Genomic DNA, 57,201 nt, shown 5'->3' with positions numbered 1-57,201 from the left:
AGAAGCGTCCACCCCACGCTGCGCCCGAGCGCGGCGGCCTCGCTGGCGGGGCCCTTCACGGACTCGTTGAGGGCGAGAGTACCCGCACCATCCACGATGCGGGCCCTGAGATCCAGCCGCCCGTCCTGGACGGTGGCGAGCGCGCCGATGGGCGCCGAGCAGCCCGCGTCCATCACGGCCAGCAGCGCACGCTCGGCCGTGACCGCCGCGCGAGTCGGGCCGTCGTCGAGCGAGCGCACGATGTCAGCCCACTGAGCATCGGCGCTCGGCAGCATCTCGATCGCGAGCGCACCCTGCCCGGGCGCGGGCATCATGTCCGCGGGTGCGATGAGCTCGGTCGCCTCGCCCAGTCGTCCCAGTCGCGACAGCCCGGCGGCGGCCAGCACCACGCCGTCCAGATCGTTCCCGACCCGGCCGAGCCTGGTGTCGACGTTTCCGCGCAGCGGCTTCACCTGCAGGTCCGGCCGCAGCGCCAGCAGCTGCGCCTCTCGCCTGGGCGACCCGGTCCCGATCGCGGCCCCCTCGGGGAGGTCCCGCAAGCCCGGGCCGGTCGTGCACAGCGCGTCGCGCACGTCCTCGCGGGCGGGCACGGCCGCGAGCTCCATCTCGGGGTGCAGCTGAGTCGGCATGTCCTTGAGCGAGTGGACCGCCACATCGCACTCCCCCGACAGCACGCCCTCGCGCAGCGCCGCGACGAAGACGCCCACCTCGGACAGCCCCACGAGCGAGCCGCGCGAGATGTCGCCGTGGGTGGTGATCTCGACCAGCTCGACCTCGAGATCGACCCCGCGCTCGCGCGCACGGGCGACCAGCGCATCGGCCACCATTCCCGATTGGGTGCGAGCGAGCAGGGACGCGCGCGTGCCGAGGCGAATCTTCATGTGCCCCACTTTTCCATAGTCAGGATTCCTCCCGGTGCGGTGCCGAGGACCGCCACTGCACCGACCCTCGATACCCACGACCGAGAACCACGATCACCAGGGCCGCGACCGCGAGCACCAGGGCGACCCACGCAGGCGCCTGGTATCCCAGCCCCCCGGCGATGACGAGCGCGCCGAGCCCGGTGCCGACCGCCGTCGCGGCGTTCAGCGCCGCGTGCGACAGCGCCGAGCCGAGCGACGGCGAGCCGTGCAGCACGTCCATCAGGTGCACCTGGGACCCCTGTGAGAACACTTGGACCGAACTGCCCAGCAGCACGAGCAGCGCCACGGTCGCGACAGGGATGTCACCGAACAGCCCGAGCCCGAGCAGCGCGACGGCGGCTCCTGCCAGCCCGAGCCGCGCGGCGCCCACGTGAGAGCGATCGGTGAGCTGTCCGCCCACCCACGCGCCGAGCGTCATGGCGCCGCCCCAACCGACGAGAATCCACGTCACCTGCCCGGGATCGAACCCGTTGGTCTCCTCGAGCAGCGGCACGATGTACGAGAACACCGCGCCCAGCCCCGCGAACCCGACGGTCACGGCGATGATCGCCGTCCACAGCGGCTTGCCGCGCAGCGCCCGCAGCTCCGACCGCGGCGAGGCGTCCGGGTTGCCGGGGAGGTCGGGCGTGAACAGCCACACCCCCAGCAGGCCGATGCCGGCGATGACCGCCACCACGACGTACGCGATGCGCCAGGACGCCACATTCGACAGCCACTGCATGAGCGGCACGCCCACGACCAGCGACGTGGTGAGCCCCAGCATGATGATCGACACGGCCTTGCCCCGCCGTTCACGACCCATCACGCTCATCGCCACGAACGAGGCGACGCCCAGCAGCGCCCCGTGCGGCAGGCCCGCCACGAACCGCACCACCATCAGCACCTCGACGTTGGGGGCGATCACGGTCGCCACCGTGGTGAGGAAGAACAGCGCCGCCATGGTGATGAGCAGCGGCCGGCGGCGCACCCGGCCCAGTCCCACCATGATGAGCGGCGCCCCCACGACCACGCCCACGGAGTACGCGACCATCGTGAGACCCAGCACGTCGACGGTGGTGCCGAGGTCAGCGATCTGGTCCTGCACGACGCTCGCGGCGCCGTTCTGCGTGAGGCCGATCCCGAAGCCGATCGCGGCGAAGGCCGCGAGCACGTGCCAGGCACGGGGGTCGCGGGCGGTGCGCGGCAGCCGCCAGCGGGGCTGCCCCTCATCGAGGACGGATGGCAGATCGGTCATGGCTGCCCGTGTCGGGCGGCGGAAGCGCGCATCATCGCTGTCGCGCCCGTGCCGCGAGGATCGCGACGAGCGCTCCGCCCGCGGCGACCAGCGCGAGGAGCGGGAGCACCCACGCCGGCATCTCGCCCGGCTCGGTCTCGTCCGGGACGGCCGATGCGGTCGGCGACGGGGTCTGGTGGGGCGCTTCGGGTGCGAGGTCAGCCGGGCTCTCCGCCTCGTCGCCCGCGCTCGCCGTGGGGCTCGGGGCCGGCGCATCGACGTCGACCGGCGGTGCGTACGTGAAGGCGAGCACGCCCTGGATGTCGTGGCCATCCTCAGCGACGATGCGCCACACCAGTTCCGTCTGCCCCGCGGGAATCTCCTCATCGAGGATGCCCGTGACGGCGTTGGTCGACGGGAACCGTGGCTCGAGCTCGTGCTCGGCGCCCTCGGAGTCCACGACCGTCAGCTCCGCGCCAATCTCGAGCAGGTCTCCCGTGAACTCCAGTCGCAGCTCCGACAGGCTGTCGACCGTCGCCCCCTCCTCGGGGGTCGAGGCCCGCAGGTCGGTGTGAGCGAGGGCTGGAGCCGACCAGGCGACGGCGAGGGCCGCGGCGGCGATGAGAACGAGCACGGGATGCGTGAGCGCGCGGGTGGTGACGGACATGTGTGCCATTGTCCCACCCGCGCCGCGGCCGCCCGCCAGGCGCCGTCACCGCTCGGTCACCCAAGGTTCACGGGACGTTCGAGCACAGGTCTCGACCCCGCGGGCGGCGACTCGACACAATGGGGGCGTGAAGGTCGCCCTGGTCGCCGAGTCGTTCCTGCCGCAGGCGAACGGCGTCACGAACTCGCTCCTGCGAGTGATCGAGCACCTCACCGCTCGCGGCGACGAGGCGCTGGTGATCGCTCCGGAGTCCAAGGGCGACCACGGGCCCGTGCGATACGGCATCGCGAGGGTGCGCCGGCTGCCCTCCATGGGGTGGCCGGGGTATGACGATGTGCGCGTCTCGCTGTCGGGGTCCGCGAGGATCGGCCGGCTGCTCGACGATTTCGAGCCGGATGTGGTGCACCTGGCGTCGCCGTTCATGCTCGGGTGGTCCGCCATCCGCGCCGCGAACGAGCTGGGCCTGCCGACGGTCGCGATCTACCAGACCGAGGTGCCCAGCTATGCGGAGAGCTACAACGCGGCGTGGGGCGAGTCGATCCTGTGGAACCGCGTGCGCAACATCCACGACCGTGCGGACCTCACGCTTGCGCCGTCCACCCACGCCATGCGCCAGCTCGAGCAGCTGGGGGTGCCGCGACTGCGGCTGTGGCCACGCGGGGTGGACACGGCCCGATTCCGTCCCGACCGTCGCGACCCCAGGCTGCGCGAGCGGTGGGCGCCCGGCGGAGAGGTGATCGTGGGATATGCGGGTCGCCTCGCCGCGGAGAAGCGGGTCGAGGATCTCGCGAGGCTGGCCGCGGTAGACGGGATCCGCGTGGTGATCATCGGCGATGGCCCCTCGCGCTCCCGGCTCGAGTCCCTCATGCCCGATGCGACCTTCACCGGGTTCCTCGCGGGCGACGAGCTCGCACGTGCGCTCGCCAGCCTCGACGTCTTCGTGCACTGCGGGGAGCTCGAGACGTTCTGCCAGACCATTCAGGAGGCGCACGCCTCGGGAGTGCCGGTCGTCGCCCCACGCCGCGGCGGCCCCATCGACCTGGTCGACCCGGACCACACCGGCTACCTGTACCCGCCCGGCAGGCTGGACCTGATGGTCGCGGGGGTCCGCACCCTCGTCAGCGAACCCGAACGCCGCGAGCGGTTCGCCGCGAACGCCCGGGTATCCGTCGAGGACCGCACCTGGCCGCGCGTGTGCGACAGGCTCATCGACTACTACGACGAGGCCATCCGCAACCACGAGGCGACGCCCGTGCGCCCGTGGGACGTGCTCGAGCACGAGGTCGTGGACGACACGGATGACGATGACACGGCCGGGGACGATGCGGCGGCAGGCGACGGCGCACGCGGCACCGAGACGGGGAGACCGTGAGGATCGCCCACGTCGCGAACTTCTACGGGCCCACCTCGGGCGGGCTACGCACCGCGATGCATGAGCTCGGCCGCGGCTACCTCGAACGCGGCCACGACTACCTGATGGTGGTCCCGGGGCCCCACGACGCGGACGAGGAGACCGAGTTCGGTCGACGGGTGAGCGTCGCCAGCCCCGTACTGCCGCTGAGCGGCGGGTATCGGGTGATCTCGCGGGTCTCGCAGGTGCGGGAGATCCTGACCGGCTTCGATCCCGACGTGCTCGAGGTGTCCGACCGCACCACCCTCCGCGGTCTCGGCACCTGGGCGGCGCGACGCGACGTCCCGAGCGCGTTCTTCGCCCATGAGCGCGCGGACGGAGCCTTGGGGTCGCACCTTCCGGCGTGGACACGGCGGCTGCTGCCGGTGACGAGGATCGCCGATGCCCACAACCGCGGGACCGCGAAGCGGTTCGCCACCATCGTCTGCACCACGGCGTATGCGGCCGAGGAGTTCGAGCGCATCGGCCGCGAGGTCGCGCACGTCCCGTTGGGGGTGGACCTCGAGAGGTTCCACCCGAGCCGCCGCGACGTGGCCCTGCGCGCCGAGTACGCCGACCCCACGGAGGCGCTGCTGCTGATGGCCTCGCGGCTGTCGGCGGAGAAGCGCCCGGATCTCGCGATCGGAGCGGTGCGCATCCTGGTCGAGCGCGGCCGCCGGGTCCGGCTCGTGAGCGCGGGCACCGGCGCGCTCGAGGCGGCCGTCCGTGCCGACGCCGCCGGGCTGCCCGTGGACTTCCTGGGCTTCGTCAAGGGCCGGTCGCGCTTCGCGAGGCTGCTGGCGACGGCCGATGCGGTGGTGGCGCCGGGGCCCATCGAGACCTTCGGTCTCGCGGCGCTCGAGGCGCTTGCGTCCGGCACGCCGGCCGTGGTCAACGCCGCGTCGGCACTGCCCGAGGTGGTCGGCGACGCGAGGCACGTCGCAGACGGCACGCCGGCCGTGGTCAACGCCGCGTCGGCACTGCCCGAGGTGGTCGGCGACGCGGGGCACGTCGCAGACGGCACGCCGGTCGCCTTCGCGGACGCGATCGAGCGGGTGCTGGACCGCGATGAGGAGTCACGGCGGGCGGCGGCGCGTGCACGCGCCGAGACCATGCCGTGGTCCGCCACCGTCGATTCGATGCTCGCCCTTCACACGCGGGCGCTCGAGCAGACAGCTGACCGGCCCGCGGCCAATCTTCACCGCCGACCTGGCCGAGAGCAGACGCGCCCCCGGCGCTGACCGAAGGTGTGCCCCGTGCACGCACCGGCAGTCATCGCGATCGGGGATTCCATCACTCTCGGTGTCGGTGACGGTATCAAGGACGAGAGCGGCGACGTGGGGTGGGCGGCGCACACCGCCCGCACCTTGGGCGCGACCGCGTTGTTTCTCAACCTCGCCGCGAACGGCACCCGCGTCGGCAGCGGACTGGGCCCGGTGGCTCGAGCGCAACGGGCCGCGGTGGGCGATGCGTCGCAGCCGGGACCTGGCACCCCAGGTGGCGCAGGCGGTCGCCCAGGAGACACGCAAAGGCCGCCGGTCCCGCATGCGTGGCGCGGTGAGCGCGTGACGCAGCGGGCCGGCGGCCTCGCGGTCGAGAACTGCTAGACGAGCCAGCGGTTCTTCTGAACGATCGACAGCCGGCGCCACCAGTTGCCGAGGCCGATCGCCTGGTACTTGCTCTCGAGCAAGACCACGGCGATGATCACCAGGATCTGCAGGATGTGGTCGTCCATGAACGGGTTGGTCATGTTGCCACCCGCATTCGGCCACGCGTGCGACACGTACATCATGGCCAGCAGGAGCGAACCGGCGACGGCGGCGACGCGCGTCCCGATGCCGAGGATGAGCGCGAGGCCCACACCGGCGAGTCCGAGCATGAAGCCCCAGTCGGTCCAGCGCTGGTCCGCGAGGCCGATGAAGAAGTCCGCGAACGGACCAGACGACGATCCCAGGTATCCCTGGGTCACGGCGCCGCCTTCGAGCCATGCGCGCTCGCACATCACCTGAATCGAGCCGTCGTCCTGGCGACAGGTCGAGAAGCCGAGCCCGATGAGCTTGTCAAGGAACGCCCAGAAGAAGATCCATCCGATCGCGATGCGGGACAGGCTGAGGAACACCCAACCGGTGCGCGACCCGAGCGGCTTGGCCGTGGTCTCCTCGTTGTGATCGATTGCTGACATGACGCTGCTCCTCGGGGTAGGGGTCGAACTTACGGTTCGACCGTAGCGAATCCCCACGAAAACGCCATGGGAACAAGGTCCCGGGCGTAGCATCGGCGCCATGAAACCAGCGCCCGCCTTCGTCGAATTTCCCGCTGCCGGACAGGATTGGTCCGACTTCGTCGAGCGATACGCGGCCGATCGCCTCGACTCGGCGCGCTCGCACCTCGACGCGATCGCAGCGGGTCGCTCCGAGGACGCGATGGCGGCGTGGATCGACGCCGACATCGCCATCACCCACACGCACCAGCTCATGGAGAGCCTGTCCGAGGTCCACCCGGACCGCGCGGTGAGGGCGCTCTGCACCGAGCTCCAGCAGCACACCCAGCGGTTCCGCACCGCGCGCGACGGCGACCCCGCGCTGTACGGGGCGATGGCGGCGGCGATCGCCGATGCCCCTCTCGACGGCGACGACTCCCGTGCACGGGACCTGATCCTCGAGGACTTCCGGCTCGCGGGCGCCCACCTGGACGGCGAGTCACGCGCGCGCCTGGCCGAGGTCGACGACGAACTGTCCACGGCCGCGACCGAGTTCTCGGAGAACATTCGGGAGGCCGTGGGCCGCGTCCGCGTGTCTCCCGATTCGCTCGCGGGACTTCCCGACGACTACGTCGCCGCGCACCCCGTGGGCGACGACGGCCTGGTCGAGATCACCACGGACTACCCCGACATGGGACCCTTCCTCGACATGTCGCGCGACGCCGCGGCGCGCGAGGCGCTGATGCGCGCCGACTACCAGCGCGCCTATCCCGCGAACGACGAGGTCCTGGGGCGACTCCTACGGCTGCGGGACGAGAAGGCGCGGCTGCTCGGCTTCGACGGCTGGCCCGACTACGCGACCGCCCGCATGATGATCGCGGACGGTGACGCGATCGAGTCCTTCCTCACGAGCATCGAGGGCGCGGCGCGGGCCGCGGGCGAGGCCGACGCGGCGATGCTGCTCGAGCGCAAGCGCCGGGATGATCCCTCGGCGCCGTCGCTGCTGATCTCCGACTCCCGGTACTACATCGAGACCCTCAAGACCGAGCGGTTCGGCGTCGACGCCCACGAGGTGCGGCGGTACCTCGAGTACTCACGGGTGCGCGACGGCATCCTCGACCTGACCGCGGAGCTGTTCGGGGTGACGTTCTCGCCCGTCCCCGACGCCACCAGTTGGCACCCGGACGTCGAGGTCTACGACGTGGTCGACGGTGACCACACGATCGGCAGGATCCTGCTCGACATGCACCCGCGGTCCGGCAAGTACGGGCACATGGCGTGCTTCCCGTTGGTGACCGGCATCGGCGGCCGTCACCTGCCCGAGGCCGCGCTGGTGTGCAACTTCCCGCGCGGCCGCATGACGTTCGACGACCTCGAGACCTACCTGCACGAGTTCGGCCACCTGCTGCACGTGGTGTTCTCCGGAACGGTGCGCCACCCACGCCTCGCGGGCCTGTCAGAACAGGGAGAGTGGGACTTCGTGGAGGCGCCGTCACAGCTGCTCGAGGAGTGGGCGTGGACCCACCAGGTGCTGTCGCGGTTCGCCAAGGACGACGACGGCGTGCCCATCCCGGCCGAACTCGTGGACGCCCTGCGCGCCAGCCGCGACCTCGGCGCCGGACTCATGACGTGCCGGCAACTGGTCTATGCGCAGCTGTCCTACCGGCTCCACCGTGACGTCCCCGCGGACCTGGCGAGCGCATCGGCCGCGATCGAGCGCGAGTTGGACGTCCGCACCCCGCTCGAGGGAACTCACCAATACGCGTCGTTCGGGCACCTGACCACGTATTCGGCCTGCTACTACACGTATCAGTGGAGCCTGTCGATCGCGAAGGATCTGTTCACGGGCTTCGACGCCGGGGACCTTCTCGATCCTGGGCGCGCACAGCGCTATCGCCAGACGGTCCTCGCTCCCGGCGGGTCACGGCCTGCGGCTGAGCTCGTCGAGGACTTCCTGGGACGGCCGTTCAGCACGCGGGCCTACGAAGATTGGCTGGCGAGCCTGGCCAGCTCTCGATGACCGCGCTACAGCGGCACGGCTTCTAGAGCGGCGCGGTGAGCTGAGAGTCGACGTGCGCCTTCACGAGGTCGCCCATGGGCGTGGGGCGTGCGCCCATCAGCCACTGCACCTGGAGCCCGTCCATCACGGCCACGAGCTGAGCGGCGGCGGCCGCCGGCTCGATGCCCGGCCGCAGCGCCCCCTCGTCCCGCGCGACCTCGTAGGCCGACGTGAGGCGATCGAGCAGCGTGGCATAGCGGCGGGCGAAGTACTCGTGGGCGGGATGGTCGGCGCCCGTGGCCTCGGCGGAGAGCACCGCGTAGAGCTCGACGATCCCGCGCTGGGTCTCGTTGTGCCGGGCCGCGGCGACCATGCTGCGCAGCGCGTCGAGACCCAGCTCGCCGCGCACCGGGCGCTCCTTCGAGTCCACCTCGTCCCGGTACTCGAGGACCGCGCTGAGCAGCGAGGCCTTGGTGGGAAAGTGGTAGAGCAGTCCGGGGTGGGTCAGCCCCGCGCTCGCGGCGATGTCGCGCAGAGAACTGCCGCGGTACCCGCTCACCGCGAACTGACGCATCGCCGCCTCGAGGATCTGGGCTCGCGTATCGCGGCCCTTGCGGTAGCCGTCGCCGTCGCGCTCGGAGTCCATGGCCGCAAACTTACCACGCGGTAGGTTTGGTGCTACCGTGAGGATGCTGCGCTCGAAAGGACTGACGTGACCGACACGGCCCCCTATCTTGACCCGCACCGTCCCACACCCGAGCGCGTCGCGGACCTCGTCTCCCGCATGACGCTCGCCGAGAAGGTGGGACAGATGATGCAGCTCAACGCCAAGGACGGCGTGGAGCACCTGGTCACCGACTTCCACGCCGGCTCCATTCTGCACACGTCCCCTGACCGGGTCCACGAGGCCCGCGCGCTCGTGGAGCGCACCCGCCTGCGCATCCCGCTGCTGGTGGGCGAGGACTGCATTCACGGCCACTCGTTCTGGGAGGGAGCCGAGATCTACCCCACCCAGCTCGGCCTCGCGGCGTCGTGGGACCGCGACCTGCTCACGCGCGTCGCGCGCGCCACGGCCGTCGAGGTCGCGGCGACCGGCGTGCACTGGACCTTCTCCCCGGTGCTGTGCATCGCCCGCGACCTGCGTTGGGGACGCGTGTCCGAGACGTTCGGCGAGGACCCCTTCCTGCTGGGCGAGCTCGCATCGGCCATGGTCGCGGGCTATCAGGGCGACGGCCTGGCCGACTCGACCGCTGTTCTCGCCACCGCCAAGCACTTCGCCGGCTACTCCGAGACCCAGGGAGGCCGCGACGCCTCCGAGGCGGACATCTCGCGCCGCAAGCTTCGCTCCTGGTATCTGCCGCCCTTCGAGCGCGTGGCGCGCGAGGGCTGCGCGACCTTCATGCTCGGCTATCAGTCGATCGACGGGACCCCGATCACCGTCAACGAGTGGCTGCTGAACGACGTGCTGCGGGGCGAGTGGAACTACCGCGGCACGCTGATCACCGACTGGGACAACGTGGGCAACCTCGTGCGCGAGCAGCGCATGTACCCCGACTACGCGGAGGCTTCGGCCGCCGCCGTCAACGCCGGCAACGACATGATCATGACCACCCCGTCGTTCTTCGAGGGCGCCCAGCAGGCGGTCGAGCGCGGCCTCCTCGAGGAGTCGCGGATCGACGAGGCCGTGTCGCGGATCCTCACCCTCAAGTTCGACCTGGGGCTGTTCGAGAACCCGCGACTGCCCGACGCAGAGCGCCAGCGGGCGGTCATCGCGCAGCCCGCGCACCGCGAGCTCGGACTCGAGGCGTCCCGGCGCTCTCTGGTGCTGCTCGAGAACGACGGACTGCTGCCGCTGAACGCCGCCGGCGCGCCCCGCCGCATCGCCGTGATCGGACCCAACGCGGACGACGCCCAGACTCAGCTGGGCGACTGGGCCGGAAGTTCCGGCCAGGCCGACTGGCTGCCCGACGGCCAGCCGCGCGACATGATCACCACCGTGCTCGAGGGCCTGAGCGCCCAGGCGCCCTGGGACTGGGACGTCACATACGCGCGCGGCGCCGAGATCATCACGACCGGCCCCGACCCGGCGGGCGAGTTCTTCCCCGACGGCCAGCCGCGTCCCGAGATCGCCATGCCGGTCGATCCGGACCCGGAACTGATCGCGGAGGCCGTCGAGGCGGCGCGCGACGCCGATGCCGTGGTCGCCGTCCTGGGCGACCGCATCGAGCTCGTGGGAGAGGGCAAGTCCACCGCGACGCTCGAGCTACTCGGCGGCCAGGTGGCCCTGCTCGACGCGCTCGTCGACACCGGCACCCCGGTGATCCTCGTCGTGCTCGCGTCCAAGCCGCACGTGCTGCCCGCCTCCGCCGAGCGTGCATCGGCCGTCATCTGGGCCGCGAACCCGGGAATGGCCGGCGGCCGCGCGATCGCCGAACTGATCCTCGGTGAGATCGAGCCCACCGGCCGGCTGCCGATCTCGTGGCCCCGCCACGTCGGTCAGCAGCCCACGTTCTACAACCAGATCGACGCGCAGCACGGCTACCGCTATGCGGACCTCACCCAGGAGCCGCGGTGGGTGTTCGGCGAGGGGCGCAGCTACACGGCCGTTGAGTACTCGGACCTCGCGATCCTGCCGCCCCGAGAGGGCGCCGAGGACCAGATCCTCGCGCGGGTCACGGTCACGAACACCGGCGCACGCCCCGCCCTCGAGACCGTGCAGGCCTATGTGCGTGACGAGGTCACGAGCGCCACCTGGGCGGACCGCGAGCTGAAGGCGTACCGTCAGGTGTGGGTCGAGCCCGGCACCTCGGAGGTCGTCGAGGTCCAGATTCCGGTCGCGTCGTGCACGATGGTGGACGCGAGCGGAACGCGAAAGGTCGAGCCCGGCGACTTCGCGTTGCTCGTGGGGCCGTCCTCGCGACTGGCCGATCTGCTCACGGCGCGGTTCCGCATCGGATGACCTCCCGCGCCGTCATCGACCCGACGCTGCGCCGCGCCCGCCTGGGTGTGTCGCTGATCTTCCTGACCAACGGGATCGTGATCGGCAACCTCGCGCCGCGCCTGCCCGACATCCGCGAGCACCTGGACCTGTCGTACGGCGGGCTCGGTCTCGCCATGGCGATGTGGCCCATCGGGTCTCTTGGGCTGGGACTCCTCGCGGGCGTCCTGATCCGCCGCTTCCGCTCGTCCCGCGTCGCGGTGGTCTCGATGATCGTCAGCGCGCTCGCGATGCTCCTCGGCGGCTCGACCTCGAGCGTGATCGTGTTCGGCGCGGCCCTGTTCGTGGTGGGCGTCACCGACGCCTGGGTGGACGTCGCGCAGAACTCTCACGGCCTGCGCGTGCAGCGCCTGTATCGCCGCTCGATCAACAATGCCTTCCACGCCATGTGGTCGCTGGGTGCGGTCCTCGGCGGGCTCATGGGCGGCGTGGCCGCGGGACTCGAGACGCCCGTCGAATGGCACTTCCTGGCGATGGCCGCGCTGGTGATCGTGATCAACGTCCTCAGCTACCGGCTGCTGCTCACGGGCCCGGAGCCGCAGGACATCGTCGATCACGGGGCCGACGAGGCGGCGATGCCGCACTCGAGCCGACTGCGGCGCATCCCGATCCGGCTGTGGGCGGTGGTGCTCGCGCTCAGCCTCATCGCCATCGGCGGCGGCTGGGCCGAGGACGCCGCCTCCACCTGGTCCGCGAGCTACCTGCGCGACGAGCTGTCCGCGAGCGCCACCATCGCGGCGCTGGGCTTCGTGTCTCTCCAAGGGTTCCAGTTCATCGGGCGCATGACGGGCGACCGGATGATCGATCGATTCGGGCAGCGCGCCGTGGCCCGAGCGGGCGGTCTTCTCGTGATGCTCGGCATGGGACTCGCACTCGCCTTCCCGTCCGTGTGGGGCACGATTGCCGGCTTCGGTGCCGCGGGGCTCGGCATCGCCACCATCATCCCCGGGGCCTTCCACGCGGCGGACGAGATGCCGGGCCTCAAGTCCGGCACGGGGCTGACCGTGGTGTCGTGGCTGCTGCGCCTGGCGTTCCTGCTGTCTCCGCCGCTGGTGGGCGCGATCGCTGACGCCACGAGCCTGCGCGCGGGACTCACGATCATGCCCGCGCTCGGCGTAGTGGTGTTCCTCCTCGCGGGAGTGATGGCGCCGCGCAAGCACGCCCCGGCGCCCACCTCACCCGCCGCCCCCTCCTCGCCGTAGGAAAGTTCTGTTCACACTTCACGCTCGGCGTGCATCCTGTAGGAAGTTTCTGAACACTCGTCGCGTTGCGGGGACTCATGGACACCTTCGTGAAGGAACGGGCCGATGCCCCCAAAGGCTTCTTCGAGGCCGAGGCCGCAGGCCTGCGGTGGCTCGCCGATGCGGGCGGCGCGCGCATCGCACAGGTGATTGGCGCATCGGCCGGACGCATTGAGCTCGAGCGCATCACCCCAGCACGCCCCACGGCCGATGCGGCAAAGGGCTTTGGCCGCGCGCTCGCTCGTACGCACGCGGCCGGGGCGCAGACCTTCGGGGCGCCGCCCGATGGCTGGGACGGGCCCCTGTACATCGGCCGCCGGGAGATGCCTCGCGTGACGGACGCCTCGTGGGGCCGCTTCTACGCCCACGGCAGGGTGCTGCCTTACCTCGAGCCCGCGCTGAGTGCCGGCCACCTGCGGGAGTCCGAGGCCGCGGTCGTGCGCGAGGCGTGCACGGTCGTCGCTGATAACACTTTCGACGACGATGCTCCTCCGGCTCGTATCCACGGTGACCTGTGGTCGGGAAACGTCCTCTTCTCCCCCGACGGCGTGGCGCTGATCGACTCTGCTGCTCACGGCGGCCACGCGGAGACGGACCTGGCGATGCTGGCGCTGTTCGGGGCTCCGCACCTCGATGCGATCCTGGCCGGCTACCAGGAAGTCTCTCCGCTGCGCGAAGGGTGGCAGGCGCGGGTGCCGCTGCATCAGCTGCATCCGCTCGCCGTGCACGCCGCGGGACATGGCCGCGCGTACGGAGTTGAACTGGCTGAGGCAGCGCGGGCAGTGCTGGCGCTCGCGCCGTGCACAGAACTTTCCTACAGGCCGCACTCAGACAGCGAGGTGTGAACAGAAACTTCCTACAGGAGTTGGCGGGACGGGAATGGATGGCGTTCTTCTGCGTTGTTACATGCAAACGCATATAATTGACGCAGGCGCGAACCCGCGCAGGCATCCAGGAGGAGACCATGCAGTTCGGCATCATGTCCGTCTCGGACATCACCCGCGACCCCGTCAGCGGCTACACGCCGTCTGAGGCGGAGCGCATCGAGGCCATCACGAAGATCGCCGTCAAGGCCGAAGAGGTCGGCCTCGACGTCTTCGCGATCGGCGAGCACCACAACCCGCCCTTTTTCTCGTCATCGCCCACGACGCTGCTCGCGCACATCGCCGCGCTCACCGAGCGCCTGATCCTCACCACCTCGACCACGCTGATCACCACCAACGACCCGGTGCGCATCGCCGAGGAGTACGCGATGCTCCAGCACCTGTCCAAGGGCCGCATGGACCTGATGCTCGGACGCGGCAACACGGCACCCGTGTATCCGTGGTTCGGCCAGGACATCCGCCAGGGACTGCCGCTCGCTCTCGAGAACTACAACCTGCTGCACCGGTTGTGGCGCGAGGACGTCGTGGACTGGGAGGGCAACTTCCGATCGCCTCTCCAGGGCTTCACCTCCACGCCGCGCCCGCTCGACGACGTCCCGCCGTTCGTGTGGCACGGCTCCATCCGCACCCCCGAGATCGCCGAGCAGGCCGCGTACTACGGCAACGGCTACTTCGCGAACAACATCTTCTGGCCCAAGGACCACTACAAGAAGCTCATCGACTTCTACCGTCGTCGCTTCGAGGCGCACGGCCACGGCAGCCAGTCCAAGGCGATCGTCGGACTCGGTGGCCAGGCGTTCATCGGCAAGAACTCGCAGGACGCTCACGACCAGTTCCGCCCCTACTTCAACGAGGCGCCGGTGTACGGAAACGGGCCGCGCATGGAGGACTTCGAGGAGATGACGCCGCTCAGCGTCGGCTCCCCACAGGAGGTCATCGACAAGACCCTGACGTTCCGCGACGCCTTCGGCGACTACCAGCGCCAGCTGTTCCTCGTCGACCACGCGGGACTGCCGCTCGGCATGGTCCTCGACCAGCTCGAACTGCTCGGCGGCGAGGTGGTGCCCGTGCTGCGCAAGGAGCTTGCGGCCAAGCGCAGCCCCGAGGCCGCCGAGGCGCCCACGCACGCGAGCCTCGTCAAGGCCAAGTACGGAGACGCCGAGCCACGCCAGCCCCGGCCCAACGCCAACCGCGGCGACAACGTCACCGGCGGCTCGCCGTATCAGGACTCCGACGCCGAGGTCGCGTCGTACCCGACGCTGTGAGGAGCGCACGATGACCGTCGCCGACACGAGCCGCATGACCCGGTCTCGCAAGGCGCTCGCCAACCAGGCCTGGGAGTCCGCGCTCACCGCGCACTCCGTCCTCATGCGCCGATTCGCCGCGGAGGACGTGTGGCACGGGCTGTCGATGCGGGAGTACGACGTGCTCTACACGCTGTCCAAGTGCGACAGCCCTCAGCGCCTCAGCGACCTGGGCAGACACGTGCTGCTCAGCCAGCCGGCGCTGTCGCGCCTGGTCGAGCGCCTGGTCGAGCGCAACCTGCTCAGCCGATGCGCGGACCCGGGCGATGCGCGCGCCACGCACATCTCGCTGACCACCGCGGGCCGTGCGCTGCAGAGAGAGATCGGCCTCACGCACGGCGACGCCGTCGCTCGCACCATGACCGCCGCCCTGACCGACGAGGAGCTGCGGCTGCTCGAGACCCTCACCACCAAGCTCGCCAAGGAGGCATCGTGACCGACGAGACCTATTCGATCGTGGTCGTCAGCGCAGGCGTCTCTGACCCCTCCTCGACCCGGCTGCTGGCGGACCGCACGGCTCAGCGCGCCGTCGCCACCCTCCAGGCGCGGGGCCACGACGCCACCATCACCGTCATCGACCTCCGCGAGCTGCTCCCCGAGCTTCCGCAGGCGCTGTCCTCGCAGCTGCTCGGCCCCAAGTTCACCCACGCGGTCGAGGCGCTGGGATCGGCCGACGGCATCATCGCCGCCGCGCCCGTCTACAAGGCGGGCGCCTCGGGGCTGTTCACCAGCTTCTTCCAGGTGCTCGACAACGATCTGCTGATCGGCAAGCCCGTCGTGCTGGCCGCCACCGCTGGCACCGCGCGCCACGCCCTGGTCGTGGACCAGGAGATGCGAGCGCTGTTCGCCTACCTCAGGGCGCTGCCGGTGCCGACCGGCCTGTTCGCCTCCACCGAGGATTGGACGGACAAGGCGCTCGGCACGCGCATCGACCGCGCCGCCACAGAGCTCGCCATCCTGGTGGAGTCCGGCTTCGCCAGGTCGGTGCGCGACGATTCGTGGGGCCGGTACCAGCATCAATACGGCTCTGCGGGCGGCACCGAACTGGGGATCGACCTCGACTCCGACCTGATGCGCCTCGCCACCGGCGGCACGCTGCGCGACGGCGATGACCCGTTCGACCTGACCAAGGGCTGACGCCCGCGACACCCTGACCACCCCAAGGAGCGCCATGACCGAGACCACCGTCACCCGCAACGAGAACGAGTCACGCTACGACCTGCACGTCGACGGCGACCTCGCCGGCTTCGCCGAGTACGAGATCGACGGCGACCGGGCGGCCTTCACCCACACCGAGGTGTTCGAGACGCACCGCGGCGGCGGCGTCGCAGGCACCCTGGCGGGACAGGCGCTCGCGGACACGGCGTCGCGCGGGCTCACCATCGTGCCCGTGTGCTCGTACATCGCCAAGTACCTGGACCGCCACGAGGTGGAGGGCGCGACCGTCGCGCCGCCCCAGTAGGCCCACGCCATGACGCGCACCGACGCCCACGACGACGTCTGCGACGAGCCCGTCGCTCCCGAGCAGAGCGTCGGCTTCGATCCCGGCCCACGCGCCGAGGTGTTGCCCTCGCGCGAGGTCCCGTTGGGCGGACTGCGCGGCATGACCGTGAGCCGGTCGTTGCCGCAGCGCGAGGTGCCGACCATCGGCGCGTGGTGCTTCCTCGACCGGTTCGGCCCGCAGCGCACCACGATGCGGGTCGAGCCTCACCCGCACATCGGCCTCCAGACCGTCACGTGGCCGCTCACGGGAGAGATCAGGCACCGCGATTCGATCGGCTCCGACATCGTGCTGCGGCCGGGCGCACTGAACCTGATGACGAGCGGCCGCGGCATCGCACACTCCGAGTACTCCATCACCGACGAGCCGATCGACCTCGATGCGCTGCAACTGTGGGTCGCGCTCCCGGAGCACTCACGCCACGGAGATCACGGGTTCGAGTCTCACACGAGCCTCCCCGAGGTGACGCTCGCGGCGCCTTCCGGCGCCATTTCCAGCAACACGCCCGATGCGGTCGCGGTAGTCGTGATGGGCACCTTTGCCGGGACGACGTCCCCCGCGACCACGCACACGCCGATCGTCGGCGCAGAACTGCGCCTCCCGGCGGGCGCGACTGTGCACCTTCCGCTGGAGCAGGCGTGGGAGCACGGCCTCGCGCTGATCGACGGCGACATGACGGTCCGAGACGACGAGGCGGCTCTGCCCGACGTCACCGAAGGAGACATCCTCTACCTGGGCAATCGTCGCTCCGAGGCGACCGTCAGCACGACCAGCGGCGCGCGCATCTTCCTGCTCGGTGGGGAGCCGTTCCCCGACGACCTGGTGATGTGGTGGAACTTCGTGGGACGCAGCCACGACGAGGTCGCGGAGGCGCGCCGCGCGTGGGAAGCCCGGGAGTCGCGGTTCGGCCACGTGGTCGGCCACGACGACACCCGCGTGCCGGCTCCTCCCATGCCCGAGGTTCGCCTCACGCCTCGCCGCCGACGCGCCACCGGGACGTGACGACGCGGCGCCCCTGCCCATCCTCATCGGGCTCGACAACCGGGCGGCCGGACCAACTGAGCCGCACCCGTCACCGTCCCGCTCAGCTCGCGCTCGTGAACGGAGTTGATCCGGCCCGTCGGCGACGGCCGTGGCGCCACCCCTTCGGGCGCCGCGCCACGGCCTCCGCAAACGGTCGCTACTGGCTGTCGAGCTGGTCGAACCGGTAGAGGAACGTGGCCATCGCGTCGCGGGTGGTCTCGTTGAACGGACGGAACTCGTATCCCCCGTCAACGGCCCAGCCCTCGGTGACGCCCGCGCCCTCAAGCCACGTGATCTCCGTGTAGAACTCCGTGTTCCGAGTCGTGATGTCCAAGAACGGAGACTCAACGGGGTCGTTCCCCGCGGGCTCGTCCGCCATGCGGTAGAGGAACGCCGCCATCGCGTCACGGGTGATCGGCTCGAAGGGACGGAACTCCTGTTCGCCGCTCACCATCCACCCAGTGGAGATGCCCTCCTGCGCCAGCCACACGATCGCCTCGTAGTGCTCCAGCGACGGGTCCGCATCCACGAACGGAGACTGCGCGGGGAGCGTGACGTCCGGCGAACCGGCATAGCGATACAGGAACGCCGCCATCGCATCACGGGTGATCGAGGCGAACGGACGGAACTCGGTGCCCGTCTCGGTCTCCCAACCTGTCGAGATCCCCTCGGCAGCGAGCCAGGCGATCCCGGCCGCGTGCTCCGAGCCCGCCACATCGACGAACTCGACCACAGTGGCCTCCTCAGCCACCGTCACGGTGATCGAGACGTTCCGCAGCGAAGGCAGCAGCTCCTCTTCTCGCTCGAGATTGAGGCGCGGGATGCCGTCGGAGGCCCAGTGCACGCGACGGATGTACATGTCGCGTCCGGTGCCGCCGGCATCGGTGCGGGCGTGGAAGACGTACAGCAGGTTGCCGTCGTCATCCTCGGACCACATGCCGTGCCCGGGGCCGAGCAGCCAGTCGTCCTCGAAGGGCTCGGACTTGAGGATGGGGTAGTTGAGCTTCGTCCACACGGACGGGTCCGTGAGGTCCGCGCCGGACGGCGCCATCACCAGACCGTTGGTGTAGGTGTTGCCCACCAGCGAGCCCGAGTACAGCATGTACACGGTGCCGTCCTTGATGTGGACGTTCGGACCCTCCGCGATGGTGTTGTCCCACGCGTACTCGGACGGCACGATCCGCACCGGGGTCGAGGTCAGCGTGTACGGGTCCGCGGGGTCGAAGGTCGCGATGAAGTTCGCCCCCAGCATCTGCCACGAGTAGTAGTGGGTGCCCTGGTCCTCCCAGTAGGTCATGTCGAGCGAGATGCCCGTCTGCGTGTTGAGGGGCTGGCCGTCGGCACGCGTGACGTACGTCGCCTCGCTCCAGTTGGCGGGGTCGGTGGGGTCGAGGTGGTTTCCCTCGCCGTCCTGCTCCAGCTGGATGATGCTGGCGCGACCCGTGAAGATGTCCGAGCTGTAGCAGGGCATGAAGAAGATCGACAGCTTGCCGTCGACCATGTGCATCTCGGGAGCCCAGAAGCAGCCCCACATCGAGTTGCCGTAGGCGTCCAGGGTGCCCCTCGACAGGATGTCGACCTCCTCAACCTCGCCCGCGGCCAAGGCCTCATCTGACAGGCCCGCGATCGAGTCCGCCATGCGCAGCGGCAGGCCGGTGGGCTGACCGCCGTTGTTCACCGGGTCGAGGTTGAGGTCCTTGGTGGCGATCATGAGGTACTTGTTCTCGCCGTTGTAGTCGAACTTGAACGCGGTCGGATCGGCGCGCTCGACGGCGAACGGGGCCTGGTAGTCCGGCTGGCGCACGGTTCCCTCGATCACGTACTCGCCCGGCACCGAGGTGTCGACGGCCGCGATGTCCGCCGCGTCCCAGGTGATCCCCAAGTCGGCCGTCGACCCGTCGTTGTAGTCGAGATCGATCATGCTGGGCAGATCTCCCTCGCTGAACGGGTCTCCCGCCGCGAGCTCGATGTCATGGAGGTTCGAGGCGCCGGTGTTGACGATCGGCTCGAAGCGCACCTCGAGAGCCTCCGCCACCTCGGTGGTGACCGGCAAGGCGTTGCCACCCGCATAGTTCGCCACTCCGGCTCCGGAGGCGTCGTCGCCCAGGATCGGCACGATGCCGCGTTCGATGGGGCCTTGGTCCGCGACCGGGTCGAGGCTCGCGAAGGACGTGTACAGCGACGCACCAGTGTCGGACATCCACGTCAGCACATAGCGGTCCGAGGCGGAGTCGTAGATGGCTGCGGCGTTGTTGACGCCGCTCGTGACGCCCAGATCGATCAGTCCGACCTCCTCATACGACAGCAGGTCGTCGGAGGTCGCGAACAGCACGCTGCTGTCCCCCGTGCCGTCGGAGCCCCCGTTGCGCGCGACCCGGGTGGCGACGATCCCGTACCTGCCGTCCTCGAGGTAGAAGACGTGGGGGTCGATGAGAGACCGGATGATCCCGGAGGTCGTGCCGCCCGAGGCAGGGGTCTGAGAAGTCTTGGGGAAGAAGATGCCGTAGTTGTCGAACAGCGGCGACCAACCGGACGCTTCCTCAAGCGCGAGGTGCATGCTCAGCGCGGCGTCGGCGTTGTTCGCCTCGGCGTCATTGGTGGGGTTGCGGTGATACGCGAGCAGATCACGCGAACCGTCGGCGGGCAGCACCGTCACCGTGAACTCACGAGTGACCGTCTCCGAAGAGGAATCGTCTGCGAGGACCGCAGTGACCGTGGCGACAGTCGGCTCGGCCGCAGAGGACACAATGGCGCCGTCGACGAGGCTGATGCCCGCGCCTGCGGCCTCCACGCTGGAAGCGGTGACGCCATCGGGCGCCGCCGGCAGCTCCGCGCCGGAGGCGACCACGGAAGGCACCACCCAGCGGGCCGCCAGGCGCGCGAGGCGCTCCGCGGGGGTCTCGTCCGAGGGCTCGACCGTGACCGTGATGGTCTGGCTGGCCTCCTGGCCGCGGACGCTCACGGACGCCGTCAGCTCGGCCGTGGCATTCGGCTGCCCCTGTGTGGGCTGCGACACCGTGCCGTCCGCTGTCACGACGGAGGAGTCGCTCGTGGTCCAGGTCACCCGGCCGTCGGCCGTGGGCAGGTCGATGTGGTCGGCCGTGGTGAGGTCCTGCAGGTTGAGATCGTCGAGGACCCCTTGCGCCTGCGCGGCGAACTCCGCCGCGTGAATCGACGCGTCCTCGGCGGAGACTGCGGCGACCTCGGTGGCGTCGAGCACGCGGTCGTAGACCCGGAACGCGGCGACCTCTCCCTGGAACAGCGGGTCCGGCCATGCCGGGTACCCGATGGCGGAGAACGACTGGTCCGCGATGTCGGAAGGCGTGTGCGGCATCGGCCCGGTCTGGGCGAGCTGACCGTTGATGTAGACGGACGCGGTGCCGGCGGCGCCGTCGACGACCGAGGTGACATTGACCCACTCGTCCGCCGTCAGGCTCTCACCCGACTGCACCAGGGTCTCGCTGTCCTCGTTCATGATGCCCACCAGCGTGGACCGGTTGTTGGACTCGTTGACCGAGCCGAAGAAGTAGTCGGTCTGGTCATCCTGCGCGCCGAAGTTCCACAGGAAGTGGAAGCCGCCGAGCGATGTCGCGGACGGCTTGACCTCGATCGACACGGTCGCCGACTCGGCAGACGTCAGCATGTCGTCCGGCAGGCGCACGTAGTCACCGGAGCCTGTCTTCGAGCCGCCACGCAGCGTGAGCGAGGTCCCGGTCCAGTCGGAGTCCTGTCCCCGCTCGACGGTCGCGTCACCGAAGGCTGACCCTGCGGCGGTGTTGGGCACCGCGGTTCCGGACGTCTCGTCGAAGACGTACTCCGCGATCAGCCCGCTGTCCGGGGCATCGGCTGCGGCCGCGGAGCCGACGGCCGTGACGGCCGCCGTTCCCAACACGCTGATGCTGGCGATAGCCGCCACCACTTTCCTCGAGACGCGACCGTCCATGTTCCACTCCTCATTGAGTTCAAACGTCAGGTGACAGCTGCTGCGACGCTTCAACCGCGTCCGCACCACCGAAATGTTATCGTTCACACAGACGGGACGCTAGCCCCCCGGCAGACCCCTGTCAAGGGATGAGGAAAGTCAGACGGAGGTCAAGGACGAGAGCCGCCGCGAGCCCGCGACACCACTCGCCCTCGCTGAGACTGCCAGAACCGGGCGAGCATCTCACGCGCCTCCCCAGCCCCCGCATCGGCCCCAAACAGCTCCGTACCAGGCTCGAAACGCACTCCCTCGGCGAGCGCCCCGGCCACCACCGGATCGAATCCCAGCGCGTCGACGAGAGCGCCGACCGCCGCGACATCTCCAGCGTCATCGCCGGCGATCGCCATGCCGAGCCGATCGGGGTCCCCCGCCGGGCGCGCGAGCTCCTCGAGCGCATACCCGCTCACGTGCCCGAGGGCCTTCACGACCCGGGAGCCCGCGAAGTGGGCCTGGACGATCTCCGAGGTCGACGTCGTGGGGTCGTCGAGGTCCGGGCGGGCGCCGTCGAGCTCCCACCAGTAGTTCATGGCGTCGACCACCAGTGCACCCTGCAGAGCTTCCGCAGGGAGCTGTCGAAAGCGGCCCATGGGGATCGCGAGCACCACGATGTCGGCGCGCGCGGCCTCGTCGACCGACACCGCCTGAGCCCCCAGCACAGCCGCCTCCACCTCGGCGCGGATCTGCTCCGGCGGTCGCGACGCGGCGACCCGGACGTCCAGTCCGGCGGCGCGCCCCAGTACCGCGATCGCCCGGCCGATGCGACCGGCGCCGATCACTCCCAGCGAGGACAGATCTGCAGTGGTGGTCACGTCCGTACCCTAGGCGATCGCGCAAGGAGGCGAGGGCGGCGCTCGGTAGGCTGGACAGATGCCCCCCACCGCATCGTCCTCGCGCGCCATCTTCCTCGACATCGACGGCACGTACGCGTCACATGGGGTGGTCCCCGCCGAACACGTGGACGTGGTGCGTCGCGCCCGTGCGGCCGGTCACCGCGTGCTGCTGTGCACGGGCCGCGCCCGCTGTGCGGTGTCACCGCGCCTGCTCGAGGCGGGCTTCGACGGCGTGATCGCGGGGGCAGGGGCGTACGCGGAGATCGGCGGCGAGGTGCTGCGCGACGAGGTGTTCCCCGCCGCCCTCGCCCGGCGCTCCATCGACGCCCTCGCGCAGTACGGAGCGGTCGCGATGCTCGAATCCACGCAGGCCTTGTATGCCCTGCCGGCGACTCGCGACGCGATGGAGGAGCGTGCGCACCGACCCGGCACTCCGGCCGCACAGGCCGCGCTGTGGGAGGATCTGCGCGACGCCCGCCGGGTGGTCGACTCCCTGCACGGGCTGGATTTCGCGAAGGCCGTGACGCTGTCCGCCCACGCGAATCTCTCCGAGGTCGCCGCGGCTATCGGCCCCGAGGTGGCCGCGGTCGAGACCTCGATCCAGGACCTCGGACGCGGGGCTGGCGAGCTGTACTTGGCCCACGTCACCAAGGCCGTGGGCATCGCCGCGGTCGTCGACCGCCTGGGGATCACCGCCGCGGACGTGGTCGCGATGGGCGACGGACCGAACGACATCGAGATGCTCGAGTACGCCGGCACCGCCGTGGGAATCGCGGGCGGGCACCCGGACGTTCTCTCCCTCGCAGACGTCGTGGCCGAGGGCCCCGAGAACGCCGGTCTCGTCGCCGCGTTCACGGACCTTGGCCTCGTCTGACGTCAGCCCGCCGCGGCCCCGCAGCCGCAGTGCCACAATGGACGTGGTCGGCGCCCGCCGCGCCGCCGCTCCACGAGTCAAGAACGGTCCCCGCATGCCCGAATCCTCCAGCACGCCCGCCATCACCGGCGCCCCGCAGTCGGTGTCGCGGCGCGATGAGCTGGTGATGCGCGTCCTCATCGTCTCCGCATTCACGGTGATCCTGAACGAGACCGTCATGGGCGTCGCCATCCCGCACCTCATGAGTGACCTCGGCATCACGGCCATCGCCGCCCAGTGGCTCACCACAGCCTTTCTGCTGACCATGGCCGTGGTGATCCCCATCACCGGATTCCTGCTCCAGCGCTACCCCACGCGGCCGCTGTACATCGGTGCGATGTCGCTGTTCGTGGCGGGCACCACGCTTGCGGCCCTGGCCCCCGGGTTCGAGGTGCTGCTCGTGGCGCGCGTCATCCAGGCAGGTGGAACCGCGGTCATGCTGCCGCTGCTGATGACCACGGTGATCAGCCTGGTCCCCGAGCGCGAGCGCGGCCGTCGCATGGGCACCATCGGCGTGGTGATCTCGGTCGCCCCCGCCCTCGGCCCCACGATCTCCGGGCTCATCCTGTCCGTGCTGCCATGGCGGTTCCTGTTCGTCTTCGTGCTCCCAGTCGCCCTCACCGTCCTGGTATTCGGCATCCTGCGCATGCGCAGCACCAACGAGCCACGCCGGTCGCGAATCGACGTGCTGTCGGTCGGGCTCTCCGCCGTCGGCTTCGGCTCCCTCGTGTTCGGCCTCAGCCTCATCGGCGAATCCGCCGAGGGTGACCTCGGCAGCGCCCTCGGGGCCATCGCGCTGGGAGTGGCGGTGCTCGCGGTGTTCGTATGGCGGCAGATCGTCCTGCAGCGCGGCGACATCCCGCTGCTCGACCTGCGCGTGTTCGCCGTCCGCACCTTCTCCGTCGCCACCGCCATGTTCGTAGTGAGCATGATCGCTATGTTCGGCACGATCATCCTGCTGCCGCTGTTCATGCAGAACGTGCTCGGGCTGAGCGTCCTCTCCAGCGGCCTGCTGCTCCTTCCCGGCGGTCTCACCATGGGACTCCTGGCGCCCTTGATCGGCCGCGCCTACGACCGCATCGGCCCTCGCCCGCTGCTGCTGCCGGGCACCGTGCTAATCGCCACGGCCCTGTGGGCGATGGCGCTCTCGCTGGACGCCGCGACTCACTGGTGGGTGCTGCTCGCCAGCCACGTCACTCTCAGCGTCGGGCTCGCGCTCGTCTTCACGCCGCTGTTCTCCGCGAGCCTCGGGGCCCTGCCCCGCCGCCTGTATTCGCACGGGTCGGCGACCGTCTCGACCATGCAGCAGGTGGCCGCGGCCATCGGCACCGCGCTGTTCGTCTCGACGATGACGGCCGTCGCCTTGAGCGAGGCCGATGCGGGGGTCGGCTCGGTCCCCGCCGAGGCAGCCGGCATTCGCGCGGCATTCATGGTGGGCGCGATCCTCGCGACGCTCGGCATCGGGCTCGCCACGCTGATCAGGCGCCCCGAGTCAGCTGAGGGTCAGATCGCCACGGGCACTCCGGCCGATGCAGTGGCGGCCGGCGAGCCCGACGGCGCGGGCGCGCCGGTCCCGCTTCACTAGCGGGGCCGCGCCCGCGCCGGCCTCACCAACTGAACGTCGCGGCGTCGGAACCCTCGACCGCGGCGCGCACGCGCACGCGCATGTCCTCCGACATCTCTGGCAGCGCGTCCAGGTCGAACCACGCGGCCTCGGTGTTCTCGCCGTCAGCGGGGTACGGGTCGCCGCTCACGTAGCGGAATCGGAACGTCAGGTCCAGGTACTGGGAGAGATCGCCGTTGTCGTATCGCAAAGGCTCGAGCGCGTGCACCCGCACCAGCGCCTCAGGCTCGGCCACCACATCGGCCTCCTCGAGCACCTCGCGAGCGCCGGCGACCGCCGGCTGCTCCCCGGGGTCGATGATCCCGGTGACGGGGGTCCACGCGCCAGTGTCGGCGCGTCGCACCAGCAGCACTCGGCGCTGCGAACCCGGACCGTCGCGCAGCACGACTGCGGTCACGCCGGGGAGCCACAGGAGTTCGTTGCCGATTTTCTCGCGCAGGCTCAGGATGAAGTCGGGAGTCGCCACCGCGTCACTCGGCGATCGGGTCGATGCGCGACCAGTGCGCGTACTTGGGCTCGCGACCGTCTCCCGAGGAGCGGCGGGCGACTCGCCGCGCGAGCCACGGCAGCACGTACGTCGCGTAGTAGCGCGCCTCCGCGACGGGGCCGGCGGCAGGAACGTGTGCATCACCGGCCTCGGGCAGCTCCGTGTGGACGCCGAGCGCCGTGAGCACTCGGGCGGCCACACGGCTGTGGCCCAGCGCGTTCAGGTGGAGCCGGTCGGGTGACCAGTACGGTGCGCGCCGCAGCTCCTGATCCGACCAGTTGTCGACGAACGTCACCTCCGGCCGGTCGAGCGCGAACTCCTTCACGGCCTCGAGGAACTCGTCGCCCCTGCGCTTGATCATGGAGCCGCGCGGCAGTCGCTCGGTAGGATCGCCCCCGCTGAGGATCACCAGCGCCACCCGTTCCTCGACGCACCGATCGGCCACCTGCGTGGCGTACTCCATCACGCGCTCGACGCCGAAACCCGGCCGCATCATGTCGTTGCCGCCGCCGTTGAAGGTCATCAGCGTGGGCCGCGGGTCGAGCGACAGCGCGGCCTCGAGCTGGTCCTCGACGATCGGCGCGATCAGGCGGCCGCGGATCGCAAGGTTCGAGTAGTACAGCGGCTCGGCGCTCGACTGCGCGAGCCCGGCGGCCACGAGATCAGCCCACCCCCGCAGCGTGCCGTCGTCGAGCCGGTCCCCGACCCCCTCGGTGAAGCTGTCGCCGATCGCCGCATAACGCATGCGTCGAGACTATCCCGTACCGCAGCAGTGGCACGATGTCCCCATGCCCTCACTGACCGACTTCTCCGCCACCGCCCTCACAGGCGAAGAGCGCAGCCTCTCCGAGTTCGCGGGCGACGTCGTGCTCGTCGTCAACACCGCGTCGAAGTGCGGCTTCGCCCCGCAGTTCGAGGGCCTCGAGGCCCTTCAGCAGCAGTTCCAAGCGGAGGGCTTCACGGTTCTCGGCTTTCCGAGCAACCAGTTCAAGCAGGAGCTCTCGGAGCCGCAAGGCATCAGCGACTACTGCCAGAAGAACTACGGCGTGACCTTCCCGATGTTCGCGACCATCGACGTGAATGGACGCGGTGCACACCCCGTGTACCAGTGGCTGCGGTCCGAGGCCGGTGGTGCGCTGGGCTCCGCCGTCAAGTGGAACTTCACCAAGTTCCTGGTGGGGCGCGACGGCCATGTGATCAAGCGATACGGCCCCCAGACCGAGCCTGCGGCGATCGTCGGCGATATCGAGGCGGCCCTCGCCGACTGACCGGGAATGAATCCCGCCCCCGGTACGCTCTTAGTTGAAGAATCAACTGATCAACACGAGGAGCGCAGGCCATGACGCGAGTTCAGTTCGGCATCGAGACGTTCGGCGACATCCCGCTGGCGGACGACGGCACGCTGATGACGCACGCTGCCGCCATCCGTCAGGTGGTCGACGAGGCGGCACTCGCTGACCAGATCGGCATCGACTCGGTCGCGCTCGGCGAGCACCACCGGGAGGACTTCGCCATCTCCTCCCCCGAGATGGTGCTGGCCGCGATCGCCTCCCGCACCTCGAACGTCAGCCTCGGCTCGGCCGTCACCGTGCTGAGTTCCGACGACCCCGTGCGAGTGTTCCAGCGATTCGCGACGCTCGACGCGGTCTCGGGCGGCCGCGCCGAGGTCATCCTGGGCCGCGGCTCATTCACCGAGTCCTTCCCGCTGTTCGGCTACGACCTGGCCGACTACGAACTGCTGTTCGACGAGAAGGTGGAGATCTTCTCGCGCCTGCTCACGGAGAAGCCGGTCAGTTGGGAGGGCAAGACCCGTCCCGCGCTCACCGACGCGGACGTCTATCCCAAGACAGAGTCCGGCGACCTCACCACGTGGGTCGGCGTCGGCGGATCGCCGCAGTCCGTTATCCGCGCGGCGAAGTACGGCTTCCGGCTGATGCTCGCGATCATCGGCGGACAGCCCGAGAGGTTCGCGCCCTACGTGGACCTGTACCGCCGCGCGACCGAGCAGCTGGGCACCACGGCGCACCCGGTGGGCATGCACAGCCACGGCTTCATCGCCGAGACCGACGAGGAGGCCCGCGAGGCCTACTTCCCGGGCTACAAGGCGATGATGGACCGGATCGGGTCCGAGCGCGGCTGGCCGCCCATGGCCCGCTCCTCGTACGACAACGAGATCACCAGCGGCTCCCTCTACGTGGGCTCGCCCGAGACGGTCGCCAAGAAGATGGCCGCCTCGATCGGCGCCCTCGACGTGGGCCGCTTCGACCTGGTCTACACCGGCGGCGGCGCGATGCCCGCGAGCCAGCGCATGCGTGCCGTCGAGCTGTACGGCACCGAGGTCATCCCGCGCGTGCGCGAGCTCCTCGCCGAGGGGACGCAGTCATGACCGAGACCCGCACCGTCGGAAGCCGCACCGTCGGAATACTGGGCGCCGGCAAGCTGGGGACGGTCCTCGCTCGGCTGGCCGTCGAGGCCGGCCACCGCGTGCTCGTCGCCAGCTCGGGCGACCCGTCTCGGATCTCGCTCACGCTGGAGGTCCTGTCTCCCGGCGCGGAGGCCACGACGGCCGATGCGGTCGCCCGGGAATCCGACATCGTCGTCCTGGCGCTTCCGCTGGGCAAGCACCGCACGCTCGACGCCGAGTCGCTGCGCGGCACCGTCGTGGTCGACGCCATGAACTACTGGTGGGAGGTGGACGGAGCACGCGAGGACCTCGCGTCCCCGTCAGCCTCCACGAGCGAGATCGTCGCGGAGCACCTGGAGGGCGCCAAGGTCGTCAAGGGCTTCAACCACATGGGGTACCACGACGTCGACGAAGGCGGGCTGCCCACCGGATCCGAGGAGAGGCGTGCCATCGCGATTGCGGGAGACGACGCGAGGGCCGTCGACTCAGCGAGCGCCCTGGTCGATTCGCTGGGGTTCGACCCGGTGGCCATCGGCGGCCTGGCGGCCGGGCGCAGCCTCGAGCCCGGCACCCCCGCCTTCGGCGCCAACGTGACCGCGGACGAGCTCCTGTCGCTCGTGGAGAGGGTCACCGCGCAGGCGTAGCCGGTCCCTGCGCCCGACCCTCGTAGCCGGGCGGGGTGCAGATGCCCTTCCGGTAGAATGACACCCGAAGTCAGGTCCAGTGGCCTCGCCCCTCGGGCCCTGTTCTTGCCCCCGTCCATGCGATTGCTCGCCCGAGGCCGTGACAGGCACCGCGCCAGCACCCCGAGCCCCAGTGACCGGACCCAGGTGGTTTTTTGCTCCTCGCGTGTGTAGCGACCGTCGTCGCCACGTGTGTCCTGGCCCCCTTGGTGACGCGGCTGCTCGGCCGCAGCGCCGGCTGGATCCTGTCGATCCCCCTGGTCGCGGCCGCCGCGGGTCTCGCCTACCTCGGTTCCGGCACTCAAACCGTGCCGTGGATGCCCACCCTCGGCATCGGGTTCGATCTGAGGCTCGACGGGCTGTCGCTCACGTTCATGATGCTGGTGCTGCTGATCGGCGCGGTCGTCCTGACGTACAGCTCTCGGTACTTCGCCGTGGGGAAGCACACCAGGTACTTCACCCTCATGACCGGCTTCGCGGCGGCCATGACCATGCTCGTGCTCGCGGACGACGTGGTGCTGCTGTTCCTGTCGTGGGAACTCACCACGCTGTGCTCCTTCCTGCTGATCGCGCGCTCGGGGCCGCAGGCCCGCAAGCCCGCGGTGCGCACCCTGCTGGTGACTGCGATGGGAGGGCTGGCCCTGCTGGGCGCCGTGACCACCATGGCCGTCGTCACCGGCACCACCCAGATCACCGCGATCATCGCGGACCCGGTCTGGCAGGAGAGCTCGAGCGTCACGATCACCGTGATCGTGCTGGTCGCAGTCGCGGCGTTCACCAAGTCCGCCCAGTTCCCGTTCCAGGCCTGGCTGCCGGACTCGATGGTCGCGATCACCCCCGTCAGCGCGTACCTCCACGCCGCGGCGATGGTGAAGGCGGGCATCTACCTGCTGCTGCGCTTCTCCCCCGCGTTCTCCGAGGCCTTTGTGTGGAACACGATGCTCATCACGGCGGGCCTCATCACCGCGCTGTTGGGAGCAGTCGCCGCGCTCAGGCGCTATGACCTGAAGGAACTGCTCGCGTACTCGACCATCAGCCAGCTGGGCCTGCTGGTGGCGATGATCGGCGTCGGCACTCCTGAGGCGATCAAGGCCGCGACCATTCACACTGTCGCTCACGCGCTGTTCAAGTCCGCGCTGTTCCTGTTCGTCGGGGTGATCGACCACCGCGCGGGCACGCGAGACATCCGCGCGCTGACCCACATGCGCATCCGCATGCCGGTGACGCTCGGTGCGATCACGATCTCGGCGGCGTCGATGGCTGGGCTGCCGCCGCTCTTGGGGTTCATCAGCAAGGAGTCCATGTTCACGGCGTTCGTGGACGCGCCCTCGACGCCGTGGGGCCCCGTGGCGATCACCACGGCCGCCGCCATCGCATCGGCGCTCACGTTCGCGTATTCGGCGCGCATGGTGATGGGCGCTCGCGGGCACGACCCGAACGGCCGGGAGGTGACGGAGGTGCGGCCCGCCATATGGATCGCCCCGAGCCTGTGCGCGATCGCCGGCCTTGCCCTCGGTCTCGCGCCGTTCCTCCTGGACCCCCTGATCTCGGCGGGCGCGACTGCCGCCTCCGGCACCGACGTCGAGACTCACCTGTCGCTGTGGCACGGCTTCAACCTGCCGTTGCTGATCTCCGCGGTGGTCATCACCACGGGTGTGCTGCTGGTGCTCGCGCGCAGACAAGTCCAGCCGGTGCTGCTGAAGTACCGTCTGCCGTTCTCCGCTCTCGACGTCGTCGAGGGCACGCAGGCGGGAATCATTCGCCTCGGCGGCATCGTCGGCGGGTGGTCCGGAACCTTGGCGCCGCGCCTGCACCTGACCATTCCGGTGCTCGTCACCATCGCGATCGGCGTCGCCGGCACCATTGGCATCTCAGGTCTGCCAGCGGTCGTCGGCGAGACCTCGCGTCCGCTCGACTGGGTGCTCGTCGCGCTCCTTGCCGCCGGGGTGATCGCGGCGATGACCATCTCGACCCGCGTGGGCGCGGTGGTCGTCGTCGGAGTGGTCGGCTTCGCGATGACGCTGTGGTTCCTGTCGCTGGGCGCCGCCGACGTCGCGCTCACTCAGCTTCTGGTCGAGATCCTCACGGTGACCGTGATGGTGCTGCTGCTGCGTCGACTGCCCGTCACCTTCGTGCGCACCTCGGTGATGCGCACCCTGCCGTCACTCGCGATCGCCGTCGTTGCAGGCCTGGCGACCACCGTCGGTGTCCTTGCGCTCACGGGGCGGCGTCCCATGTCCGACGCGGCACGGTTCTACCTCACCGAGGCAGAGGAAGCGACGGGCGGCGCAAACCTGGTCAATACGATCCTCGTCGACTTCCGCGCGCTCGACACCCTGGGTGAGCTCACGGTGCTCGGAGTGGCGGGGGTCGTGATCGCGGCACTGCTGCGATCGCGCCCACCGGCGTCCGCACGGCGCATCGACATCGATACGCACTCTCCGCTCGCCGATGCGCTCGACAACTCGGTCTTCACGCGCACCTTGGCCAAGCTCGTGGGTCCGCTCATCGTGGTGCTCTCCATCTTCTTGCTGCTCCGCGGCCACCAGGAGCCAGGAGGCGGCTTCATCGCCGCCCTGGTGGGTGGCGCCGGCTTCGCCCTCATCTACCTCATGTCCCCCACGGACGACGTGAAGCGCATCCGCTGGCCCTACCTCGCCCTCATCGGCGCGGGAGTCGTCGTCGGCACCGGCACCGGCCTCCTCGGCTTCGTCGAGGGGTCGTTCCTCACCCCCCTGCACTTCTACGTGTTCGACATTCACCTCACGACGGCTCTGGTCTTCGATGTCGGCGTCTACCTCGCGGTGGTCGGCGTCGTTCTCGCTGCCTTCAACCTGTTGGGCCTGCCTCGGCCGCATGAGCGGGCCCAGGACGGCGGATTCGACGCGAGGGACGAAGGAGACGACGACACGACCCTCGACGCACCGCCGTCTTCCCCGGCTCACGAGGAGGCCCGCACATGACTCTCGCGATCACCGCCGGCCTGCTCGTGATGGGCGGCGTCTATCTGATGCTCAAGCGCGAGATGCTGCGCATCGTGCTCGGCTTCATCCTCCTTGCTCACGCCGTGAACCTGATCATCATGGCCGCAGGCGGGGCCTCGCGACGCGACGCCCCGTTCGGCACCCCCGATGACCTGTCGACGGTCGCGGACCCGCTGCCGCAGGCCTTCGTGCTGACCGCCATCGTCATCGCGTTCTCGATCACCATCCTGATGCTCGTACTGGCGGTCACCGGGCGAGACCAGGACGACGACACCACGGTCGAGACCGAGGACGACGTGGAGGCACAGTCATGACGGGCGCCATGCTCCCCCTGTTCGTCGCGATTCCGCTGGTGATGGCGGGTGTGCTCACGATGCTGGGCGGCCGCACCCGGCTTCAGTGGATCACGGTGTACGCCGTGCTCGGCCTCGCCCTCGCGGGAGCGATCACGCTGGTCGTCGCGTTCCGCGACGGCGGCGCGATGGCCGATGCCGTCGCCTTGTGGCCCTTCGGCATCGCCATCCCGTTCGTGGCGGACATGTTCGCCGCGCTCATGCTGACGGTGACGCTGATCCTGACCATCACCTGCGTCGCGTTCGCGATGGCCTCCGGCCGCGCATCGTCTCCCCACTTCGCACCGCTTCTGCTGGTCCTCGTGGCGGGGGTGAGCGGCGCCCTGCTGACGGCGGATCTGTTCAACCTCTTCGTGTTCATCGAGGTGATGCTGCTGCCGTCGTACGGCCTCTTCGTGCTGGCGGCGCCAGGCTCGGCACCGCTGAGGCAGATCGCCGGCGCGCGGCTGTACGTGACGGTCAACCTGCTGACGTCGACGATCTTCCTCGCCGGAGTCGGGTTCGTGTACGGCGCGGCCGGGACGGTGAACCTGGCCGAGCTCGCGGGCCTCGCGGCGGAGGACGACACGGTGGCGATCGCGATGGCGATCTGCCTCTTCGCGCTCAGCATCAAGGCCGCCGTCGTGCCCGTGCACGGCTGGCTCGCACGTTCCTACCCTGCGACCTCGCCCGCGATCACCGCGCTGTTCTCGGGGCTCCACACCAAGGTCGCGATCTACGCGATCTACCGGCTGTACGCGGTGGTGTTCGAGGGCGACGCCCGGTTCCTGTGGATCGGCGTCGCCGTGTTCACGGCGACGATGGTCATCGGCGTGCTCGGTGCCGTGGGCGAGACCACCACCCGGTCGATTCTGGCCTTCCACATGGTGAGCCAGATCGGCTACATCCTCATGGGAGTCGCGCTGTTCACCGGCGTCGGACTGACGGCGGGCATCTTCTACCTGCTCCACCACATGATCGTGAAGGCGTCGCTGTTCCTGTCCACCGGCGCAGTCGAGGAACGCTACGGCACCGGCACCATCGGCCACGTGTGGGGCATCACCAAGCGTGAACCGTGGATCGCGGCCGCCTTCTTCGTCGCCGCGCTCTCTCTCGCCGGCATCCCGCCGTTCTCAGGGTTCGTCGCGAAGCTGAGCCTGATCCTCGCGTCGATCGACGCGGGTGAGATCGTCGCCGTGGTTGCGATGCTCGTGGTGAGCATCATCACGCTGATGTCGATGCTCAAGATCTGGTCCGGGGTGTTCTGGGGCAGGCCGCCGGACCGGGTGTTGCAGACTCACGAGGAGAAGGACCTTCCGGTGGCGGGCTCGACCCCCGGGGACGGCACCGCGCTCGTGCTCGACACCGGAACCAAGCCCCGCATCGGCTTCGCGCTCGGAGCGCCCGCGGTGGCGCTCGCCCTGCTCACCATCGGGCTGGGGCTGGGAGCCGAACTGCTTCTCGGGCTATCGGAGACGGCCGCTCACGGCCTTCTCGACACCACCGCATACGTCGAGGCGGTGACGAACCCATGAGCTGGTTGACATGGCCCGTCCGGATCGTCGTCTTCCTCCTGTGGTACACGTGGCTCGTGGTGCGCACCAACGCCGTGGTGCTGCGTGACGCCGTCACCCCGGGGCAGTCCTCGACCCCTGGCATCGCACGCTACGACTCGCGGTGCCGCACCGACATGGAGATCACGCTGCTGTCCACGTGCATCACGCTCACGCCAGGCACGCTGACCGTGGGGCACGACACCCCTGCGGACACGGAGATCGACCACACCATCTACGTCCACGGCATGTACTCCCCCGATCCCTCCCACCTCCGCGAGGAGCTGCGGGACCTCGAGGGGCGCCTACTCACCGCCATGCGTCGCACGGGAGGCCCGTCATGATCGGCCTCGTCATCGGCATCGCGCTCGTGGGATTGGCAGCGGTCGCCACGGTCTACAGGATGGTCAAGGGACCTACAGACGCGGAACGCGCCATCGCCGGTGACCTGCTGATGTTCTGCGTGATCGCCATGCTCGCGCTGTTCGGCGTGATGCTGTCCACACCGTCCGCGTTCGAGATCGTGCTCGTCGCCGCGCTGCTGGGCTTCCTCAGCACCATCGCGTTCGCGCGGGCACTGACCCGAGGGAGGCGCTGACATGCTGGAGATCTTCGGCTCGATCGCCATCATCCTGGGCGCCATGGTGTTCGTCACCGGGGCGCTCGCCCTTCTCAGATTCCCCGATGCCTACACCCAGGTGTCCGCGGTCGGCACGGCCGGAGGCATCGGCATCGTGCTCATCGTGAGCGGCGCTCTGCTCTACGAGTTCACCGCCATGAACCTCGTGGTCGTGCTGCTGATCGTCGCGGCGCAGCTGCTGACCTCTGCGGTGGGATCCATGGCGCTCGCACGCTCGTCGTACCTGGCGGGCTCTCCCCTTCGACGGGTGTACTTCAACGAGCTCGAGGACGATACGCGCTCACGGCGCGACTGATGCGCACGGCACGCGTCATTGGCGGCGGCCCGGCCGGCCTGATGGCCGCGGAGGTCCTGGCCCGGGCCGGGGTGGCCATCACGGTCCATGAGCGCATGCCCTCCCCCGGGAGGAAGTTCCTGCTCGCGGGCCACGGCGGACTCAACCTCACACACTCCGAGGACCGCGATCGCTTCGTCACGCGATACGGCGCGTCCACTGACCGGATCGCGCCCATGGTCGAGGGGTTCGGACCGGACGACCTTCGCGAGTGGGCAGCCGACCTCGGTGAGCCGACTTTCGTCGGCACGAGCGGTCGGGTCTTCCCCCAGGCGCTCCGCGCCACGCCGCTGTTCCGCGCGTGGTTGACGCGCTTGGCGGAGCTTGGCGTACAGATCGAGCGCCGCACCACGTGGACCGGCTGGGCGGGCAACGGGTCGCTACTGATCACCGATGAGGACGGCGAGACGCGCGAGGTCTCGAGCGATGTCACGGTCTTCGCCCTCGGCGGGGCGTCGTGGCCTCACCTCGGCGCGGACGGGACGTGGGTGGGCCAGTTCGCCGAGCGGGGCATCGACGTCACGCCTCTCGAGGCCGCCAACGTGGGGGTGCGTGTCGCCTGGTCTGAGGTCTTCGCCAACCGGTTCGCGGGCACTCCCCTCAAGAACGTGTCCGTCACCGTCGCTGGCGGCGAGCCGCGACGCGGCGAGATCATGCTCACCGCCTCGGGCGTCGAGGGTGGACTCATCTACGCACGAGGTGCCTCGATTCGCGCTGCGCTCGCCACCACCGGCCGATGCGTGCTTGAGGTCGACCTCCGACCGGAGCTTTCGCTCGAGGACGTTGCGAGACGCCTGGGCAAGCGCAGGCCCAAGGACTCGGCCTCCAACTGGCTGCGGCGAGCAATCGGACTCGACCCCGCATCGGCCGGGCTGTTGCGGGAGGCCTCGGGCGGCACGCTCCCCCACGATGCGGCGGCCATTGCGGCGCTGATCAAGGCGGTGCCCATCGAGGTGACGGGAACGATGCCCATCGACCGCGCGATCTCGACCGCAGGCGGCATCGCGTGGAGCGAGGTCGACGAGCACCTCATGCTGCGCCGGCTCCCCGGCACCTTCGTCGCGGGCGAGATGCTCGACTGGGAGGCGCCCACGGGCGGCTACCTGCTCCAGGCCTCGTTCAGCATGGGCGTGGTCGCGGCCCAGGGTGCGCTGGCGTGGCTCGCGGACGATGCCGCGAAAGGTTCGCTGAGCCCTTAGAGCGCGAGCCCCACGGCAAGCAGGATCACCGCGAGGCCGGGCAGTACGCCCTGTTTGAGCGCCGCGCTGGCGTAGTCACGGTCGGACAGCACCAAGACGAGCGCGGCGGCCGCCATCGAGGCAGCGCCCACGAACACCGACGTCGCGCCTGCCACGGTGTGCCCCGCTGCCGTCAGGACGACGCCCACCAGCACGGCGATCGCGAGGAACAGGTTGTAGAAGCCCTGGTTGAAGGCGAGGCCCTTCGTGGCCTGCGCCTCGGACTCCGTGGTGCCGAACACGGCCCGCGCCCGCTTGCCGGTCCACGCGATGGACTCAAGATAGAAGATGAACACGTGCACGGCGGCGGCAAGCCCCGCCAGGATCAACGCCGTTGTGATCATTGACTCAGCCTGGCAGATCGCACGCAACAGGCGAGATGCGCGCGTTCGGAGAGTGAGAAGTACTCCAGCCCAGCGAGCAGTTCGAAACGCGCCGAATTGGCATCAATCCAGTCGGTGCGCGCGCTCGGCGTGAACCGTCTAGGGCTTCCTGCCATGTGCCTCCGCATCGGGACGGTGCCTGTCACGAACCCGCAAGTGAAGCAGCAAAGCACATGAGCCGTGCGCGATATCGCTACTCACCGGGAGTGGACAGGCAGTCCTCGCCTTCGATGACGAAACGCTGCTGACCGTCGAAGTCATCGCCCCAGTAGCGCACTGCGGCACGTTCCTCGGAGTAGATGATCACCATGAACGACGCTGGAGCGGCGGGAGGTACGGGAATGCTGAGCTCGTCGCCTCGAACCTCTCCGAAAACACTTCGCTCATCAAAGTAGAAGTCTGGGTCGACGCCCCCCTCAATCAAGTCGGGAGGCCGAATGTCGGTGTAGACGCTCACCGCGCTATCGCACTGTGCCACGAGCACCCCCGTCTCCGTGGGGTCGACGCAACCAGCGAGGAGGAGGACAAGCGATGCCGCAGACGCACCCGCGAGAATATTCGAGAATCGAGTCACGGGAAGCTCATTTCGCGCATCAACAACGAATACCGCAAATCACAGCAACGAGCCGACGACGAAGAACCAACGGAGACGCCGTCGGGGGCAGCGATCGTCAGGATCTCGCTCATCTTGAGACCGCATCGGGCTCACCCCACCCTCGCTCTTCATGGCCAGTTGCACACTACTCACTCATCACGTGCCACAAATTGGGAGGCCCGATCGCTGCGGAAACAGCGAAGGCCGCCCCCGTCAGGGAGCGGCCTTCATGATGCTGTCTCAACACATCGTGGAGCTGAGGGGACTCGAACCCCTGACCCCCTGCATGCCATGCAGGTGCGCTACCAGCTGCGCCACAGCCCCAATGCATCGCCCCGAAGAGCGACTGACAGTGTAACGCACCGCGCGGACGCGGCGCTAATCCGCCCCGAGCGCGAACGCGTCGACGTGCCACGCGCCCGAGTCCGACAGCGTCAGGACGTGCCAGGCGCCGTGCGGGATCTTGCCGAAGACTCTGGACTCGGTATCGAGGCCCACGAGGTTCAGCACGCCCAGCTGGATCGCGCTGCCGTGGCTCACCACGACGGTGGGCGTCTCCGGGTCGTACCAGCGACGCAGGCCCTCGCCCACGCGGGCGGCGACGTCCGCGGACGCTCCCCAGCCGTCGATGCGCGGCTCCAGGCCCCGGTGACGACGCTCGAAATCCTCGGGCCAGCGCTCGCGCACCTCGTCCCACGTGCGGCCCTCCCACACGCCATACGGGCGCTGGGTGAAGGCCTCGTCCACCTGGGTTTCGACTCCGAGCAGCCTGGACAGTTCATCGGCCGATGCGCTCGCTCGGGACAGCGGCGACGACACCACACGTGCGTGGTCACCCACGTGCGCAACAATGCGCGCGGCGGCGGCCGCCGCCTGTGCGCGCCCATCGTCATCGAGCGGGATGTCGAGGGAGCCCTGCAGGCGGCCCTCATCGTTGTGGTCCGTGCGCGCGTGGCGCCACAGAACGAGCTGGCTCACGGTCGCTCCCCCAAGGTCTCCGGCATCACGTTGTGCCTCTCGAGGGTCCAGTCGCCGTGCGCGCGGCGAGTGAGTCGCGACCACGCGGCATTGCCGAGGTTGCCCAACGTGCGGTGGTCGAGTGGCAGTCCCACCAGGCCCTGCATCCCTACGCGCGCCGAGCTGCCGTGCGTCACGACCAGCAGCGTGCCCGTCACGCGCTCGGCCCACTCCTCGATCGACTCGACCATGCGAGCGCGCACGAAGTCGTGGTGCTCGAAGCCCGGCACGTCCGCGCTGCCGTAGGTGCGCCACGCCTCGACCTCCTCGGGCCAGCCGCTCTCGCGCTCCTCGGGTGTGATTCCCTCCCACGCGCCGTAGGCGCGTTCGCGAAGCCGCTCGTCGACGTGCGTCTGCGTCCCGAGGGCCCCGGCGATCGCATCGGCCGTATCGCGCGCCCGCACCAGCGGAGAGGTGACGACCGTCGTGGTGGCCTCAAGCAGGCCCGCGAGGGCAGTCGCCGTGGCGGCCGCCTGCGCCTGGCCAGCGTCCGTCAGCTCGACATCGGAGGATCCCTGCAGGAGTCCCTTGACGTTCCACTCGGTCTGGCCGTGCCGGACTACGTAGACCTCCATGGCGGCGGTCCTAGCCGAGCTCGACGACCGGACAGTCCTTCCACAGCCGCTCGAGTTCGTAGTAGGCGCGGTCCTCCTGATGCATCACGTGGACGATCAGGCCGTTGAAGTCGAGCAGCGCCCAGCGCCCCTCGCGCACGCCCTCACGACGCACTGCCTTGGCACCCATGCCATGCAGCGCCTCCTCGATGCCCTCGGCGATCGCGACGACCTGGCGCTCGTTGCTGCCCGACGCGACCAGGAAGATGTCTGCGAGCGGCATGCGCGCACTCACGTCGAGGGCCACCAGGTCCTCCGCCTTCTTCTCGTCGGCGGCCTGCGCGGCGAGCCGCACCATCGCCACTGACTCCTCGGACGCGCCCGTCAGGGCCTGAGCGTGAGATTCCATACCACTACTCCCAAAAGAAAGGCGACGGCGCCGAAGACCGCCAGGTGGGCCCACTTGAAGTGCCGGGGGCCACCCACGGCATCGAGTTCCGGGCGCTCGCGCGGAGGCACCTCGATCTGGCCGGTCGGCACCGGCTCAATGGACGGGAATCCATCCGTCTGCGGCGTGAACGCGGGGCGCCGCACGCTGCTCAGGTCGGGCCGCGGGATGTCCTTGGCGGACTCGACCTCGGGCAGCTCAGGAGCGGGCCGATCGACCCGCATGAGCGGGTGCGCCGACCACGACGACTCGGCCTGCTCGGGCGTGGGCGTGGACCACTGGGGGACGTCGAACGCCGCATAGTGAGGTGCGAGCTGCGCGGAGGCGTCGGGAACGCCCGCGGGGCCGTCGGGGACGGTCGCGGGCGACTCGGCTTGCCGCTGTGCGTGGGCCACCGAATGGAATGCCGGACGGTGCCGCTCCCCGGCAGCGTGCGACGCCTCATCCAGGGCCGCGGTCCCCGGGTGGTCCCCCAGGATCGCGTCGAACGGAGTCTGGTCGATCCGCACCGGGGGCTCCTCGCCTGGACCCTCGGACGAGACTTCAGGCGCGGTGGGCACGGCGTCCTGCGACCGCTGATCAGCGCGAGGCTCGCTCCTCCATGCGCCGGGTGAGGACTGCGCGGACGGTGCCGAGTGAGTGGACGGCGCCGACAGTCCTGACGGGCCGCCGGGCACGGAGGCGGCAGACGGGCCCGACTCTGGAGACCGTGCCGTCTGGTAGTCCGCCGACGGGGAATCCGCCGACTGAGACTCGGTGTACAGGGCGGGCGGCGCCACCGGGCTCGCGGCCGGCCCCCACGCGTTCGGCAGGATGGCGTTGGCGGCAGCCTCGGCGGCGGGGTCGTCGATCTCAGGAGCCGAGGCGGACCGGCGTGAACTCGCGGCATCGAGACCCGCGACAGCCTGCTCCGTGAGGTGACGGATCTCTGCGGCGGGGTCCTCGACGGGTGCCTCATCGGCAGCCTCAGCGGCCTGATCGGTCGCCTGCTGCTCCATCAGCCGCCGCTGCAGCGAGCCGGGCGGGAACAGCGCGTCGTACATTTCGGGCGACATCCCTGCCGGCATCCCCAGCAAGGACTCGGTGGACTCGGCAGGGGCGTCCTGCGACTCCTGCTCGGCCGTCTCCTGCTCGCCCGTCTCTTGCCCGGGGTGCGGCTCGTCGTCGCCGGAGGCCTGGTCCGGGACCGCGGCGTCAGGCTCGGGCTCGGGCTCGGGCTCGGGCGCAGTCGACTCGTCGGCCGCCGAGGGGATCAGGCTGGTGCGCTGTGGCACGGTCGGGGTCGGCGCGCCCTCTTCTGGGGCGGATTCCGGCTCGGGCGCCGATGCTGGCGCCGGCTCGGCGTCGATCGCGGGCTCGACCACGGGAGAGAAGGCGGTCGGGGGCTCCGAGTCGGCGTCGCGTGCGGCCTCCGGCTCAGGTCCGGGCTCGAAGACCAGCGGCTGAGCGTCCTCGTTCTCGGGACGTTCGGCGTGCTGAGCGTCCTCGCCCTGGACGTCGTCGTGCGGACCGACCGTACCCTCGACGTCCGTGTGCTGGGCACCGTCGTCCCGGGAGGGCTCGTGCGCACCGGCGTCCTCGACAGCGGACTCGGCGTCGCCCGGCGGTTCCTCGGCCTCCGGGAGGACCTCCAGGTCCTCGGGCGCGCGCCGCGCCTCGCCCTGGGCCTCGCGCTGAGCCTGCTCCGCCTTCTCACGCGCGATGCGCTCCTGCTCGGCGATGCGCTCGGGCGTCATCGCAGGGATCTGACCGGTGGCGATCATCTCTTCTTCCGCAGTCCACGTCTCCATGGGCTGGCGGGAACGCTCCAGGCGACGGCGCTCGCGCCGGGTCAGTGGGCGGCCCTCGGGAGAGTGAGTGGGGATCGACTCGGAGATGGGCGCATCGCCCAGGGCATCCGTGTCGTCCGCCGGGCGCGCGGCCTCGCGCGCCTGCTGTGCGCGGCGCTCCCGCCGCGACAGCGGCCGGCTTTCGTCAGTCATCGATTCCTCCGGCATACAGATCGTGATGCGCGATGTAGTCGGCGACCGCGCGGGGCACGAGGTAGCGAATCGGCGCACCTGCCCTCACCCGTCGGCGAATATCCGTCGAGGATACCGCCAGCTCGGGGACCTCGACCCATGCATGCGCCGCGTCGCTCTCAGGAAACGAATGGCCCGCGCGAGTGACTCCCACGAACTGTGCGAGGTCGCTCAGTCGTTCCGCGTCGCGCCACTCGTCGAACCGGGCCAGCGCGTCGGCGCCCGTGATGAAGTACAGGCTCGCCTCGGGCAGCTGCGCGCGCAGGTCCGTGAGGGTGTCGACGGTGTAGGTGATGCCGCCACGTTCGATGTCGACGGGGCTGACGGCGAACCGCTCGTCGCCCTGAACCGCGAGACGGCACATCTCGAGCCGATCCTCGGCTGGTGCGCTGTCGAACCCCTGCTTGAAGGGCTGGCCATTGGCAGGGACGAGCAGCACCTGGTCGAGCCGCAGTTCCGCACACACCTCTGAGGCCGCCGCGAGGTGGCCGTGGTGAATGGGGTCGAACGTCCCGCCGAGAACCCCGACGCGCGACTGCGGTGCGTTCACGTCAGTGACGGGTGCCGACGCTCCGGAAGGCGTAGGTGATGAACAGCAGGGCCATCAGCCCCGTGAACGTCAGCAGCCCGAACGCCTCGGCAGGAATGGGCAGCTCGTTGACGACGTGGGTGCTCGTCTCCGTCACCTCGGTGATCACTGTGGTTCCTCTCGTATGCTTGGCTGTCGATTATTCCACGGTTGGGCGTGCAAACCCTGCATCCGCGTCAGGGGCGGACGTGTCCGTCCCCGTACGCGATCCACGTGGTGGTGGTGAGCTCGGCGAGACCCATGGGGCCACGCGCGTGCAGCTTCTGGGTCGAGATGCCGATCTCGGCGCCCAACCCGAACTGTGCACCGTCCGTGAAGCGCGTCGACGCGTTCACCATCACGGCCGCGGTGTCCAGCCTGCTGACGAACCGCTCCGCCGCCCCGATGTCCTCGGTGACGATGGCCTCGGTGTGACCCGTCGAATAGCGCTGCACGTGGGCGATGGCCTCATCGAGGCCGTCCACGACCCGGACCGCGAGATCCAGGCTCAGGTACTCGGTGGCCCAGTCCTCCTCGGTCGCCGCCACGGTCGGCACGCCCTCCGGAGCGAGGGCCGATGCGGCGGCGTCCGCGTGCAGCGTCACGCCCTCCTCGTGCAGAGCGCCGAGCACGGCGGGCAGCACGCGATCCGCGGCCTCCCGGTGCACCAGCAGCGTCTCGGCCGCGTTGCAGACGCCCACCCGGTGGGTCTTGGAATTGACGACGATCGCGACTGACCGCTCGAGCGGTGCCGAGGCGTCGAGGTAGACGTGGCAGTTCCCCTCGCCCGTCTCGATCGCGGGAACGGTGGAGTCGCGCACCACCGCCTGGATGAGCTCCCGTCCGCCGCGCGGCACGAGCACGTCGACGAGCCCGCGTGCGTTCATCAGCACTCGCGCGCCCTCGCGGCCGTAGGCGTCGATCGACTGGACCGAGTCGCGCGGCAGGCCAGCCGTCTCCAGCGCGTCCTGCAGGACCCCGACGATCACCTCGTTGGAGCGCGCCGCCGCCGAGCCGCCGCGCAGCACCGCCGCGTTGCCGGACTTCAATGCGAGTCCGGCCGCGTCGACGGTGACGTTGGGCCGCGCCTCGTAGATCATCCCCACGACGCCCATCGGCGTCGCCTTCTGAATGAGACGCAGGCCATTGGGAAGAGTCGAACCACGCTTGACCTCTCCGACGGGGTCCGGCAGCGACGCGAGGAACCTCAGCGCCTCGGCGATGACGCCGATGCGGTCCTCGGTGAGCTCCAGCCGGTCCAGCAGTCCCGGAGTCATGCCGTTCGCGCGGCCGCGCTCGAGGTCCTCGGCATTCGCGGCGACGATGACCGGCGCCTGATCGACGAGGGCGTCGGCCATCGCGTGGAGGGCGTTGTCCTTGGTCGATCGGGTGGCGGTCGCGAGCGCGCGCGAGGCCACCTTGGCGCGCCGGCACGCCTCGAGCACGGCGCTCTCGATGTCCACGGAAGGGGCGGTCGCAGTCATGCGCTCCAGTCTAGTCCCGACCCCCCCGGACCGGATTCGGGCAGCGCCCGTGCTACATCACGACGAGGTCGTCGATGTGGATGAGCTCGCGAGCGTAGGCATCGCCGAGCCGCTCCCCCAAGGCGTCAGTGCTCAGTCCGCGCATCTGCCGGGCCTCGTCCGCGGAGAAGCCCGCGAATCCACGCGCCACCACCACGCCGTCGGGGCCCACCAGATCCACTGGCTCCCCCGCCTCGAAGGCGCCGCGGATCTCGGTGACGCCCGCCGCGAGCAGCGACGCGCGCCGCCCTTGGAGGGCGCTCACCGCTCCCCCGTCGACCACGATCGCCCCGCGGGTGCGTGCCGCGTGGGCGAGCCATTGGAGGCGGGTCGTGTCGCGCTTGCCAGTCGGGTGGAAGAGCGTGCCCACCGCGTCGCCGGCGACGGCCGCTGACGCGTCAGCCGCGCTCGCGAGCACCACCGGGATGCCGGAGGTGGTGGCGATCGAGGCGGCCTCGAGCTTGGTGATCATCCCTCCCGTGCCGAGCGCAGTGCCCCGCCGCGACACGTCGATGCCGGCCAGGTCCTCGGCCCCGCGCACCTCATCGATGCGCTCGGAGCCCGGGGTGCCGGGAGCCGCGGTGTACAGGCCGTCGACGTCGGTGAGCAGCACCAGCGCGTCCGCGTGCGCGACCGTCGCGACCAGCGCGGCCAGCCGGTCGTTGTCGCCGAAGCGGATCTCGTCGGTCGCCACCGCATCGTTCTCGTTCACGATGGGCAGCACGCCCAGGTCGAGAAGTCGATTGAACGCCCGCTGCGCGTTGCCGTAGTGCGAGCGGCGCATCATGTCGTCGGCGGTGAGCAGGACCTGCCCCACGGTGAGCCCGTGGCGCGCGAATGCCGCCGAGTAGGCGGCGACGAGCGCGCCCTGGCCCACGGATGCGGTCGCCTGTGCGGTCGCGAGGTCCCTGGGGCGGGCGGGGAGACCCATCGGCCCGATGCCGGCGGCGATCGCTCCCGACGTCACGAGGATCACCTGACGGCCGGAGACCCGCACCCCCGCCAGTACGTCGGCGAGGTGCGAGACCACCTGCTCGCTCAGGCGTCCATCCGCGCCGGTCAGCGAGGACGAGCCGATCTTCACGACGATGCGCCGCGACTGCGCGACGCTGACACGCGTGCCCTCCACCAGTTCTCCTTCACGTGCGGTCATGCGCGACGCCTACTCGTCCTTGGCGGGGTCCGTCCAGTGCCCCGAGTCGCGCTCGGTCCACAGCTCCTCGCGGGCGGCGGACTTGGCGTCCATCCTGTCCTTGTGCTCCGCACGCTTCTCGGCGCGCGTGGCGCGTCCCGAGCGCTCGTGGTCCTCGACTCTCAGGTCCGAGCCGCGCTGGCCGAGCAGTTCGGCTCCGGTGCCCATGGTGGGCTCCCAGTCGAACATCACGCCGCCCTGGCGAGGGCCGATCACGACCTCCGAGCCCGGCACCGCCCCGGCACGGAACAGCTCCTGCTCGACGCCCGCCTTCGCAAGACGGTCCGCGAGATACCCCACGGCCTCGTCATTGGCGAAGTTGGTCTGCCGCACCCAGCGCTCGACGCGCGGACCGCGCACCTGGAAGTAGTCCTCGGCGCCGTCGCGCACGTGCTTCACGGTGAACCCGGACTCGTCGACCGCCTTGGGGCGGATCACGATGGGTGCGCGCTCGATCACCGGCGCGGCCGCGCGATGGTCGGTGACCATCGTCGCGAGCGCGAACGACAGCTCGCGAAGTCCCTCGTGGCTGACGGCGCTGATCTCGAAGATCGGCATCCCCGTCGCCTCCAGATCGGGGCGCACGATCTCCGCCAGGTCGCGGCCGTCCGGCACGTCGATCTTGTTGAGGATGATGATCTGCGGCCGCTCGGCCAGCGGGATGCCGCTGATCGCATCGTCCCCGCTGTAGGCGCGCAGCTCGGCTGCAATGACCTCGAGGTCCCGGATCGGGTCGCGGTCGGACTCGAGGGTCGCGGTGTCCAGCACGTGGGCGATCACCGAGCAGCGCTCGATGTGGCGCAGGAAGTCGTGGCCCAGCCCCTTGCCCTCCGAGGCGCCCTCGATGAGGCCGGGCACGTCCGCCATCGTGAAGCGCGTGCCACCGGCCTCGACGACGCCGAGATTCGGCACGAGGGTCGTGAAGGGGTAGTCGGCGATCTTGGGCCGCACCTTGCTCATCGCGGCGATGATCGAGGACTTGCCGGCGCTCGGGTATCCGACGAGCGCGACGTCCGCGATGGACTTGAGCTCGAGCAGGACGGTGTTCTCCTCGCCGGGCTCTCCCAGCAGCGCGAACCCAGGCGCCTTGCGCTTGGTCGTGGCCAGCGCGGCGTTGCCAAGCCCTCCGCGGCCCCCTGAGGCGGCGACGAACTCGGCGCCCTCGCCCACCAGGTCGGCGAGCACTTCGCCGCTCGGCGACTTGACGATGGTGCCGCTGGGCACGCCCAGGCGCAGGTCAGGCGCGGCCGCGCCGTGGCGGTTGTCGCCGGCGCCCTGGCCGCCGCTGGACGCGGTGCGGTGCGGTCCGTGGTGATAGTCCAGCAGCGTGGTCACCTGAGGGTCCACCACCAGGATGACGGAGCCGCCGCGACCGCCGTTGCCGCCGTCGGGACCGCCGAGCGGCTTGAACTTCTCACGGTGCACGGAGGCGACTCCATGGCCGCCATTGCCGGCAGTCACATGCAGGGTGACGCGATCCACGAACGTGGCCATGACGCCTCCCTTCGCGAGGTTGTCAGAAAATGCGTCAGGGGCGCCGCCCTCACGGCGACGCCCCTGACGAAGACGATGATGCGGGTCGGACTAGCCGGCCACCACATCGACGACCTTGCGACCGCGTCGCTGGCCGAACTGGACCGTGCCGGCCGACAGCGCGAACAGCGTGTCGTCCTTGCCGCGGCCCACGTTGTTGCCGGGGTGGTGGTGAGTGCCGCGCTGACGAATGAGGATCTCGCCAGCGGAGACGACCTCGCCGCCGAAGCGCTTGACGCCCAGGTACTGAGCGTTGGAATCGCGACCGTTGCGCGAGGAGCTCGCGCCCTTCTTATGAGCCATGAGTGCTTCCTCGCTTACTTGATGCCCGTGACCTTCAGGCGCGTGAGGTCCTGACGGTGACCAATGCGCCTGCGGTATCCGGTCTTGTTCTTATACTTCAGGATGTCGATCTTAGGCCCGCGCTCGTCGCGAACGACCTCAGCGGTGACCGTGATCTTCGCAAGTGCCGCGGCGTCGGAGGTGACCTTGTCACCGTCGACGTGCAGCAGTGCGGGAAGCTGGACAGAGTCACCTGCCGCAGCCTTGAGACGGTCGACGACGATGACATCGCCCTCGGAGACCTTCTCCTGGCGGCCACCGGCCTTCACAATCGCGTACACCATGAAATCTACAATCCTCTACGTATGGTCTGGTTTCCTGCCGCTGCCTCACTGGGCGCAGGCAGGCCCTGACGCTTTCGCGCCGACGCACAAATGTACCCGCCCGGGACCTCCCCGGTCAAACCGGTGAGGCCCGAGTCGACTACCGCTGAGCGTCCCCGTCGGAGGGTTCGGTCTGGTGGTCCTCGCCGCCCGTCGCATCCGCGTCCGGCGCGTCGCTTGGCGAGTCGTGCGTCTTGGCCGATGCCTCGGCCCCTTCGGTGCGCTCGGGCAGGTCGATCACGGGCGCCTCAGGCGACTGGCCCTCGGCCCCCTCGCCTGCGCCGGCGCTGTCGTGCGTGCCGTCAGCGGCGCCCTCATCAGAATCGTGGTGGTGCGCCTTCTCGGCGGCCGCCGCGATCGATGCGAGCGTCGCCTTCACGGCCGCGCGCGCCTCGTCACGATCATCCAGGGCGTGGGTCTCTCCCTTGGACTGGCCGTGCGAGTGATCGTCGTTGCCCGACTGCTTCTTGGAGGTCCTGCCCCCGCCGCGGCCACCGCGTCGCTTGTCCGGCTGCTTCTCGGTGGCCTCGGCGACGGGCTCGCCCTTGACCAGGAAGCCACGACCCTTGCAGTGCTCGCAGGTCTCCGAGAACGCCTCGACCAGTCCCTGGCCCACGCGCTTGCGCGTCATCTGGACCAGTCCCAGGCTCGTCACCTCGGCGACCTGGTGCTTGGTGCGGTCGCGGCCCAGGCATTCGATGAGTCGCCTCAGCACCCGGTCGCGGTTGCCCTCGAGCAGCATGTCCACGAAGTCGATGACGATGATGCCGCCGATGTCGCGCAGACGCAGCTGGCGGACGATCTCCTCCGCAGCCTCGAGGTTGTTGAGAGTCATCGTCTCTTCGAGCGTGCCGCCCTTGCCCACGAACTTGCCCGTGTTGACGTCGATCACCGTCATGGCCTCGGTGCGGTCGATGACCAGGGAGCCGCCGGAGGGCAGCCACACCTTGCGATCCATGCCCTTGGTGAGCATCTCGTCCACGCGCAGCTCGGCGAACAGGTCTCCGTCGCCGGTGTACTTCTGCAGGCGCGGCAGCAGGTCGGGAGCGACCTGGCCCACGTACGCGCTCAGCGAGTTCCAGGTGTCATCCCCCTGGATCGTGAGCGACTCGAAGTCCTCGTTGAAGATGTCCCGCACCACCCGGATGGCCATGTCCGGCTCGCCGCGCAGCAGCGTGGGGCCCTTGTTGGACTTGGCCTCGGCCTGGATGTTCTCCCACTGGCGCTTGAGACGCTCGACGTCGGCGCGCAGCTCCTCCTCGGAGGCGCCCTCGGCCGCGGTCCGAACGATCACGCCCGCGTCCGCAGGAATGACCTCGCGCAGCAACTTCTTAAGGCGTGCACGCTCGTTGTCGGGAAGCTTGCGGCTGATGCCGGTCACGCCCCCTGCGGGCACGTAGACCAGGAACCGGCCCGCGAGCGAGATCTGGCTCGTGACGCGAGCGCCCTTGTGCCCGATCGGGTCCTTGGTGACCTGCACCATGACCGTGTCGCCGGGCTTGAGCGCGAGCTCGATGCGCCGCGGCTTGCCCTCGAGGCCCGCAGCATCCCAGTTGACCTCGCCGGCATAGAGGACGGCGTTGCGGCCGCGGCCCACGTCGACGAAGGCGGCTTCCATGCCGGGCAGCACGTTCTGCACGCGTGCCAGGTACACGTTGCCGGCCATCGACTGCTGCGCCTGGTGGGACACGTAGTGCTCGACGAGCACCTCGTCCTCGAGCACGGCGATCTGCACGCGGTGGTCCTTCTCGCGCACGATCATGTCGCGCTTGACGGACTCCCGGCGCGCGAGGAACTCGGCCTCGGAGATGGTGGGCCGACGGCGCTGCCCATCGCGGTTGTCGCGACGGCGCTGACGCTTGGCCTGGAGACGGGTCGATCCCTGCAGCTGGTCGTCGTTGCCCGACTTGTCGCCGGAGTTCGAGCCGGAGCCCGAACCCGAGCCACCGCTCGAGCGCGACCCGCGGCGGCGGCGCCGACGCCGCGACGAGCCGTCACCGTCATCGTCGCCATCCTGGTCGTCCGAACCGGACCGGTCCGACGACTCGCCTTGGTCGCCGCCCTGAGAGTCATCCGAGGCGTCTCCGTCGGACGAACCGTCGCCGTCGTTGCGCTTCTTGCCGCGACCGCGGCCTCCACGCCTGCGGCGGCGCTTGCCGCCCTCGCCATCGCCGTCCGCGTCGCCACCGTCGCCGGACCCCTGATCACCCTTGTGGGAGGACTGGTCCCCGCTCTTGGCGTCGGAGCCGGCGGAGTCGCCGTCATCGTTCTTGCCCGAGTTGCGGGACTTGCCGGAGCCGCCCGACTTGCCGGCATTGTCGGACTGCGCGGCGTCGTCGGACTTCGCTGCCTTGTCCGACGGTGAGGCGGTGTCTGCCTGCGGCGCGTTGTCCGGCTGTCCGCCGTCGTTGCCCTTACCCGAGTTGTTGGACTTGTCGGAGCCGTCGGAGGCCTCGGCCTTCGTGGGGGCGCTCTTGGCGCTCTTCGCTCGCCCACCCGACTTCTTCTTGGGCGCTGCCCCGTCGGAAGAATCCGCTGCCTTGCGTCCACGCCGCGAGCCGCCCTGCCCCGAACCTGCCGGCGCATCGGCCGTCGTGGAGGGGTTGGGAGGACCGGCGGGCGCCGATGCTCGCCGCGGCGCGGCGGGCTCGGGAGCCTGGAAGATCACGGCGGTCGAAGGTGTCTCGGGGCTGGTCTTGTCCTCGCTCAACGCGGGTACCTCAGATCGATACGGCCCACACACCGCATCGATACTCTCTCGTCGGTCGTGACTCGCGTGATGCGGCCACCGAAGTCTTCAGGTCGCGGCGGACAGCGGCGCCTGCTCGAGAGCGCCTATCCCCGATGTCTCACGCCGGCTGTAGCCAACGAGAGACCGTGGCGGGACTGGCAGCTGTTGCAGTTACTGCGTCTGTCGCGCGGTAGGCACCCGGTGTGGCTGGGTGCGACCTGCCGACCATTGTGGCACAAGAACGGTGGAACGCCCCTTTCATACGGAGCGTGCCCGCCGGGCGCGTCACCCGGGACCAAAGTCCCGACACTCCATGCATACTCCCCCGGGTAGGTTATGGGGCGCGGCTTCCCCGTGCCGTGTCTGACCCTGGAGGCTCCGAATGGACGTGCTTGAACTCGCCCGCTGGCAGTTCGGGATCACCACGGTGTACCACTTCATCCTGGTTCCCCTCACGATCGGTCTGTCCACCATGGTGGCCATCCTGCAGACCGCGTGGGTGCGCACGGGCAACGAGAAGTACCTCCGGCTCACCAAGTTCTACGGCAAGCTGCTGCTGATCAACTTCGCGCTGGGCGTCGCCACAGGCATCGTTCAGGAGTTCCAGTTCGGCATGAACTGGGCGGAGTACTCGCGGTTCGTCGGAGACGTCTTCGGCGCCCCGCTCGCGATGGAGGCGCTCGCGGCGTTCTTCCTCGAATCCACGTTCTTGGGGCTGTGGATCTTCGGCTGGGACAAGCTGCCCAAGAAGGTGCACCTCGCCACCGTGTGGGCGTTCGCGATCGGCTCGTTCCTGTCGGCGTACTTCATCATCGCCGCGAACTCCTGGATGCAGCACCCCGTCGGCGCCGTGTACAACGAGGAGACCGGCCGCGCGGAGATGACGGACATCTGGGCCGTGCTCACGAACAACACCACGCTGGTCGCCTTCCCGCATGTGATCGCCACCGCGTTCCTGGTGGCGGGCACGTTCGTCGCGGGCATCGCGGTGTGGTGGATGGTGCGCAAGTCTCGCGAGGACCGCGACCACGCCGACCTGTCGATGTACCGCACCGCGGCACGGTTCGGCGCGGTCACCATGCTCATCTCCGGCGTCGGCCTGGTCGCCACGGGCGACATCCAGGCCAAGCTGATGTTCGAGCAGCAGCCCATCAAGATGGCGGCCGCCGAGGGACTCGTGGAGACGCCCGACGGGCCGGCGCCGTTCTCTCTGCTCACCCTCGGAAACCTGGCCGGCGACGATCCCGAGTCGGTGCGCCACATCATCGAGATCCCGCACTTCCTGTCCTACATGGCCACCGGGGACTGGAACGGCGAGGTCAAGGGACTGGACGAGCTTCAAGAGATGTACGCCGAGCGCTACGGCGCGTTCGACGCGAACGGCGACGAAATCGAGTACCGCCCCAACCTCGCGGTCACGTACTGGTCGTTCCGCCTGATGATCGGGCTCGCGGTGTTCAGCGCCGCGCTGTGCGTGGCCATCTTCTGGTTCACCCGCAAGGGCCGGGTGATCGATCAGGAGTGGATGTCCAAACTCGCTCTCATCTCGCTGCCCATGCCCTACCTGGCCGCCAGCTTCGGGTGGATCTTCACCGAGATGGGGCGTCAGCCGTTCGTCGTCGCCCCCAACCCCACGGGGTCCGATCAGGTGATGTTGATGACCACGTTCGGAGTGTCGTCGGCCACGGACGTGGGCGAGGTGGCGACCTCGATGATCGTGTTCACTCTCGTGTACGCGGTGCTCGGCGTGTTCTGGTTCCGGCTCATCCAGCGGTACGCCTCGGAGGGCGCGGCTCACGTCGAGTACGAGGAGCCCTCCGATGACGACTCCGACCGACCCATGTCGTTCGCGTACTAGGGAGGGGCGGACATGGATCTCGCAATCTTCTGGTTCATCCTCATCGCGGTCCTGTGGACCGGCTACCTCGTGCTCGAGGGATTCGACTTCGGCGTCGCCATGCTCATGGAGAAGGTGGGCAAGGGCGATCGAGGGCGGCGCACCGCCCTCAACACCATCGGACCCGTCTGGGACGGCAACGAGGTGTGGCTGCTCACGGCCGGCGGAGCGACGTTCGCCGCCTTCCCCGAGTGGTACGCGACGCTGTTCTCGGGCTTCTACTTCCCGCTCTTGCTGATCCTGCTCGCTCTCATCGTGCGCGCGGTGGCGATCGAGTACCGGGGCAAGATCAATGAGGACTCCTGGCGGCGCCGCTGGGACTGGGTCATCATGGGCTCTGCGTGGGTCCCCTCCATCCTGTGGGGTGTCGCGTTCGCGAACATGGTGCGCGGCGTCCCGATCGACGAGACCTTCACCTACACCGGCGGGTTCTTCAACCTGCTGAACCCCTACGCGCTCTTGGGAGGCGCGACCACGCTCGCGCTGTTCCTGAGCCACGGCGCGATCTTCTTGGCGCTGAAGACCAACGGTGAGGTGCGCGAGCGCGCCGAGGCGGTGGCGCGCCGGGTGGCCCCGATCGCACTCGTGATCGCGGCAGTGTTCGCGATCTGGACGCAGCTGGCGTACGGGGTGGCCTGGACGTGGGGCGCGGTCGTGATCGCAGCGGCCGGCCTGGCCGTCGCGGTGGGTGCGGGCCGTATCGGACGCTACGGGATCGCATTCACGGGAAACGCCGTCGCGATCGCGTTCGCCGTCGTGCTGATCTTCGGGTCCCTCTACCCCGACGTGATGCCGTCGAGCACCGACCCGGCGTTCTCGCTGACCGTCCAGAACGCCTCCTCCACCGACTACACGCTGACGGTGATGAGCTGGGTGGCGGTGATCCTCACCCCGGTGGTGCTGATCTACCAGGGCTGGACGTACTGGGTGTTCCGGCGCCGGCTGTCGGCGGAGAACATCCCCGAGCACAACTCGCTCACATTCCTCAAGAAGTAGAGGCGTGCGCCCCCTCGATCCGCGCCTGATCGCCCGCATCGGTCCGGCGCGCCGCTACGTCATCACGACGGCGGCGCTCGGGCTGCTGACCGCGATCATCATCGGAGTGCAGGCGCTCGTCATCGCCCGCCTGCTCGCGCCCGTGCTGGCGCCCGCTCCCCTCACGGAGGACGGGCTCGGGTGGATCGGCGCGGCCGTGCCGACGAGCGTCCGCACGCTGGAGACTGGGCTGCTGTGGCTCGCGGTCCTCGTCGTCTTGAGGGTGCTGGTGGTGGGGGTTCAGGAGCGCCTCGCTCACCGCGCGGGGGTGGCCGTCGTCGCCGAGCTGCGCGGCAGGGTAGTCGCCCACGCCGCCCGACTGGGTCCGAGGTGGGCGTCCTCCGGCGAGGGCTCGAACGTCACCACCACCGTCACCCGCGGTCTCGATGGGCTGCTCCCATACTTTGTCCGCTACCTGCCGCAGCTCATGCTCGCCGCCACCGTCACGCCGCTCATGTTGGTGGTGGTGCTCGACCTCGACTGGATCTCCGCGGCGATCATCGCCGGCACCCTGCCGCTGGTGCCGATCTTCATGGTGCTCATCGGCCTCGTGACGCGCGCCCACTCTGCGAAGCACCTCGAGGCCATGCAGCGACTGTCCTCGCGAGTGCTCGACCTGATCGCAGGCCTGCCCACGCTGCGGGCGCTCGGCCGTCACCGCGGCCCCGCCGCGCGCGTGCGTGAGCTCGGCGACGCCCAGCGCCGCGCGACCATGGGGACGTTGCGCGTCGCGTTCCTGTCGGGCATGGTGCTCGAGCTCCTCACCACTCTCGCGGTCGCTCTGGTCGCCGTGACGCTCGGGTTCCGCCTGGTCTACGGCGAGGTGAGCATCGAGACCGCGCTCGCGGTGCTGGTCCTCGCCCCCGAGGTGTACCTGCCGGTGCGCAACGTGGGCACGCACTTTCATGCCTCCGCCGACGGCCTCGCCGCCGCCGACGCCGCCTTCGACGTGCTCGACACCCCAGTCGCTCCTGTGGGCGGCGACGCCGCCGCTCCCTCGCTCGCGGGAGCCGCGCTCAGCATCCGGGGCTTGAGCGTCGCGACGCCCGACGGTCGCAGGTGTGCGCCGGAATCTCTGACCTTCGAGGCGCGACCCGGGGCGATCACGGCGTTGGTGGGCCCGAACGGCGACGGCAAGTCCACGGCACTGCTCGCGATGATGGGTCTGCTCCGCCCCGACGCGGGCGACGTCTCGGCCCAGCTGCCGGACGGGACGCCCGTGCCGCTCAGCGACACCGACGCCGACGGCTGGGCCCAGCAGTTCGCATGGGTGCCCCAGCGGCCGGACCTGGGCGTGGCGGGCCGGACCATGAGCCTGGGCCAGCGAGAACGCGCGGCGCTCGCCCGTGCCTTCGATTCGGGCCGTCCGATCCTCGTGCTCGACGAGCCGACGGCCCACCTCGACATCGATGCGCGCGCCGACGTGGTGAACCGTATCCGCACCGCCGCCGCGGGTGGCGCGACCGTCGTGGTTGCGACCCACGAGCCGGAGCTCATGGCGGCGGCCGATGCCGTGGTCGAGGTCGCGTCCGCGCGGACGGAGGCGTCGTGACGGACGCTGCCCGACCGCCCACGCGTGCACGCACGGGTGCCCTCCGACGCGTGCTGCGGGACGCGGGCCTCGATCCTTGGCGCACCGCGCTGGCCGTCCTCACCGGATCCGCCGCGCTGGGGTCCGCCGTGGGACTGGCCGCAGTCGCCGCATGGATGATCGCCCGTGCCGCGGGCATGCCCTCCCCTGCCGACCTCGCGGTCGCCGCAGTGGTGGTGCGGTTCTTCGGAATCGGCCGGGGACTGTTCCGCTATCTCGAACGGCTCACGTCGCACGGGGTCGCGCTGCGTGGCGCGGTGTCTCTGCGCGTGCGCGTGTACGAGCGACTCGCGCACGCGCCCGCCGCGCACGTGCTGCCCCTCACCCGCGGCCAAGTGATGGCGCGCATCGGGGCGGACGTCGACTCGATCACCGATGCCGTGGTGCGCGGTCTCATTCCGCTCGCAGCCGCCGTGGTCGTTTCCGGCATTTCCATCGGCATCGCGGGTGCGCTGGTGCCGATCGCCGGCGCAGTGCTCGCGGTCTGTCTGACCATCGCGGGGGTGGTGGCCGCGGCGCTGACGCTGCGCTCGGCCCGCGCCGCAGCGGCGCTCGCGGTCACGGCCGATGCGCGGGTCACCGAGAGCGCGCTGTCCGCCTTGGAGGCCGCGGCCGAGCACCGCGTGTGGGGCACGACCGCGGTCGCCGAGGCCGAGCTGTCTCAAGCGGATGCGGAATCCTCCCGCGCTCACGAGGCCACCGCGCGCCCCGCCGCATGGGCGGCGGCGGTACAGGCGCTCGCCGCCGGACTCGCGCTGATCGGGTCGATCGCGGTGGCCGTGAACTCCGCCGCCACGGGAGAGATCGGTCCCACCACCGCCGCGATCGTCGCCCTGCTGCCGCTCGCCGCCTTCGAGGCCGTGGGCGCCGTGCCGGCCGCGATGCAGCAGCTGTTCCGCTCCGCCCGCGCCGCCGAGCGCATCGAAGAACTCGCCCCACCCACCGCCGCCCGTGCCGCCCGTGCCGATGCCGACGCCACCGCACCCGCATCGGCCGTGTTGGAGGCCCACGACATCTCCGCAGCCTGGCCGCTCATGACTCCGACCACGCCCGTCAGCTTTCAGGTCGCGCCCGGCGAGGTCGTGGCGGTCGTGGGCCGCTCGGGTGTGGGCAAGACGACGCTGCTCGCGACCCTGGGCGGAGCCCTGTCGCCCGCCGCGGGCGAGGCGCTGATCGACGGTTTGCCCGCCTCCGAGCGCGACCTCGGCATCGCAGTGGCGATCACGGCCGAGGACGCTCACGTGTTCGGCACCACTGTGCTCGAGAACCTGAGGGTGGCCCGCGGCGAGGTGGACCGGGCCGAGGCGCTCGGGGCGCTCGAGATCGTGGGGCTGCGGCGGTGGGCGGAGTCCCTTCCGGACGGTCTCGACACCGTGCTGGGTTCCGGCGGCGGCACCGTCTCGGGAGGCGAGCGACGGCGATTGCTCCTCGCACGCGCGCTGGTGGCGCCGCAGCCGATCCATCTCATCGACGAGCCCGGCGAGCACCTCGACGACACCGGTCGGAAGGCGCTCCGCGCGGCCCTCACCCACCTGCGGCGTGTTGGCCGTAGCGTGGTGATCGTGACCCACGACCTCAGCCTCCTCGATGCGGCCGACCGCACGGTCAGCCTCGATCCTGTGCAGACCGATGCCTGACGCCCACGCCAGAGAAATCGCCCTCGCGCGGGCGGTGATCGCGCTCAACGAAGAGCTCGACCTGCCGCTGGTGCTGGACGCGTTCCTCGGGGCCGCCGCCGAGCTCACGGCCGCGAGGTTCGCGGCAATCAACGTGCTCGATCCGAGCGGCGAGAGCACCGCCTTCTACGTTCACGGCATGCCGGCCTCCGTGCACGAGCACATTGGCAGGCCGCCGCGGCCGATCGGCGTGCTGGGCGAGATCCCTCACGAGGGCACGATCGCGCTGGAGGAGGTGGCCGCGCATCCTGCTTCCATCGGGCTGCCCGAGGGCCACCCGCCGCTCGACAGCTTCCTGGGCGCCGGACTCCACGTCGGCGGCCGTGCCTTCGGTCAGCTGTATCTCGCGAACAAGCCAGGCGGCTTTCATCCCGCCGACGAACAGGCGATTCAGGCCCTGGCGGCCGCCGCATCCGTCGCGATCGATCACGCCCAGCTTTACGATCTCGCACGACAGCGTGAAAGGTGGCTGGTCGCAACCCAGCGCATCACGATGGACCTGCTCTCCGACCCGGGGGCGGAGGGCGCGATGCAGCGCACCGTCAACGCCGCGCTCGAGCTCTCTGGAGCCGCCGCGGCCGCGCTGGTGCTGCCCGGCGTCGACGACGCGTGGGTGATGGAGGTCACCGCCGGCGATGGCGCGGACCGCCTGTTGGGGCTGGAGCTCCCACCTGAGGGCACGGGCATGGACGTCATCCGCTCAGGAGAGGGACTGGTGGCGGCCGAGCCCCCTGGGTCCCATGTGCTCGAGCCCGTCATGGCATACGGCCCGACCCTCTACGCGCCCCTCGTCGCGCAGGGGCACGCAGTGGGCCTGCTGATGCTGTGGCGTGAGCGCGGCGCGACGGTCTTCGACGCCGGGGACCTGTCCCTGGCCCAGCGGTTCGCCGGACAGGCCGCGCTCGCGCTGAGTCTGTCGGAGCTCAGCCACGTCAAGTCCGTCTCTGCTCTCCTCGAGGAGCGCGCGCGGCTCGCTGACGACCTCCACGACTTCGTCTCTCAGGAGTTGTTCGCGACCGCGATGCAGATCGAGGCCATTGCGGAGGATGCCGATGCGTCGGTGGCCTCGCGGCTGCGTGGCACCCTCGATCACGTCAAGCGGGCGCAGCACGAGGTGCGCGGGGTGATGAGCTCCCTCGCCGGCCAGCGCAGCAACGAACCGATCGCCGAGCGACTGCGCCGCGAACTGCTGCTGGCGCGCTCGTCGCTCGGGTTCGAGCCCTCCGTCGTGGCCGAGTGGCCACACCTGGATGCCGCTGTCGTCGGGGACCCGTCGCTCGCGGACGATCTCGTGGCCGTCACGCGGGAGTTGGTCTCGAACGTCGCCCGGCACGCGCACGCCGACGCTGTCCGCATCGTGCTCGCAGCCCACGGCGGCAGAGTCGAGGTCAGGGTCGAAGACAACGGCATCGGTCCTGCCGGCGCCACCCAGCGCCACTCCGGGACGTCAAATCTTGCGAATCGCGCATTGCGTCGCAACGGCACGTTCAGTCTGATCGAACGCTGGCCACGCGAGGATCGCCCTGGCTGCGTGGCCGTGTGGAACGTCGAATGCGCGGAGGGCGCCGGCGACTAACGTCGCGAGCGTCGCCAGGCCACCAGTGCCGCGGCGAGTGCCACGACGACGACTGCGGCGATGAGCCACGCATAGGCTCCCTCACCGACTCCGCCTTGGTCGGCGGTTGAGGCGAGCTCGTCGGTCGAAGCGGAGTCATCGGTGACAGATTCGTCGTCAGCAGTGGCGGCGCTGCCGCTGGGCTGGGGCTCGGCCGGCTCGTCCATCGGTTCGTCTTGGGCAGGCGGGTCGAACGGGGCCACGGTGTACTGCTCGGTCACCGACGCCTCGTCCGGCGTGGTGGTGGTGACCGTCACGGTCCAGTCGCCGGGCTCGAGGAAGGGCTCCTCAGACACCCAGCGTCCCTGTCCCTCCGCGGAGGAGATCAGCCGGATCGGTCCTCGCTCGACGCCGTCTGCCGACACCGCTTCCACGACCGGATCCATGATCGCCTCGACGATGTGGCCGTCCTCGACGTAGTACGCGAAGACCTGCACTCCGCCAGCACCGTCGTTGTGCACTTCCAATTCATACGGACCGCCGTGCGCCGCGGCCGCGGGGGCGTGAAACACGCCTCCCACGACCGCGGCGACCAGCGACACCATCATCATCACGATCCGCATGCTCCACGTGTGTCCCGGAAGGACTCGTGGTGCGACCGTCATGGCCTGGTGCTTGTTCAATTAGGTCCTCACTGACTCACGTTGAAGTAGTCAAATCGGACCGTCGGAGCGACCGTCTGGTTGCCGGTGCCGAGCGAGTACACACCCACCCCTCCGGCTGCCGCAGCAGCGTTGGTGAGGGTGTCCGTGAACGGGGTCCACGTCGTACCGTCAACACTGACCGACGCGGTGAAGTCGTCACCCGTCT

Annotated in this window: 53 protein-coding genes and 1 tRNA gene (1 of these 54 only partly in view); 29 read left to right on the top strand and 25 right to left on the bottom strand. The window is 69.8% G+C overall.

Annotated features, from left to right (window positions below; all coding sequences use genetic code 11):
• The 3 genes in view from hemC to ACNI14_RS11430 are tightly spaced (at most 31 nt apart) and all read right to left on the bottom strand, a layout consistent with a single transcriptional unit that may run on beyond the window.
• On the bottom strand, window positions 1-881 hold the 5' portion of the coding sequence (hemC, locus tag ACNI14_RS11440) for a hydroxymethylbilane synthase (RefSeq protein WP_420520172.1). The gene continues 37 nt to the left of window position 1, outside the view; 881 of the gene's 918 nt are visible here — the first part of the coding sequence; it begins with the start codon at window positions 879-881; its stop codon lies off the left edge, out of view.
• A gap of 19 nt (window positions 882-900) precedes the next feature.
• Window positions 901-2,157 (bottom strand): MFS transporter, encoded by a 1,257-nt coding sequence (locus ACNI14_RS11435; RefSeq protein WP_420520171.1) that lies wholly within the window; start codon window positions 2,155-2,157, stop codon window positions 901-903.
• Window positions 2,158-2,188: 31 nt separating this feature from the next.
• Entirely contained in the window at window positions 2,189-2,803 is a 615-nt protein-coding gene (locus ACNI14_RS11430) for a copper resistance CopC family protein (RefSeq protein ID WP_420520170.1), read from the bottom strand.
• A 127-nt stretch (window positions 2,804-2,930) separates the two neighbouring features.
• Here ACNI14_RS11430 and ACNI14_RS11425 point away from each other — a divergent pair, with 127 nt between their 5' ends.
• The 3 genes from ACNI14_RS11425 to ACNI14_RS11415 are packed head-to-tail and all read left to right on the top strand — an operon-like array spanning window position 2,931 to window position 5,800.
• The gene (locus ACNI14_RS11425; RefSeq protein ID WP_420520169.1) at window positions 2,931-4,175 is read left to right on the top strand and encodes a glycosyltransferase family 4 protein; all 1,245 of its coding nucleotides are present in this window, start codon (window positions 2,931-2,933) and stop codon (window positions 4,173-4,175) included.
• Complete coding sequence (locus ACNI14_RS11420) at window positions 4,172-5,434, top strand: glycosyltransferase (RefSeq protein ID WP_420520168.1); 1,263 nt, start codon at window positions 4,172-4,174, stop codon at window positions 5,432-5,434. Before ACNI14_RS11425 ends, ACNI14_RS11420 begins: the two co-directional genes overlap by 4 nt.
• Window positions 5,435-5,449: 15 nt before the next feature.
• Window positions 5,450-5,800, top strand: coding sequence for an SGNH/GDSL hydrolase family protein (locus tag ACNI14_RS11415; protein WP_420520167.1), 351 nt, complete (start codon window positions 5,450-5,452; stop codon window positions 5,798-5,800).
• Here the strand turns inward: ACNI14_RS11415 and ACNI14_RS11410 are convergent.
• On the bottom strand, window positions 5,797-6,375 hold the full coding sequence (locus ACNI14_RS11410; protein ID WP_420520166.1) for a DoxX family protein: 579 nt from the start codon (window positions 6,373-6,375) through the stop codon (window positions 5,797-5,799). The two genes, ACNI14_RS11415 and ACNI14_RS11410, sit on opposite strands and share 4 nt — an antisense overlap.
• A 100-nt stretch (window positions 6,376-6,475) precedes the next feature.
• Here ACNI14_RS11410 and ACNI14_RS11405 point away from each other — a divergent pair, with 100 nt between their 5' ends.
• A complete protein-coding gene (locus ACNI14_RS11405; RefSeq protein WP_420520165.1) occupies window positions 6,476-8,413 on the top strand; it encodes a M3 family metallopeptidase in 1,938 nt (645 codons plus the stop codon).
• 22 nt (window positions 8,414-8,435) lie between these two features.
• Here the strand turns inward: ACNI14_RS11405 and ACNI14_RS11400 are convergent, their stop codons facing one another.
• Window positions 8,436-9,038 (bottom strand): TetR/AcrR family transcriptional regulator, encoded by a 603-nt coding sequence (locus ACNI14_RS11400; protein ID WP_420520164.1) that lies wholly within the window; start codon window positions 9,036-9,038, stop codon window positions 8,436-8,438.
• A 66-nt stretch (window positions 9,039-9,104) separates the two neighbouring features.
• Here ACNI14_RS11400 and ACNI14_RS11395 point away from each other — a divergent pair, with 66 nt between their 5' ends.
• The 8 genes from ACNI14_RS11395 (at window position 9,105) to ACNI14_RS11360 (ending at window position 17,322) form a co-directional block, all read left to right on the top strand.
• Window positions 9,105-11,351, top strand: coding sequence for an exo-beta-d-1,3/1,6-glucosidase (locus ACNI14_RS11395; RefSeq protein WP_420520163.1), 2,247 nt, complete (start codon window positions 9,105-9,107; stop codon window positions 11,349-11,351).
• Window positions 11,348-12,592, top strand: coding sequence for an MFS transporter (locus tag ACNI14_RS11390; RefSeq protein ID WP_420520162.1), 1,245 nt, complete (start codon window positions 11,348-11,350; stop codon window positions 12,590-12,592). The genes ACNI14_RS11395 and ACNI14_RS11390 overlap by 4 nt, the downstream gene beginning before the upstream one ends.
• Before the next feature lie 77 nt (window positions 12,593-12,669).
• Complete coding sequence (locus ACNI14_RS11385) at window positions 12,670-13,476, top strand: fructosamine kinase family protein (RefSeq protein ID WP_420520161.1); 807 nt, start codon at window positions 12,670-12,672, stop codon at window positions 13,474-13,476.
• 119 nt (window positions 13,477-13,595) lie between these two features.
• Entirely contained in the window at window positions 13,596-14,780 is a 1,185-nt protein-coding gene (locus tag ACNI14_RS11380) for an LLM class flavin-dependent oxidoreductase (protein WP_420520337.1), read from the top strand.
• 10 nt (window positions 14,781-14,790) lie between these two features.
• On the top strand, window positions 14,791-15,255 hold the full coding sequence (locus tag ACNI14_RS11375) for a MarR family winged helix-turn-helix transcriptional regulator (RefSeq protein WP_420520160.1): 465 nt from the start codon (window positions 14,791-14,793) through the stop codon (window positions 15,253-15,255).
• Window positions 15,252-15,956, top strand: a complete 705-nt coding sequence (locus ACNI14_RS11370) for a CE1759 family FMN reductase (protein WP_420520159.1) — start codon at window positions 15,252-15,254, stop codon at window positions 15,954-15,956. The genes ACNI14_RS11375 and ACNI14_RS11370 overlap by 4 nt, the downstream gene beginning before the upstream one ends.
• A 34-nt stretch (window positions 15,957-15,990) precedes the next feature.
• Window positions 15,991-16,281 (top strand): GNAT family N-acetyltransferase, encoded by a 291-nt coding sequence (locus ACNI14_RS11365; protein ID WP_420520158.1) that lies wholly within the window; start codon window positions 15,991-15,993, stop codon window positions 16,279-16,281.
• Between the two features lie 9 nt (window positions 16,282-16,290).
• Window positions 16,291-17,322, top strand: coding sequence for a pirin family protein (locus ACNI14_RS11360; RefSeq protein ID WP_420520157.1), 1,032 nt, complete (start codon window positions 16,291-16,293; stop codon window positions 17,320-17,322).
• 178 nt (window positions 17,323-17,500) lie between these two features.
• On the opposite strand, the gene ACNI14_RS11355 is transcribed toward ACNI14_RS11360, so the two are convergent.
• Window positions 17,501-21,286: a LamG-like jellyroll fold domain-containing protein gene (locus ACNI14_RS11355; RefSeq protein ID WP_420520156.1), complete on the bottom strand. Its 3,786-nt coding sequence runs from the start codon at window positions 21,284-21,286 to the stop codon at window positions 17,501-17,503.
• Window positions 21,287-21,435: 149 nt separating this feature from the next.
• The gene (locus tag ACNI14_RS11350) at window positions 21,436-22,134 is read right to left on the bottom strand and encodes an NADPH-dependent F420 reductase (RefSeq protein WP_420520155.1); all 699 of its coding nucleotides are present in this window, start codon (window positions 22,132-22,134) and stop codon (window positions 21,436-21,438) included.
• A gap of 58 nt (window positions 22,135-22,192) precedes the next feature.
• On the opposite strand from ACNI14_RS11350, the gene ACNI14_RS11345 reads away from it, so the two are divergent.
• Window positions 22,193-23,029, top strand: coding sequence for an HAD-IIB family hydrolase (locus ACNI14_RS11345; protein ID WP_420520154.1), 837 nt, complete (start codon window positions 22,193-22,195; stop codon window positions 23,027-23,029).
• 94 nt (window positions 23,030-23,123) lie between these two features.
• On the top strand, window positions 23,124-24,653 hold the full coding sequence (locus tag ACNI14_RS11340; RefSeq protein ID WP_420520153.1) for a DHA2 family efflux MFS transporter permease subunit: 1,530 nt from the start codon (window positions 23,124-23,126) through the stop codon (window positions 24,651-24,653).
• A gap of 22 nt (window positions 24,654-24,675) precedes the next feature.
• Here ACNI14_RS11340 and ACNI14_RS11335 read toward each other — a convergent pair whose 3' ends face one another.
• Window positions 24,676-25,158, bottom strand: a complete 483-nt coding sequence (locus ACNI14_RS11335; protein WP_420520152.1) for an NUDIX hydrolase — start codon at window positions 25,156-25,158, stop codon at window positions 24,676-24,678.
• A gap of 4 nt (window positions 25,159-25,162) precedes the next feature.
• Window positions 25,163-25,924 carry an SGNH/GDSL hydrolase family protein gene (locus tag ACNI14_RS11330; RefSeq protein ID WP_420520151.1) on the bottom strand — a complete coding sequence of 254 codons (762 nt, stop codon included), beginning with the start codon at window positions 25,922-25,924 and terminating at the stop codon, window positions 25,163-25,165.
• Between the two features lie 43 nt (window positions 25,925-25,967).
• Here ACNI14_RS11330 and ACNI14_RS11325 point away from each other — a divergent pair, with 43 nt between their 5' ends.
• From ACNI14_RS11325 to ACNI14_RS11280, 10 genes are all read left to right on the top strand, one after another.
• Window positions 25,968-26,447 (top strand): glutathione peroxidase, encoded by a 480-nt coding sequence (locus tag ACNI14_RS11325; protein WP_420520150.1) that lies wholly within the window; start codon window positions 25,968-25,970, stop codon window positions 26,445-26,447.
• Window positions 26,448-26,518: 71 nt separating this feature from the next.
• On the top strand, window positions 26,519-27,565 hold the full coding sequence (locus ACNI14_RS11320; RefSeq protein ID WP_420520149.1) for an LLM class flavin-dependent oxidoreductase: 1,047 nt from the start codon (window positions 26,519-26,521) through the stop codon (window positions 27,563-27,565).
• Window positions 27,562-28,227 (top strand): NADPH-dependent F420 reductase, encoded by a 666-nt coding sequence (locus ACNI14_RS11315; RefSeq protein WP_420520148.1) that lies wholly within the window; start codon window positions 27,562-27,564, stop codon window positions 28,225-28,227. Before ACNI14_RS11320 ends, ACNI14_RS11315 begins: the two co-directional genes overlap by 4 nt.
• Before the next feature lie 248 nt (window positions 28,228-28,475).
• On the top strand, window positions 28,476-31,229 hold the full coding sequence (locus tag ACNI14_RS11310) for a DUF4040 family protein (RefSeq protein ID WP_420520147.1): 2,754 nt from the start codon (window positions 28,476-28,478) through the stop codon (window positions 31,227-31,229).
• Window positions 31,226-31,564, top strand: a complete 339-nt coding sequence (locus tag ACNI14_RS11305) for a sodium:proton antiporter (protein ID WP_420520146.1) — start codon at window positions 31,226-31,228, stop codon at window positions 31,562-31,564. Before ACNI14_RS11310 ends, ACNI14_RS11305 begins: the two co-directional genes overlap by 4 nt.
• Window positions 31,561-33,117 carry a monovalent cation/H+ antiporter subunit D family protein gene (locus ACNI14_RS11300; protein WP_420520145.1) on the top strand — a complete coding sequence of 519 codons (1,557 nt, stop codon included), beginning with the start codon at window positions 31,561-31,563 and terminating at the stop codon, window positions 33,115-33,117. Before ACNI14_RS11305 ends, ACNI14_RS11300 begins: the two co-directional genes overlap by 4 nt.
• On the top strand, window positions 33,114-33,479 hold the full coding sequence (locus ACNI14_RS11295) for a Na+/H+ antiporter subunit E (protein ID WP_420520144.1): 366 nt from the start codon (window positions 33,114-33,116) through the stop codon (window positions 33,477-33,479). Before ACNI14_RS11300 ends, ACNI14_RS11295 begins: the two co-directional genes overlap by 4 nt.
• Complete coding sequence (locus tag ACNI14_RS11290; RefSeq protein ID WP_420520143.1) at window positions 33,476-33,733, top strand: MrpF/PhaF family protein; 258 nt, start codon at window positions 33,476-33,478, stop codon at window positions 33,731-33,733. The genes ACNI14_RS11295 and ACNI14_RS11290 overlap by 4 nt, the downstream gene beginning before the upstream one ends.
• A gap of 1 nt (window position 33,734) precedes the next feature.
• Window positions 33,735-34,070, top strand: a complete 336-nt coding sequence (locus ACNI14_RS11285) for a cation:proton antiporter (protein WP_420520142.1) — start codon at window positions 33,735-33,737, stop codon at window positions 34,068-34,070.
• Entirely contained in the window at window positions 34,070-35,308 is a 1,239-nt protein-coding gene (locus ACNI14_RS11280) for a BaiN/RdsA family NAD(P)/FAD-dependent oxidoreductase (protein WP_420520141.1), read from the top strand. Before ACNI14_RS11285 ends, ACNI14_RS11280 begins: the two co-directional genes overlap by 1 nt.
• Here the strand turns inward: ACNI14_RS11280 and ACNI14_RS11275 are convergent.
• The 15 genes from ACNI14_RS11275 to ACNI14_RS11205 all read right to left on the bottom strand — a co-directional run bounded on the left by ACNI14_RS11275 (window position 35,305) and on the right by ACNI14_RS11205 (window position 48,556).
• Entirely contained in the window at window positions 35,305-35,691 is a 387-nt protein-coding gene (locus tag ACNI14_RS11275) for a DUF1304 domain-containing protein (protein WP_420520140.1), read from the bottom strand. The two genes, ACNI14_RS11280 and ACNI14_RS11275, sit on opposite strands and share 4 nt — an antisense overlap.
• Window positions 35,692-35,923: 232 nt before the next feature.
• Window positions 35,924-36,187 carry a hypothetical protein gene (locus ACNI14_RS11270; protein WP_420520139.1) on the bottom strand — a complete coding sequence of 88 codons (264 nt, stop codon included), beginning with the start codon at window positions 36,185-36,187 and terminating at the stop codon, window positions 35,924-35,926.
• Between the two features lie 389 nt (window positions 36,188-36,576).
• A tRNA-Ala gene (locus ACNI14_RS11265) sits at window positions 36,577-36,649 on the bottom strand.
• 54 nt (window positions 36,650-36,703) lie between these two features.
• Window positions 36,704-37,303 (bottom strand): histidine phosphatase family protein, encoded by a 600-nt coding sequence (locus tag ACNI14_RS11260; protein ID WP_420520138.1) that lies wholly within the window; start codon window positions 37,301-37,303, stop codon window positions 36,704-36,706.
• Window positions 37,300-37,917 carry a histidine phosphatase family protein gene (locus ACNI14_RS11255; RefSeq protein ID WP_420520137.1) on the bottom strand — a complete coding sequence of 206 codons (618 nt, stop codon included), beginning with the start codon at window positions 37,915-37,917 and terminating at the stop codon, window positions 37,300-37,302. Before ACNI14_RS11255 ends, ACNI14_RS11260 begins: the two co-directional genes overlap by 4 nt.
• A gap of 10 nt (window positions 37,918-37,927) precedes the next feature.
• Entirely contained in the window at window positions 37,928-38,305 is a 378-nt protein-coding gene (gene rsfS, locus ACNI14_RS11250; RefSeq protein ID WP_420520136.1) for a ribosome silencing factor, read from the bottom strand.
• On the bottom strand, window positions 38,281-40,326 hold the full coding sequence (locus ACNI14_RS11245) for a hypothetical protein (protein ID WP_420520135.1): 2,046 nt from the start codon (window positions 40,324-40,326) through the stop codon (window positions 38,281-38,283). The genes rsfS and ACNI14_RS11245 overlap by 25 nt, the downstream gene beginning before the upstream one ends.
• On the bottom strand, window positions 40,319-40,915 hold the full coding sequence (nadD, locus tag ACNI14_RS11240) for a nicotinate-nucleotide adenylyltransferase (protein WP_420520134.1): 597 nt from the start codon (window positions 40,913-40,915) through the stop codon (window positions 40,319-40,321). The genes ACNI14_RS11245 and nadD overlap by 8 nt, the downstream gene beginning before the upstream one ends.
• A 1-nt stretch (window position 40,916) precedes the next feature.
• Window positions 40,917-41,063 (bottom strand): hypothetical protein, encoded by a 147-nt coding sequence (locus ACNI14_RS11235; protein ID WP_420520133.1) that lies wholly within the window; start codon window positions 41,061-41,063, stop codon window positions 40,917-40,919.
• A gap of 67 nt (window positions 41,064-41,130) precedes the next feature.
• Window positions 41,131-42,417, bottom strand: a complete 1,287-nt coding sequence (locus ACNI14_RS11230; RefSeq protein ID WP_420520132.1) for a glutamate-5-semialdehyde dehydrogenase — start codon at window positions 42,415-42,417, stop codon at window positions 41,131-41,133.
• A gap of 52 nt (window positions 42,418-42,469) precedes the next feature.
• The gene (gene proB / locus ACNI14_RS11225) at window positions 42,470-43,609 is read right to left on the bottom strand and encodes a glutamate 5-kinase (protein WP_420520131.1); all 1,140 of its coding nucleotides are present in this window, start codon (window positions 43,607-43,609) and stop codon (window positions 42,470-42,472) included.
• A 9-nt stretch (window positions 43,610-43,618) separates the two neighbouring features.
• The gene (gene obgE / locus ACNI14_RS11220; RefSeq protein ID WP_420520130.1) at window positions 43,619-45,142 is read right to left on the bottom strand and encodes a GTPase ObgE; all 1,524 of its coding nucleotides are present in this window, start codon (window positions 45,140-45,142) and stop codon (window positions 43,619-43,621) included.
• A gap of 90 nt (window positions 45,143-45,232) precedes the next feature.
• Window positions 45,233-45,484 (bottom strand): 50S ribosomal protein L27, encoded by a 252-nt coding sequence (gene rpmA / locus ACNI14_RS11215; RefSeq protein WP_420520129.1) that lies wholly within the window; start codon window positions 45,482-45,484, stop codon window positions 45,233-45,235.
• A 14-nt stretch (window positions 45,485-45,498) separates the two neighbouring features.
• Window positions 45,499-45,807 (bottom strand): 50S ribosomal protein L21, encoded by a 309-nt coding sequence (gene rplU, locus ACNI14_RS11210; RefSeq protein WP_420520128.1) that lies wholly within the window; start codon window positions 45,805-45,807, stop codon window positions 45,499-45,501.
• 139 nt (window positions 45,808-45,946) lie between these two features.
• Entirely contained in the window at window positions 45,947-48,556 is a 2,610-nt protein-coding gene (locus ACNI14_RS11205) for an Rne/Rng family ribonuclease (RefSeq protein WP_420520127.1), read from the bottom strand.
• 403 nt (window positions 48,557-48,959) lie between these two features.
• Between ACNI14_RS11205 and ACNI14_RS11200 the strand changes: the two genes are divergently transcribed.
• The 5 genes from ACNI14_RS11200 to ACNI14_RS11180 are packed head-to-tail and all read left to right on the top strand — an operon-like array spanning window position 48,960 to window position 56,352.
• Window positions 48,960-50,435, top strand: a complete 1,476-nt coding sequence (locus tag ACNI14_RS11200; RefSeq protein ID WP_420520126.1) for a cytochrome ubiquinol oxidase subunit I — start codon at window positions 48,960-48,962, stop codon at window positions 50,433-50,435.
• Between the two features lie 12 nt (window positions 50,436-50,447).
• Window positions 50,448-51,470, top strand: a complete 1,023-nt coding sequence (cydB, locus tag ACNI14_RS11195) for a cytochrome d ubiquinol oxidase subunit II (RefSeq protein ID WP_420520125.1) — start codon at window positions 50,448-50,450, stop codon at window positions 51,468-51,470.
• 4 nt (window positions 51,471-51,474) lie between these two features.
• Window positions 51,475-53,061: an ABC transporter ATP-binding protein/permease gene (locus ACNI14_RS11190; protein WP_420520124.1), complete on the top strand. Its 1,587-nt coding sequence runs from the start codon at window positions 51,475-51,477 to the stop codon at window positions 53,059-53,061.
• A complete protein-coding gene (gene cydC / locus ACNI14_RS11185) occupies window positions 53,058-54,737 on the top strand; it encodes a thiol reductant ABC exporter subunit CydC (RefSeq protein WP_420520123.1) in 1,680 nt (559 codons plus the stop codon). The genes ACNI14_RS11190 and cydC overlap by 4 nt, the downstream gene beginning before the upstream one ends.
• Complete coding sequence (locus ACNI14_RS11180; RefSeq protein ID WP_420520122.1) at window positions 54,730-56,352, top strand: sensor histidine kinase; 1,623 nt, start codon at window positions 54,730-54,732, stop codon at window positions 56,350-56,352. Before cydC ends, ACNI14_RS11180 begins: the two co-directional genes overlap by 8 nt.
• Here ACNI14_RS11180 and ACNI14_RS11175 read toward each other — a convergent pair.
• On the bottom strand, window positions 56,349-56,996 hold the full coding sequence (locus ACNI14_RS11175; RefSeq protein WP_420520121.1) for a hypothetical protein: 648 nt from the start codon (window positions 56,994-56,996) through the stop codon (window positions 56,349-56,351). The genes ACNI14_RS11180 and ACNI14_RS11175 overlap by 4 nt on opposite strands.
• Window positions 56,997-57,201: the final 205 nt, after the last annotated feature.

Source organism: Demequina pilifera (assembly GCF_048814985.1).
Lineage (GTDB): Bacteria > Actinomycetota > Actinomycetes > Actinomycetales > Demequinaceae > Demequina.
This window is presented reverse-complemented; position numbering and strand designations above follow the sequence as displayed.

Coding starts and splice junctions, on each gene's coding strand:
- ACNI14_RS11435 (WP_420520171.1), bottom strand. CDS start 2,157: ATGACCGATCTGCCATCCGTCCTCGATGAGGGGCAGCCCCGCTGGCGG.
- ACNI14_RS11430 (WP_420520170.1), bottom strand. CDS start 2,803: ATGTCCGTCACCACCCGCGCGCTCACGCATCCCGTGCTCGTTCTCATC.
- ACNI14_RS11410 (WP_420520166.1), bottom strand. CDS start 6,375: ATGTCAGCAATCGATCACAACGAGGAGACCACGGCCAAGCCGCTCGGG.
- ACNI14_RS11405 (WP_420520165.1), top strand. CDS start 6,476: ATGAAACCAGCGCCCGCCTTCGTCGAATTTCCCGCTGCCGGACAGGAT.
- ACNI14_RS11400 (WP_420520164.1), bottom strand. CDS start 9,038: ATGGACTCCGAGCGCGACGGCGACGGCTACCGCAAGGGCCGCGATACG.
- ACNI14_RS11390 (WP_420520162.1), top strand. CDS start 11,348: ATGACCTCCCGCGCCGTCATCGACCCGACGCTGCGCCGCGCCCGCCTG.
- ACNI14_RS11385 (WP_420520161.1), top strand. CDS start 12,670: ATGGACACCTTCGTGAAGGAACGGGCCGATGCCCCCAAAGGCTTCTTC.
- ACNI14_RS11380 (WP_420520337.1), top strand. CDS start 13,596: ATGCAGTTCGGCATCATGTCCGTCTCGGACATCACCCGCGACCCCGTC.
- ACNI14_RS11375 (WP_420520160.1), top strand. CDS start 14,791: ATGACCGTCGCCGACACGAGCCGCATGACCCGGTCTCGCAAGGCGCTC.
- ACNI14_RS11365 (WP_420520158.1), top strand. CDS start 15,991: ATGACCGAGACCACCGTCACCCGCAACGAGAACGAGTCACGCTACGAC.
- ACNI14_RS11360 (WP_420520157.1), top strand. CDS start 16,291: ATGACGCGCACCGACGCCCACGACGACGTCTGCGACGAGCCCGTCGCT.
- ACNI14_RS11355 (WP_420520156.1), bottom strand. CDS start 21,286: ATGGACGGTCGCGTCTCGAGGAAAGTGGTGGCGGCTATCGCCAGCATC.
- ACNI14_RS11345 (WP_420520154.1), top strand. CDS start 22,193: ATGCCCCCCACCGCATCGTCCTCGCGCGCCATCTTCCTCGACATCGAC.
- ACNI14_RS11340 (WP_420520153.1), top strand. CDS start 23,124: ATGCCCGAATCCTCCAGCACGCCCGCCATCACCGGCGCCCCGCAGTCG.
- ACNI14_RS11330 (WP_420520151.1), bottom strand. CDS start 25,924: ATGCGTTATGCGGCGATCGGCGACAGCTTCACCGAGGGGGTCGGGGAC.
- ACNI14_RS11325 (WP_420520150.1), top strand. CDS start 25,968: ATGCCCTCACTGACCGACTTCTCCGCCACCGCCCTCACAGGCGAAGAG.
- ACNI14_RS11320 (WP_420520149.1), top strand. CDS start 26,519: ATGACGCGAGTTCAGTTCGGCATCGAGACGTTCGGCGACATCCCGCTG.
- ACNI14_RS11315 (WP_420520148.1), top strand. CDS start 27,562: ATGACCGAGACCCGCACCGTCGGAAGCCGCACCGTCGGAATACTGGGC.
- ACNI14_RS11305 (WP_420520146.1), top strand. CDS start 31,226: ATGACTCTCGCGATCACCGCCGGCCTGCTCGTGATGGGCGGCGTCTAT.
- ACNI14_RS11300 (WP_420520145.1), top strand. CDS start 31,561: ATGACGGGCGCCATGCTCCCCCTGTTCGTCGCGATTCCGCTGGTGATG.
- ACNI14_RS11295 (WP_420520144.1), top strand. CDS start 33,114: ATGAGCTGGTTGACATGGCCCGTCCGGATCGTCGTCTTCCTCCTGTGG.
- ACNI14_RS11290 (WP_420520143.1), top strand. CDS start 33,476: ATGATCGGCCTCGTCATCGGCATCGCGCTCGTGGGATTGGCAGCGGTC.
- ACNI14_RS11285 (WP_420520142.1), top strand. CDS start 33,735: ATGCTGGAGATCTTCGGCTCGATCGCCATCATCCTGGGCGCCATGGTG.
- ACNI14_RS11280 (WP_420520141.1), top strand. CDS start 34,070: ATGCGCACGGCACGCGTCATTGGCGGCGGCCCGGCCGGCCTGATGGCC.
- ACNI14_RS11275 (WP_420520140.1), bottom strand. CDS start 35,691: ATGATCACAACGGCGTTGATCCTGGCGGGGCTTGCCGCCGCCGTGCAC.
- ACNI14_RS11255 (WP_420520137.1), bottom strand. CDS start 37,917: ATGGAGGTCTACGTAGTCCGGCACGGCCAGACCGAGTGGAACGTCAAG.
- rsfS (WP_420520136.1), bottom strand. CDS start 38,305: ATGGAATCTCACGCTCAGGCCCTGACGGGCGCGTCCGAGGAGTCAGTG.
- ACNI14_RS11245 (WP_420520135.1), bottom strand. CDS start 40,326: ATGACTGACGAAAGCCGGCCGCTGTCGCGGCGGGAGCGCCGCGCACAG.
- ACNI14_RS11230 (WP_420520132.1), bottom strand. CDS start 42,417: ATGACTGCGACCGCCCCTTCCGTGGACATCGAGAGCGCCGTGCTCGAG.
- proB (WP_420520131.1), bottom strand. CDS start 43,609: ATGACCGCACGTGAAGGAGAACTGGTGGAGGGCACGCGTGTCAGCGTC.
- obgE (WP_420520130.1), bottom strand. CDS start 45,142: ATGGCCACGTTCGTGGATCGCGTCACCCTGCATGTGACTGCCGGCAAT.
- rpmA (WP_420520129.1), bottom strand. CDS start 45,484: ATGGCTCATAAGAAGGGCGCGAGCTCCTCGCGCAACGGTCGCGATTCC.
- rplU (WP_420520128.1), bottom strand. CDS start 45,807: ATGGTGTACGCGATTGTGAAGGCCGGTGGCCGCCAGGAGAAGGTCTCC.
- ACNI14_RS11200 (WP_420520126.1), top strand. CDS start 48,960: ATGGACGTGCTTGAACTCGCCCGCTGGCAGTTCGGGATCACCACGGTG.
- cydB (WP_420520125.1), top strand. CDS start 50,448: ATGGATCTCGCAATCTTCTGGTTCATCCTCATCGCGGTCCTGTGGACC.
- ACNI14_RS11180 (WP_420520122.1), top strand. CDS start 54,730: ATGCCTGACGCCCACGCCAGAGAAATCGCCCTCGCGCGGGCGGTGATC.
- ACNI14_RS11175 (WP_420520121.1), bottom strand. CDS start 56,996: ATGACGGTCGCACCACGAGTCCTTCCGGGACACACGTGGAGCATGCGG.